This is a genomic window from Streptomyces sp. NPDC057099 (genome assembly GCF_042671245.1).
In the GTDB taxonomy this organism is placed as follows: Bacteria; Actinomycetota; Actinomycetes; order Streptomycetales; family Streptomycetaceae; genus Streptomyces; species Streptomyces purpurascens.
Genome location: NZ_JBHUTX010000056.1, coordinates 1 through 48,663, shown reverse-complemented (window position 1 = coordinate 48,663; position 48,663 = coordinate 1). Strand labels below are relative to the sequence as shown.

Here is a 48,663-nt window from a genome sequence, read left to right as displayed (position 1 = left end):
CGACTGAGCCTCGGCCGAACCGGCGTCACCTTTCCGCAGGTGTCTTCAGGCGTCTTCAGGCCTTGGGGCGCCCCATCGCGCGGTACGTCCAGCCGGCCTTGCGCCAGCGGTCCGGGTCGAGGGCGTTGCGGCCGTCCAGGATGAGGCGGGTCGCGGCGACTTCGCCGAGGGCCTCCGCGTCCAGCTCCCGGAACTCCCGCCACTCCGTCAGATGCAGCACTATGTCGGCGCCCCGGACGGCCTCCAGTGCCGAGTCCGCGTAGCCGAGGGTCGGGAAGACCCGGCGGGCATTTTCCATGCCCTTGGGGTCGTAGACCGTGACCTGGCCGCCCTGGAGGTGGATCTGCCCGGCGACGTTCAGCGCGGGGGAGTCCCGTACGTCGTCCGAGTCCGGCTTGAAGGTCGCGCCCAGCACCGCCACCCGTTTGCCGAGGAACGGCCCGCCGCCCAGCGCCTGCCGCGCCAGCTCCACCATCTGCCCGCGCTGGCGCATGTTGATGGAGTCGATCTCCCGCAGGAAGGTCAGCGCCTGGTCCGCGCCCAGCTCACCGGCGCGCGCCATGAACGCCCGGATGTCCTTCGGCAGGCAGCCGCCGCCGAAGCCGATCCCGGCCCGCAGGAACTTCTTGCCGATCCGGTCGTCGTAACCGATGGCCTCCGCCAGCTTGGCGACGTCACCGCCCGCGGCCTCGCACACCTCCGCCATCGCGTTGATGAACGAGATCTTCGTGGCGAGGAAGGAGTTCGCCGAGGTCTTCACCAGCTCGGAGGTCGGGAAGTCCGTCACCACGAACGGCGAGCCCTCCGCGATCGGCGTGGCGTACACCTCCCGCAGCAGCTTCTCGGCGCGCTCGCTGCGCACACCCACCACAAGCCGGTCGGGATGCAGCGTGTCGTCGACCGCGAAGCCCTCCCGCAGGAACTCCGGGTTCCAGGCCAGCTCGGCGTCCGCACCGGCGGGCGCGTGCGCGGCCAGATAGGCGGCGAGCCGGTCCGCGGAACCCACGGGCACCGTCGACTTGCCCACGACCAGGGCCGGCCCGTGCAGATGCGGGGCGAGGGAAGCGATCGCGGAATCGACGTAGGACATGTCACAGGCGTACTCGCCGTGCCGCTGCGGAGTGTTCACGCAGACGAAGTGCACATCCCCGAACGCACCGACCTCGGCCCAGTCCTGGGTGAAGCGCAGCCGCCCGCTGGAGCCCTCGATGCCGGCGACGTGCCGGCGCAACAGCTCCTCCAGCCCCGGCTCGTACATCGGGGCCTCGGCGCGCTCCAGCTTCTCGATCTTCTCGGGCACCACGTCGAGGGCCAGGACCTCGAAGCCCAGCTCGGCCATGGCCGCCGCGTGTGTCGCGCCGAGATAACCGGTGCCGATCACGGTGATCTTCAGGGCCATGAGGTGCTCCAGGGGTCTACGGCATGTGGTGCGCGCCCGAGCATAGCCGGGGCATGGGAGCGCGCTTCACGGGGCAACTTCCCGCTGTCGTCTAGCTCACGTATCACTCCCGGGGGCGACCCCATAAACTTTTGATTACTTAACGGTAGTTAGCGTCAGCATCGCAGCGTTTTGGAGCGTGAGAGACCTTGGCCGGATCGGCTGACTTCGACCTGTACCGCCCGTCCGAGGAGCACGACATGCTCCGTGACGCCGTCCGCTCCCTGGCCGAGGCGAAGATCGCGCCGTACGCCGCCGCGGTGGACGAGGAAGCCCGCTTCCCGCAGGAGGCGCTCGACGCGCTGACCGGCAACGACCTGCACGCCGTGCACGTACCCGAGGAGTACGGCGGCTCGGGCGCCGACGCGCTGGCCACCGTCATCGTCATCGAGGAGGTCGCGCGCGTCTGCGCCTCGTCCTCCCTCATCCCCGCGGTGAACAAGCTGGGCTCCCTCCCGGTGATCCTCTCCGGCTCCGAGGACCTCAAGAAGCGGTACATGACCCCGCTCGCCAAGGGCGACGGCATGTTCTCGTACTGCCTGTCCGAGCCGGACGCCGGCTCCGACGCCGCCGGCATGAAGACGAAGGCCGTCCGCGACGGCGACCACTGGATCCTCAACGGCGTGAAGCGCTGGATCACCAACGCCGGCGAGTCCGAGTACTACACGGTGATGGCCGTCACGGACCCGGCCAAGCGCTCCAAGGGCATCTCGGCCTTCGTCGTCGAGAAGTCCGACGAGGGCGTCTCCTTCGGCGCCCCCGAGAAGAAGCTCGGCATCAAGGGCTCCCCGACCCGCGAGGTCTACCTCGACAACGTCCGCATCCCCGCCGACCGCATGATCGGCGAGGAGGGCACCGGCTTCGCCACGGCGATGAAGACCCTCGACCACACCCGCATCACCATCGCCGCCCAGGCCCTCGGCATCGCGCAGGGCGCGCTGGACTACGCCAAGGGCTACGTCCAGGAGCGCAAGCAGTTCGGCAAGGCGATCGCCGACTTCCAGGGCATCCAGTTCATGCTCGCCGACATGGCCATGAAGATCTCGGCCGCCCGCGCCCTGACCTACCAGGCCGCCGCCGCCTCCGAGCGCGGCGACGCCGACCTCACCTACCAGGGCGCCGCCGCCAAGTGCTTCGCCTCGGACGTGGCCATGGAGGTCACCACGGACGCCGTCCAACTCCTCGGCGGCTACGGCTACACGCGTGACTACCCGGTGGAGCGCATGATGCGCGACGCCAAAATCACACAAATATACGAAGGAACGAACCAGGTGCAGCGGATCGTCATTGCCCGCAACCTGCCGTAACGGCTGGTGAGCTGACGGTCGAAGGGTGCCCAGAGGCTGGGCACCCTTCACTCTTTTCGGTGAGTGTGTACACGGAACATGGCATAGACCGTGTATCGGGTTTTATCTTTTTCACGCGGCCGGGGACTTCCCGGTCCACGGCGGCTGTCGTGGCCGCGCTACTTTCGACCTGTGACCGCAGCATCTTCGAGTGGGGACTTGCCCGAGGGCTGGCGTCTGGATGGGGAACAGCTTGTGCACGAAGCTGAGTTGCACGGCTGGAAACTGACTGTCGTCACCTTGCTCAGCGCCCCGTGGGACGGCCCGGCGAGCCTCCGTATCGATCCGCCCGACGACCCGCGAGCCGAGGTCGCCACGGACGGCATCACAGCGGAACTCATGCGCTCGATCTCCTTGGCGGAGATCCGCAGGACGGCGAAGGAACTGCGGACCCGCCTCGGTCGGTCGGCTGACGAGGCCACCACTGCGGCGGTGGTCCATCGGGTCGAGACAGAGCGTGACTATGCCTTGATGGCCCGTGAATACGTGCATCTCGTCCACCAGGGCTATCGGAGCCCCGTCACACGGCTCGCGACCGCGTGGGGGCTCAGCCGGAACACCATCAGTGGCCGTATCCGGCGGGCACGTGCCATGGGCTTCCTCGACGGACCGCCGGGCAGGCCAGCGGACCGCCTGACCGACAAGGCCAAGCGGTATCTGGAGGGGGGCGGCACACGTGTCGCGAAACGAGAGCGGAGCGACGGACGGTGAGTCGCTTGCGGCGGTCTTCGAACGGTGGGCAACGACGCGAGGGGTGGAGAACAGCAGCGTCAAGCAGTACCGGACGATGCTGACCAGGACTGTCGAGCCGTTCTTCGGTGCCGACGGCATCAGGGGCATCACGTCGGCACAGGTGGAGAAGTGGGTGGACTGGATGATCCACCACCGCGGCTACAAGCCCTCCACCCTTCGATTCCGGTTCAACATTCTTAAGTCGGTGTTCATGTGGGCGATGGAGCTCGGATTGACCGATACCAACCCGTGCGGGCCCGTGGAACTCCCCGTGAGCCGCTCACGAGCGCACCGGGACCAGCGCGCGGAGATCTGCATCCCCAGCACCGAGACGGTGCTCTCCGTCATTGCGGCCGCACCGGAGCGGTACCGCTGCATGTTCTGGCTCATGGCCGGGTGCGGGTTGAGGCTCGGAGAGGCCATGGGCCTCGGACGTGATCGCATCTCCTTTGCCGACCGGCTGATCGTCGTCGACCGGCAGGTCGCCTGCGATAGGGACACCGGATCCGGACGGTACGGCAGCATGCAACTGCGCCACGTCAAGTGGCGTGAGGACGGCGAGCAGGGGCGCCGAGTGCCGCTGCCGGACGTAGTGGCCTTGGCGCTGCGCCGTCACCTCAGGGACCACGCCCCCTGGGGCGAGGAGCAGCTGCTGTTCAGCAATGCGACAGGTACTGGCCTGCTCTACCCCTACTACTGGTACGGGAGGATCTGGCGCCCCGCACTGGCAGCGGCTGACGTCGACTACTTCAAGTCCCACAGCCTTCGGCACTTCTACGCCGCATCCCTTCTGAGTCAGGGCGTGGCGGTTTCGGAGGTCTCGGCATGGCTGGGGCATGCGTCGGTGAGCTTCACCGAGCGGTACTACGCGGACCTGATGCCGGACGCCCCGGACCGCGCGCGGTTAGCGATCGACGGCACCTTGGGAGCCAGTCGGCACCGGGCCCAATTGGCAGGCATGACGGGGATGACAGCTGCGGCGTCGGCTCAGTGAGCCGAGTCAGTCCTCGAACCCCTCCGCCGCCCGCTTCTCCCGCAGCTCCATGATCGCGCGGCGGCGGGCCAGGCGGTGGGTGCGGCGGATCTGGGCCTCCTGGTAGCGGCGCTTGTCGCGTTCGGTCTCCGGGAGGACCGGTGGCACCCGGCGGGGCTTGCCGTCGGCGTCGACGCCGGCGAAGACGAGGTAGGCGGAGCCGACCTGGGTGGGCGGGGCGGACTCGTTCCAGCGTTCGGCCAGGACCCGGACGCCGACCTCCATGGACGTCCGACCGGTCCAGTTGACCTGCGCCTTGACGTGGACCAGGTCGCCGACGCTGACCGGTTCGAGGAACGCCATCTCGTCCATCGACGCGGTGACCGCCGGGCCACCGGAGTGCCGCCCGGCCACGGCCCCCGCCGCGTCGTCGACCAGCTTCATGATCACCCCGCCGTGCACGGTCCCCAGCAGGTTCGTGTCGTTGTGGGTCATGATGTGGCTGAGGGTGGTGCGGGACGCCGAAGTCGGCTTGCCCGGGATATCCGGACTGCCGGAATCCGCAGCTGGGGCCTGGTCTGTCATGGCCCCCACCCTATGCCGCGGCGCTATGGGGACGTTTTGTGTCAGCTTCGCCACAGCCGTGCTCTGATTTTCCGACGACTCTTGTATGGCGCACTACCGGGACCTGCACACTGGGGCGCATGAACACTTGGCCCGAGGGGCGGTCCGACGACAACCGCGGCAACCGCTACGGACACGGAAGCTCGAGCGCACAGCCCGAGAGCGCCCGCGTCATGCGGCAGGTCCGCCGTGGCCCGGCGCCGTCGCCCGGGCAGGCCGGGTACGGCGGTGCCCCGCCGTACGGCGCCGGCGGAGTACCGCAGCAGCCGTCGTACGTCGACGGCGGCTACGGCGGCCCCGGCGACGGCTACGACAGCGGCTACAACACCGGCCAGGTCTACGGCGCCCCCGGTGGCAGAGGGCCCGGCGGCCCGGGCGACGGCATGTACGAGCCGCGTCCCGCGCCGAACTGGCGCCGCCGTATCAAGGTGACGACCATCACGCTGGTGACGGTGCTGGTGGTGACGAGCGTCGCCACGTACTTCTGGGCCGACTCCAAGCTCAACCGCGACGTCGACCTGTCGCAGGTCATCGAGCGGCCGGAGGCGGGCGAGGGCACCAACTACCTGATCGTCGGCTCCGACAGCCGCGCGGGCATGTCGGCCGAGGAGAAGAAGAGACTCCGCACCGGCTCCGCCGAGGGCAAGCGCACGGACTCGATGATGATCCTGCACACCGGCAGCAACGGCCCGACGCTGATCTCCCTGCCGCGTGACTCGAACGTCACGATCCCGTCCTTCAAGGGCTCCGACTCCGGGAAGGTCTACCCCGGCACCGGCCGCCAGACGAAGCTGAACGCGGCGTACGCGGAGGACGGCCCGGAGCTGCTGGTCCGTACCGTCGAGGCCAACACGGACCTGCACATCGACCACTACGTGGAGATCGGCTTCGGCGGCTTCGCGAGCATCGTCGACGCGGTCGGCGGTGTCGAGATGGACATCCCGCAGGACATCAAGGACACCAAGTCCGGCGCGGACTTCAAGAAGGGCAAGCAGACGCTGACCGGCGAGCAGGCCCTCGCCTTCGTCCGCACCCGCTACGCCCTCAAGGGCTCCGACCTGGACCGTACGAAGAACCAGCAGAAGTTCCTGTCGGCCCTGGCCAACCAGGTCGCCACGCCGAGCACGATCCTCAACCCGTTCAAGCTGTACCCGACCATGGGCGCGGGCCTGGACTCCCTCGTGGTCGACAAGGACATGGGCCTGTTCGACCTGGCGTCCATGTTCTGGGCGATGAAGGGCGTCAGCGGCGGCGAGGGCAAGTCGATGAACATGCCGATCTCGGGCAACGCCGCGAACGGCAACCTCCAGTGGGACACCGCCAAGGTGAAGCAGCTGGTGAACGAGCTGAAGAACGACGAGAAGGTCACCGTCTCCAGCAACTGAGCACGCGGCAGCAGAAAAGAGGGGGCACCCGGGCGGGTGCCCCCTCTTGGCGTGAGGCGGTCCTCACATCGTGGCGGCCGACATCGAGCGGCACATCTCGGCGCAGCGACGACACGCCTCGGCGCAGCGCATCATCTGGGTGTCGTCCGGCATGGACATACACGCCTCGGCGCACATGTCACAGGCCTTGGCGCACATCGCGCACATCTCGGCCGACAGCGGCGAGCGGCGCATCATCATGTCGGCGCACATGCGCGTCATCTCGGCGCAGTCCATGACGGCGCGCATGATCTGCATCTGGGCCGGGCCGCCCATCTGCAGGCAGGAGCTCATGGTCTCCTCGCACACGCTGTGGCAGGCCATGCAGGCCTGGACGCAGTCCTGCATCTCCTTGCTCAGCGGGGTCGTGGTGGCGGGCTGCTGGGTCATGACTTCCTCCGGGGTGGGGACGGTGGGGGCCGGGGGTCGGTCCCCGTGCCTTCCGTCCTACGCCTGCGCGGCGCTGCCCGCCATGGGGCGGAGGGAAGGAATCCGCCATGCGTGCGTCGCGGGCCCGTGGGCGTCACCCACGAGCTTCATGAGCACGCCACCTCGTCCCCCCGCACCACCACACCCGACTCGCCCTGCCCCGCGTCCTCCGCCCGCACCTTGCGTACGCGTTCGAAGTCCGTGCCCGCGATGACCTTCAGGGTCGCGCCCAGACCCGGGGCCGCGCGCAGCTCGCTGCCCGGCAGGGCCGCCGCGAGGGACTTGGCGGAGCGGTCCCAGCGGGGGTCGTAGACGACGACCGTCCGCTTCACATCGGGGGTGGCGGCGTTCACCGGGGCCCCGGTCGTACGGAAGCCCGTCGCGACCAGCGCCGCGTCGACCCGGCGGCCGAGGCCGGGCGTGGGGGTGCCGTTCTCCACCTGGACGCTGATCTGCTGCGGGGCGACCGGGACGACCCGGGCCTCGCCGCCCGGCCGCCGCACGGACAGGGGCTGGTCGGCGCGCAGGGCGTGGAAGAGCCGCTCCGCCTTCACGGAGTCCCACTTCAGGGTCGAGCCGACGCCCTCGACGGCGTATCCCAGCTGCTGGATCGGGACGGTCGTGAACTCGGAGGAGGAGGGGGAGAAGTTCCGCATGGCGCGGCCCAGGGACAGCATCTCGTCCGTGCCGAAGCCCTTGTCGGCCCGGACCGAGCCGAGCACCGCCCGGGTCACGTCCCGGAACTTCATCGGGTTCAGCAGGATCCCGGAGGACATGACCCGCTCCACGAGCGCCGCCATGAACCGCTGCTGCCGTTTCATACGGCCCAGATCCGACGCCCCGTCGACATGGCGTGCGCGCACATACTGCAGCGCCTGCCCGCCCTCGAGCGTGTGGCGCCCGGCTGGCAGGTTCAGTCCGGTGTAGCTGTCGTTCAGGGGGGCGGCCGTGCAGATCTGCACGCCCCCGACCACGTCCACGGTCTTCATGAAGCTCGTGAAGTCGACCTCCAGATAGTGGTCGATCTTCACCCGGGTCATGTTCTCGACCGTCCGCACGGTCAGCGGCGCCCCGCCCTCGGCGTACGCCGCGTTCAGCTTGATCGGGTGGCCCTCGTGCCGTCTGCCCGTCGTACGGTCGACATGCGCCGGCGTCACGGCGTACGAGTCGCGCGGCAGGCTCACCACACTCGCCCGCTCCCGGTCCTCCGAGATGTGCACGATCATCATCGTGTCGGTGCAGTGGCAGGGCGCGCCGCCGAGCCGGTACTTCTGCCGCTCGTCCCGGCTGATCTTCTCGCGGCCGTCGGTGCCGACCAGCAGGACGTTCATGCCGTGGCCCGCCTGGGGCCGGTTCTTCATGTCCTTGAAGGCGTCGACCCGGGCGATGTCCGCGTCCAGGCTCGTGACCACCGCGTGCCCGATGCCGGCGGACGCGAGGACCACCACGGACAGCGTGGTCACCGCCCGCATGCCCCACCGCGGCTTCCCGCGCCGCACGGGCCTGCGCGGGGGCCGGCGTGCGGAGGGCGGCTGCGGGCGGCGCTGCGGGGCGGCGGTGGTCCGGGGGGACCGCGGCGGCGTGGGCAAGAGGACACCTCCGGACGAGGGCCGTACGTGGGATCCGTGACACCGTAGGCCGATACGATCTGCAGCCCGCGGTACCGGCCCGGCGGCGCGCAACGGTGTCCCCCGTTCGCGGTAACGTGAGCCCCCTATGAACGCCAATCCCGACGTGCGCCACCCCGCCGTTTCCGTGATCATGCCCGTCCTCAACGAGGAACGGCATCTGCGGGGAGCAGTCCAAGCGATCCTCGCGCAGGAGTACGCCGGCGAGATGGAGGTCGTGATCGCCCTGGGTCCGTCCACGGACCGCACGGACGAGATCGCGGCTCAGCTCGTCGCGGACGACCCGCGTGTGCACACCGTCCCCAACCCGACCGGCCGCACGCCGGCCGCCCTCAACGCGGCGATCAACGCCTCCCGCCACCCGATCGTCGTGCGCGTCGACGGGCACGGCATGCTCTCGCCGAACTACATCGCCACCGCCGTACGGCTCCTGGAGGAGACCGGCGCGCAGAACGTCGGCGGCATCATGCACGCCGAGGGCGAGAACGACTGGGAGCACGCCGTCGCCGCCGCGATGACCTCGAAGATAGGGGTCGGCAACGCCGCGTTCCACACGGGCGGCCAGGCGCAGCAGGCCGACACCGTCTATCTCGGTGTCTTCCGGCGCGAGGCGCTGGAGCAGCAGGGCGGCTACAACGTGGAGTTCATCCGCGCCCAGGACTGGGAGCTGAACTTCCGCATCCGTGAGGCCGGCGGGCTGATCTGGTTCTCGCCCGAGCTGCGGGTGTCGTACCGGCCGCGGCCGAGCGTGAAGGCCCTCGCCAAGCAGTACAAGGACTACGGCCGCTGGCGGCATGTGGTCGCCCGCTACCACGAGGGTTCGATCAACCTGCGCTACCTCGCCCCGCCGACCGCCGTGTGCGCGATCGCGGCCGGGATCGTGGTGGGCGCGCTGCTGACCCCGTGGGGCTTCGTGGTGCCCGGCGGCTATCTCGCGGCGATCCTCGCCGGTTCGGTCCCGGCGGGCAAGGGGCTGCCGCTGAAGGCGCGGCTCCAGATCCCCGTGGCGCTGGCCACCATGCACATGTCGTGGGGCTGGGGCTTTCTGACCAGTCCGCGGGCGCTGGCCCGCAAGGTGATCGCGAGCCGGCGGCCTGCCGTCCGTGCGGACGCTTCCGCGAGCTGAATCACCGGCGTATCGACGCGGGCCCTTTCCCTCGGCGGGGAAAGGGCCCGTCGCCGTTCAGTCCCAGACGAACGCCGGGCTCACGTGCATACAGGCCTTGTCGTCGGCGCCGTTGAGCGCCTCGGCCGACTTCGGGGTCTCGTCGTTCTCCTCGGGCGCCTTGTAGTCCGCGCCCTCCCGCCAGTCGGCGCCCACGACGAGGGTGATGCCGGAGACGTCGGTGGACCGCTGCACCGAACTCAGCGGGATGCCCAGAGCCTTGGCGAGACGCTGGGCGTCGCCCTCCAGGTCGGCGCTCGGGTAGCGGACGACGGTCCTGTCCTCGGTCCAGGAGCCGGTGGTGTCGGCGACGGCCTGGGTGAAGCCCTCCTCCTTCAGCAGGCCGGCCACCGTGCCGGCGCGTCCGCGGGCGGCGGCCAGGGTGTCGGTGCGGGTGCCGTTGCGGACCTGGACGGCGATCTCGTCGTCGGCGGCGGCCGGGTCGGCGGACGCCTGCTCGGCGGCCGGCTTCTTCGCCTTGTCCTTGCCGTCCAGGGCGATGTCCTCCCGCACCAGCCGGAACAACTGCTCGGCGTCCTCCGTCGGTTCGACGCGGGCGCCGACGTAGCGGTTGGGCATCGTGGTCATGGTGATGCGCTTCGGCTCCACCTTGCGCAGCTCGTCGCTGAGGTCGTAGAGCTTCTTGACGGTGTCGAGGCCCGGGTCGACCGTCATGGCCCGGGTGGCCTCCTCGGCCAGTCTGCGGAGCTTGTTCGGGCTGCTCAGCGTCATGTTGTCGCGCAGCTGGCGGACCATCGCGTTCATGTACATGTGCTGGGCCTTGGCGCGGGCGAGGTCGCTGCCGTCCTCGAAGCCGTAGCGGGTGCGCAGCCACTGCAGGGCCTGCTCGCCCTGGATGTACGAGGTGCCCTTCTCCAGTTTCAGGCCCGAGCCCTTGCCGTCGGAGGTACGGGAGTGGATGTTGGCGTCGACGCACACGGGGACGCCCCCGACGGCGTCGGCCATCGACACCACGCCCGCGAAGTCGACCATGATGAAGTGGTCGATGTGGATGCCGGTGAGCTCCTGCCAGGTGGCCACGGCGCAGCCCGGACCGCCGTGTCCGAGGCTCTGGTTGGTCATCGTCCGCCCCTGCGTCGCCTGGTACACCTTCCCGTCGTCCGGGTCGGTGCACTTCGGGATCTTCACGAGGGTGTCGCGGGGCATGCTGATGACCGACATGTTGGTGCGGTCGGCGGACAGGTGCAGCAGCATCTGGACGTCAGCGAGGGGCGTGGCGCCGAACGTCTCGCGGGCGCCGCCGAGTTTCTGGTTCTCCTTGCTGTCCCGCGCGTCGGAGCCGATGAGCAGGATGTTCAGCGGGGTCTGCCCGGCGGCGTTGGGCGTCGGAGCGGCGACCTTGCTGTCGCCGAGGTTCAGGGCGTCCTTCTTGATGTTGCCGTTGAGGTGCCGGTAGTAGAGGTAGCCGGACCCGGCCGTCCCGAGTATCAGCACGGCCAGCACGACAGCGGACCACTTCAACACCCGCCGCCTGCGCGGGAACCGGCCCCCTCGCCGCCGACCGCTCTCCCCACCGTCGCCGCCGGACACGTCGTCGCGGCCGGGTGAGTGCGGGGTGGTCGCCGATGTGCTGTCGCGGTCGGACGTGCTCTCGCCCGCTGCCGGCAGGTCGTCGGCGTCTGGGTTGCTCGGACTCCCTGTCGGCAGGCCGTCGGCGTCGGGCGTGCTCGTGCTTCCTGTCGGGGGGCCGTCGGGGTCGGGTGTGCTCGCGCTTCCCGCCGGCAGGCCGTCGATGTCGGGTGTGCTCGTGCTTTCCGCCGAGGGGCCGTCGGCGTGGGGCGTGCTCGTGCTTCCTGTCGGGGGGCCGTCGATGTCGGGTGTGCTCGTGCTTTCCGCCGAGGGGCCGTCGGCGTGGGGCGTGCTCGTGCTTTCTGCCGCTAGGCCGTCGGCGTCGGGGGTGCTCGCGCTTCCCGCCGGCAGGCCGTCTCCATGGGGCGTGCTCGTACTCCCCGCCGACCCGCCCTCGTCGTCGGGCGTCTCCGCGCCCCCTTCCGACGAGCGGCCGTCGCCGTCGGGCGACTGACTGCCCGTCGTCGGCTTCTCCTCGCCCGGGTCCGGTTCGTGGCGGACGCTCTGCCGCTTACCGTCCTCCCGCACACCGCTCTGCGTCACTTCCCCGGTCCTCTCCGCCCCCCGGCGCATGCAGCAGGCCCGCCCTGCCTCCTGTTAGACGCACGACGGGCCTGTCAGTTGCCCTCAAAGGGTCAACTAGCGCACTTCACCTTGTCCGCGGTGGACTTCTCGACGTCCGCCGCCTCGGCCGGGGCGTTGAGCTTCACGCCGGCGCCCTTGAAGTCCTTGCCGAGGGTCAGGGTCATCGCGGGCAGGCCCTGGGAGTTGTCCACGCTCTCGCCGGGCTTCAGCGCGGACCCGGGCAGGCCCATGATGTCGGCGAGGCGGCGGGCCTGGTCGGCCTGGTCGGGGGCGTACTCGAGGGTCGTCCTCGCCAGCTCGGCGGGCGCGTTGCCGGCGTTGTCCGACTTGGTCACGCCCTCCTCGACCTGGAGGTACTGGAGGGTCTTCTGCGCGCTGCCGGCGTCGGCACCGCCGTTCATGATCCGCACCCGCACCTCGGACGCCGCGGACTTGGTGCCCTTGAGCCGGGCGGCCTGGGCGTCCTTCTCCTTCTTCTCCTGCTGCTTGACCTCGGTCAGCGAGACGTCGTTCTCGATCATGTCGAACACCTGCGGCGCCTTGGACTTGTCGACGATGACCGTCGCCTTCACCGTCTCCGCCGGGTTGTCCACCACCGGCACCGTGGTGAAGCTGATGTTCTTCGTCGGCACCTTCTTCAGCTCAAGGGCGACGTCCTTGAGCGTGCTGACCCTGCCGATCGCCTGGTCCACGGTCAGCGCCTTCGTCGCGGCCTCGGCCAGGTTCAGCAGCTTCGAGGGACTCGTGAGGGTGTCGCTGGAGGACATCTTGCGCATCAGCGAGCCCAGGAACTGCTGCTGCACCTTGATCCGGTCGAGGTCACCGCTGTTGCCGAAGCTCTTGCGCGTACGGACGAACGCGAGGGCCTGCTCGCCCTCGACCGTCGACTCGCCCGCCGGCAGGACGAGTTTGGACTCCTTGTCGTTGACCGGCTTCTCCACACACACGTCGACCCCCTCCACCGCCGTGGTCAGCGTCTTCACCGCGTTGAAGTCGGCCATCATGAAGTGGTCGACGGTGATGCCGGTGTTCTCCTTCACCGTGCGCATCGTGCAGCCGGGGTCGCGCTCGCCCTCCCCGAGGCTCCGGTTGAAGCGGACACCCTGGATCCCCGGCACGACCTTCTCCGAGCCGTCCTCCAGTTTCGTCGGGCAGTCGGGGATGTTCACGATCAGGTCGCGCGGGATGCTGAGCGCGGTCGCGTTGGAGCGGTCCTTCGCGACGTGCAGCAGGATCGTGGTGTCGGCGTGCCCGGAGCTGCCCTTGTCGCCGTAGCCCTCGTTGCCCTCGCCGGTGCGCTTGTCCGTACCGATGATGAGGACGCTGAAGGCCTCGTCCTTGCTGAAGTTGCTGGCACCCGCGTTGCCGACATCGGTCGTCGACACGTTGCCCTCCAGGTGCTGGAGGTAGAAGTAGCCGGCCGCACTGACCCCGACCAGCACGAACGCCATCGTGCCGCCGGTCCACAGCAGCACCTTCTTCGCCTTGTTCGGCTTCTGCTGCACCGGCCGGCGCCCACCGCGGCGCCCCGGCGGCGGCTCCTCGGGAGCACCGCGCCGCCTGCGCTGCGGCGGCACCTCGGTGCGGGACGCGCCCCCACGCGGAGCGCCCCCACCGGGAGCGGTCCCACGGGAAGCGCCCTCACGAGGCGCCGCCGAACGTGCGGGTGTCGAGCGTGCGGTGGCGGTACGAGGAGCCGTCCGCGACTGCGCTGCGGATGGATTCAGTCGCAGTTCGTATTCGCCGGTGTTCGGATTGAGTACCCACTGGTCTGCGGGGTCCATCTGATCCCCCCGCCCACGGCGTTGCGCGTCCACGGTTGTCCGATTCCTCCGTCGGGGCACGCGGCGCCTTCTCCCCCCGGAAGGCGCGCGGGTACTTGGTCATCACAGAAGCACTGGATCGCTCACACTATCCGCCCAGTTGAACGTCGGTGTGCGCTGAATGACAAATTCAACGTCCATACATTCGGGCAATCCAGCCCAATTCCAAGCTGTGAATCTCTACCAGCGGTAGGGCGCGTACACGTTCATGCACTTACCGGCGTCCGAGCCGTTGAGCGCGTCCGCGTCACCGGGCAGGTCTCCGGCCTTCGGCGCCGGCCGCTTCGGATACGCCGTCCCCGTACGCCAGTCGGCCCCCACGACCACCGTGACGCCGGACACGCCGGTGGAGCGCCGCACCGAACTCAGCGGAATATCCAGTGATGTGGCGACGCGCTGGGCGTCGCCCGCCAGCTCGGCGCTCGGATAGCGCACGACGGTGCGCTCCTCGGCCAGCGCGCCCGAGGTGTCCGCCGCGGCCTTCGTGAAGCCCTTGCCCACGAGCGACTGAGTGATGGCGCCCGCGCGTCCGCTCACCGGGCCGAGGGTGCTGGAACGTGTGGCGTTCTGCACCAGGACACCGATCTCGCCGTCCGCCGCAGCCGGATCCCGGGAGGCCTTCCCGGCCTTCTTCGTCTTCTTCGCGCCCGGCTTCCCGCCCTTGCCGTCGAAGGGCACGTCGTCGCGGATCATCTCCCACACCCGGTCGGCGTCGGTGCCGGCCGGGATCAGGTGGTTGGCGTCCTCCGGGTCCGCGGCCGTGGGCAGCGTCGTCATGGTGATGCGGTTCGTCGGCACCGTCCTCAGCTGCGCCCCCAGGTCGTACAGCTTCTTCACCGTGCCGATCTCCTCGGACACGTGCAGCGACTCGGTGGCCGCCTCGGCCAGGTCCGTCAGCCGGCCGGTGTCGGTGAAGACGTTCTGCGACTTGAGCGTGCGGATCATCGAGTTCATGTACATGTGCTGCGCCCTGGCCCGCAGCGGGTCGCTGCCCCAGGCGTGGCGGGTGCGCAGCCACTGGAGAGCCTGCTCGCCCTGGACCTTCGTCCGGCCGGCCTTCAGCTTCAGGCCGGAGCCACCGGGCACCCGGGGCAGCGGGCGGTCCCACACGTTCTGCTCCACGCACACCTCGACCCCGCCGATGGCGTCGGCCATCTTGACCACGCCGGCGAAGTCGATGGTCATCCAGTGGTCGATGTAGACCCCGGTGAGGTTCTGCCAGGTCGCCAGCGTGCAGCCCGCTCCGCCCCGGGCCAGCGAGGCGTTGATGATCGTGTTGACCGGGGGGTACGTCCGACCGGACTTCGGGTCGGTGCACTTGGGTATGTCGACCCGGGTGTCGCGCGGAATGCTCACCACGGAGGCGCTCTCGCGGTCCGCGGCCAGGTGGATGAGCATCTGCACATCGCCCCGGGGCGGAGTGCCGCGGTCCTTCCTGGATCCGCCCAGCTTCACGTTCTCGTCGGAGTTACGGCTGTCGGAGCCGATCAGCAGGATGTTCAGGGGCGTCTGCCCGGCCGCGTTCGGAGCGGCCCGCCGCGCCTTGGAGTCGCCGCTGCTGCGCTGGCCCTTCTCGATGTTGCCGTTCAGGTGCTCGTAGTAGAGGTAACCGGCGCCGGCGGTCGCGAGGACCAGCAGGGAGAGGGTCGTCGCCGACCAGCGCAGGACTCGGCGTCCGCGGCGGGCCCGACGGCCTCGCCTGCCGTCCCCGCCGCCCGGCCCGGTGGATCTGCCCGGGGCCGGCTCACGTGGGACGGCACCCGGTTTCGTCCCCTCCCCATACACACCACTGCTCCGCGCCATCTGCTTCCCCCACCCCCGTGTCACCGAAAAGGCCTGCCGTACGCCCTGTGAGACGTACGACAGGCCCTTCAGGTCACTCGGCGCACTCGACCTTGTCCGCCGTGGACTTGTCCACGTCCGCCGGCGCCTTGGTCGGGGTGGTCTGGGAAGAGCCCGCGCCCTTGAAGTCCTTGCCGAGGGTCAGGGTCATCGCGGGGACGCCCTGGGAGTTGTCCACGCTCTCGCCGGGCTTCATCGCGGACCCGGGCAGGCCCATGATGTCGGCGAGGCGTCGGGCCTGGTCGGCCTGGTCGGGGGCGTACTCGAGGGTCGTCTTCGCCAGCTCGGCGGGCGCGTTGCCGGCGTTCTCCGACTTGGTCACGCCCTCCTCGACCTGCAGCCAGCTGAGCGTCTCCTGGGCGCTGCCGGCGACGGCACCGCCGTTCATGATCCGCACCCGCACCTCGGAGGCCGCGGACTTGGTGCCCTTGAGCCGGGCGGCCACCGCGGCGGCTTCCTTCTTCTTCTTTTCCTTGACCGCGGTGAAGGAGACGTCGTTCTTGATCATGTCGAAGACCTGCGGGGCCGACGACTCGTTGAGGACGACCGTGGTCGGGACCTTCTCCGCCGGGTTGTCGATCACCGGGGTGGTGGCGAACGTCAGGTTCTTGGTGTTGAGCTTGCCCAGCTCCAGACCGAGGTCCTTCAGCTTGCCGATGCTCGACAGCTGCGAGTCGACGGTCAGCGCCTTCGTGCCCGCCTCGGCCAGGTCGAGCATCTTCGAGGGGCTGGTGAGCGTGTCGTTGTCCTTCAGCTTGCGCATCAGCGCGCTCAGGAACTGCTGCTGGAGCCCGATCCGGCTCAGGTCGCCGCCGAAGCCGACCGAGTGCCGGGTACGCACGAAGGCCAGCGCCTGCTCGCCCTCGATGGTGTGGTTGCCCTTCGACAGCTTGAGGTGCGAGTCCGGGTCGTCGATGTCCTTGCCGAGACAGACCTCGACCCCGCCGACCGCGCTGGTCAGCGTCTTGACCGCGTTGAAGTCGGCGACCATGAAGTTGTCCGGCTTGACCCCGGTCAGCTCCGTCACGGTCCGCATGGTGCAGCTGGGGGTTCGGTCGTCCTGGCCGAGGCTGGTGTTGAAGCGGGTCTTCGGCGTGCCCGGAATGACCTTCTGCGACCCGTCCGCCTGCGTGGTCGGGCAGTCCGGGATGTCGACGATCAGGTCACGGGGGATGCTCAGCGCGGTCGCGTTGGAGCGGTCCTTGGAGACATGCAGCAGGATCGTGGTGTCGGCGTGCCCGACACTGCCCGCGTCGCCGTACTTCTCGTTGCCCGCGCCGGTGCGCTTGTCGGTGCCGATCAGCAGGATGTTGATGGCCTTGTCCTTCTCGAAGCCACCGGTGCTCGCGCCGTCGTCGGAGACCGACGCGATGTTGCTGTTCAGGTGCTCGATGTAGAAGTACGCGGCGCCCGCCCCGGCGACCAGCACGAACGCCATCACGCCGCCGGTCCACAGCAGGATCTTCTTGCTCTTCGCGGCCTTCTTGGAGGGCCGGCGACCGCGCCGCCCCGGCAGCGGTTCCTCCGGGGCCGGGGCCCCGCGGCGCCTGCGCGGCGGCGGCACCGCACGGCCGGGCGTCTCGGGCCCGGCGCGGCCCGGCGCCGCGGAACGGCCGAGCGGCTGCGTGGAGCCGAGCGCCGACGGGTCCGTATCGGAGGCCGGTGGTTTGCGGGGCCCGGGGACACCCGACTGCGGTGCGGAAGGGGGCAGTCGCATTTCGTATTCGCCGGTGTTCGGGTTGAGCACCCACTGGTCTGCGGGATCGATGTCGTCCGCCCGCCCACGGCCTTGCGCGTCCACGGTTGTCTGATTCCTCCGTCGGGGCACGCGGCGCCTACCCCTCCAAGGCGCTCGGTCTCGGTCACACAGTGCGCGATATCTCAGGACCGTCCTCAGAGCCGGGCGCACCGGGATCGCTCACACTAACCGCCCAGTTCAGCGCTGGACGACGACGGTGACGAAGTCCACGTTCCTACACCTGGGCAATTCGCCCATTTCCTGGTGAAGAGCGCGTTACCTTGAGGCGGCCTTGGTGTCCGCTTTACTCGCAGGTGTCCTCGGCTGCCGTGTTTCCACGGAACGTGGGTGGAGGAGAAACGGTGACGACGGATTTCGTGAACGGACCCCGATACGGATCCCCGTGCGACCCGTCACGCGATTCGGTGGGCCTCAACGGGGCAGAACCGTGCGGAACGTTCCCCGCGACGACCACCGGCGAGTCCATACGCAGCCGCTCGAACAGCTTCTCCGCCTCGGGCTCCACGAGTTGGTCGCGATTGGCGTCGTGCGCATACGACTCCCGGGGGACGGTCAGAAATTGCACTTGTTCCATGGGGATGTCGCGCAGGCCGCGCACGAGTTCGTACAAACCGCGCAGGCTGGCAAGATCCGGGTCCGTTGTGAGAGAGGACGTGGCGGCGTCCAGCACGGGATACAGCTTCACCGGATTCAGCAGGACGTCATTGCTGCGCACCTTGTTGACGAGTGCGCCGAGGAATCGTTGCTGCCGCTCCATCCGCTCGGTGTCACTGCCGTCGCCGAGTGACTTGCGGGCACGGACGTAGCCGAGGGCCTGCTCGCCGTCGAGCGTGACGCGTCCCGCGGGCAGTCTCAGCTTGGCGGCCGGGTCGTCGACCGGCTTCCGCAGGCACACCTCGACACCGTCGACCGCGTCGACCATCTCCTTGAAGCCGTGGAAGTCGACGACGACGTGGTGATCGACGCGTACGTCGGTGAGCTTCTCGACGGTCCGGATGGTGCAGGCCGAACCGCCCAGGGCGAAGGCCTGGTTGAACATGGCGAACCGCGGCGTGCTGCGGGACCCGTCCGGGCGCCGGCAGCCCGGCAGCTCCACCATCAGGTCCCGGGGCAGGGAGACGGCGGTGGCGCTGCTCCGGCCCGCGGACAGGTGCAGCAGGATCGTGGTGTCCGACCGCTCGGTCCCGGAGTCCCGGCCGTAGCGGGCGTTGTCGTCACCCTCGCGCGAGTCCGAGCCGATCAGCAGGATGTTCCGGGCGTCCCTGACCAGCGAGGTGGGCCGCTCCTTCTCGTACCGCGCGAGCTCGGCGGCCGCCGCCTCGTCGGGCGTGATGTTCCCGCTGAGCTTCGCGTACACGGCCCATCCGGCCCCGGCGGCCGCCACGACGAGCCCGGCGATCCCGAACGCCGTGAACCGCACCCACCGCCGCCGACGCCGCCGCGCCAGCCCCCGCCCACTGGCCGAGGCCCCCGCACCCGGCCCGAGCGTCGGCAAGGACCCACCACCGGTGTCGGCCACGACAGGGACCACCCCTCACGACGTACGAACGTGCGCGCGCACTGCTCCTACGACTGTGGCGTGGATGGGGGGTGGGGGAGGGGTGGGGATGGGCCGAACGGGGGTTGCTGAGCTGAAAACGGCCTACCGGGCAAGCGCCGTAACCCGCTCACTCTCCACCCGCTTGTCCAGCACCCCGTCCCCCGCCAACTCCAGATTCCGGCACAACACCACGGAACCCCCCGTGGCCAACGCCCCGTACAACCCCGCGTTCAACCCCTCCCACGTGTCGTACGGCAACCCCGACAGAATCCGCGACCCCGGCCCGGTCAGCCCCAGCTCCGTCGCCCCCGCCCGAGCCCGCTCCACCACCTCGGCCCCGGTGAACTCCCGCCCCGCCACGATCAGCGCGGGTTCCTCGGGATCCACCGGCGCGTACGGCACGAACCGGTCCCCCTGCCCCGGCACCTCCACCGCGTAGTCGACGAACCCCTCGGGCACCTGCGGGAACCGCCCACCGAGCGGCCGCAGCGCCATCGCGATCCGCGCCCCGGAACACGCCCGGGCCGCCTCCAGCCCGTCCGGCCCGCTCACCACGACATCGGCGGCCCGGGCGTCCCCGGACACGTCCGCGACCACACCGACCGACGCGCACGCGAGCAGCCACACCGCCGTCTGCCAGTGCGCGGGCAGCAGCAGCGCGACCCGGTCCCCGGGCTCGACGGACAGCTCGTCCTGGAGCAGGTTCGCGGTCTTGGCCACCCAATTGGCGAAGGTGGCCACGGACAGTTCGACACGTTCGCCCGTGGCGTCGTCGTAGAAGGTCACCAGGGGGCGTCCCGGATCCGCGGCGAGCGCGGAACCCAGCAGGTCGGCGGGGGTGCGATCGGTGGCGTTCACCCGCGCAAGGGTACGCGGCACGCCGGCCTCCACCCAACGGCCCGGCCACCGCCGCGCCCCGCGTCCACCACCGGTTCGGCCGAATCCCCGCCGACAGTCCGTCAACTCCCAAATGGACAGACTTATACGACTATGTCCAAGATCAGGGGCATGCGTGGATTCCTTGCTTCCTCGATCGGTGTCACCTGTGCGGCCGCTCTGGCCCTTCCCCTCACTCCGCCCGCCCTCGCGGCGGCGAGACCGGTGCCGACCACCGAGGTCGCCACGGCCGCGAGACCCGCGCCCCACGCGGGGACGCCGGACACGACCCTGACCGACCGGCGCGCGGCCGAACCGTCCGCCGCCGGCAGCACCCAGTCCCTCCCCCTCGAACCCCTCACCCGCAACCGGGCCACCCCCTCCGCCGCCGCCTCGGCCACCGCCGAACAGGGCCTGTCCCGCCGTGCCGTACGCCGCTTCTCCCTCGTCGGCGTCATCTGGGACGACCCCCAAGCCGAACTGCACGGCCGCGTCCATGTCCGCACCCGTGCCGCCGGCACCGGCACCTGGTCGGGCTGGCAGGTCGTGGAGACGCACAACGCCGACCACGCGGCCGACCTCGACACCCCCGAGAGCACCTCGGGCCGCGTCCGCGGCGCCACGGCACCGCTGTGGGTGGGCGACTCCGACGGCGTGGAACTCCGGGTCCGTTCGGAACTCCAGGGCACCGGCGGCCGCAGCGTCGCGGTCGCCGCGCCCTCGCTCCCCTCCGGCCTCCGTCTGGAACTCGTCGACCCCGGCGAGGGCGACGAGGCACTCCCCGGCGGCCCCGTGGACAGCCCCCGCACCGGTGGCCTGAACACCGAGGCCTCCGCCGCCACCGACGCCTCCGCCGCCAACGCGGACCTCGCCCCCCTCGGCGCCACCGAGATCACGGCACTGAGCCGCGCGGCGACCGAACGCGAGTTCTACACCCTCCGGGCCGGCGCTCCGGCGGACCGGCAGCGGGCGAAGCCGTACATCGGCCCCCGCCCGCGGATCGTCACGCGGCGCGGCTGGGGCGCGAACGAGGGGCTGCGGGAGCGGAAATTCGTCTACACGAAGAAGGTCAAGGCCGCCTTCGTGCACCACACCGCCAGCGGCAACAAGTACAACTGCTCGCAGTCCCCGTCACTCATCCGCAGTATCTACCGCTACCACGTCAAGAGCATGGGCTGGCGGGACGTCGGCTACAACTTCCTCATCGACAAGTGCGGAAAGATCTACGAGGGCCGCGCGGGTGGCGTGGCGAGGCCGGTCCTCGGCGCGCACACCCTTGGTTTCAACAGCAACAGCATGGGCATCGCCGTCCTCGGATCGTACGGATCCAAGAAACCGTCGTCCGCCGCCGTCAAGGCCATCGCCCGCGTCACGGCGTGGAAGCTGGGCCTGTACCGGATGAATCCGCGGGGAAAGACGTACCTGAAGTCGGCTGGCAGCAATCTCCACCGCAAAGGTAAGAAGGTACGACTGAACGTGATCTCCGGTCACCGGGACGGCTTCAAGACGGCCTGCCCGGGACGGAAGCTCTACGGCAAGCTCGGCTCGGCCCGCTCCGCGGCGGCCCGCTACCAGGGCCGCTGAGAACGAGGGGCGGAATGCCGCACGGCCAGCGAAGGCGCCACGGAACGATCTGCATACACTGACCGGCCGAAAGACAGTTCGGCCGGTCCCGGCAGGAAGCAGAGACGACACGTGACTGAAGCGATCCTCCTGGTCGGTGGCAAGGGCACCCGGCTGCGCCCGCTCACGGTGCACACGCCCAAGCCCATGGTCCCGGCGGCCGGGGTGCCCTTCCTCACGCACCAGCTGGCGAGAGCGAGAGCGGCGGGCGTCGAGCACATCGTCCTGGCCACGTCCTATCTGGCCGAGGTCTTCGAGCCGTACTTCGGCGACGGGTCCGCGCTGGGCCTGCACCTGGAGTACGTGACGGAGGAGGAGCCCCTCGGCACGGGCGGCGCCATCCGCAACGTCGCCTCCCGGCTGAACTCCGGCCCCGACGACCCGGTCCTGATCTTCAACGGCGACATCCTGACGGGCCTGGACATCCGGGCCCTGGTGGACACCCACGAGTCGACGGGCGCGGACGTCTCCCTGCACCTCACGAAGGTCACGGACCCGCGTGCCTACGGTCTGGTCCCCACGGACGACACCGGCAGGGTCCTGGCGTTCCTGGAGAAGCCGCAGACCCCCGAGGAGATCGTCACCGACCAGATCAACGCGGGGGCGTACGTCTTCCGCCGCTCGGTCATCGACACGATCCCGCTGGGCCGGCCGGTGTCGGTGGAACGCGAGACCTTCCCCGACCTCCTCTCCGCCGGAGCCCACCTCCAGGGCATGGTCGACTCGACGTACTGGCTCGACCTCGGCACACCGGCCGCGTTCGTCCGGGGCTCGGCGGACCTGGTCCTCGGCCGGGCCCCGTCGCCCGCCGTCCCAGGCCGCTGCGGCGATCAGCTCGTGCTCCCGACGGCGACGGTCGCGGCCGACGCCAAGCTGTCGGGCGGCACGGTGGTGGGCGAGGGCGCCTTCGTCGCCGAGGGCGCGCGGGTCTTCGGCAGCACGATCATGCCCGGCGCCGTCATCGAACCCGGCGCGGTCGTCACCGACTCCCTCATAGGCGCCCGGGCCCGAGTCGGCCGACGCACCGTCCTCACCGGCACGGTCATAGGCGACGGCGCGACCATCGGCCCCGACAACGAACTCCTGGAGGGCACCCGCATCTGGTGCGACGCCCAAATCCCCCCGGGAGCGGTCCGCTTCTCATCGGACCAGTAGGACTTGCGCGGCAATCTGCACTACACGCCGCCCCGCCCCGCCGATCTGCGGCCCCGCCGTAGCCGCCCCGGCTGCGGACAGCCGCTTCCCGCCGATCTGCGGCCCGTCGGCTCCCACCGGCTCCTGCGGATCTGCGGCCGTCGGCCTGTGGCCTGTCGGCTCCCGCCGAGCTGCGGGCAACCGCCCGGGCCGCCCCAGCCGCTTAGCTGCGGGCCATCGTGCCGCTAAGGGCGGCGCCCGTCCCACAGAGAGCGGCACCCCGCTCCGCCGGGCTGCGCACCCACCCGCCCCCAGCACCGACGCAGGGCACCACACAACGGGCGGAAACGTCACAACCCCCCGATATCCCACCGAGGCATCTTCGGCGCCCGACGCCCCGGCACCCTCCCACTCAGCAACACCAACCGAGCCGCCCGATGCCGCTGCCCCGCATACGGCTCCAACAACGACAACATCACGGAGTCATCCGCATCCCGATCCCCACCCAAAGCCCACCCCACGATCCGAGGCAGATGCAGATCCCCCACCGTCACCTCATCCGCCGCCCCATGACTCCGCTGCACCGTCTCCGCCGAAGTCCACGGCCCCACCCCCGACACCAACTCCAACCGCGCCCGAGCCGCCCCCGGCTCCATCCCGGCCGCCTCCTCCAACCGCCCGGCCACCCGCACCGCACGCAGAATCGTCGACGCCCGCTTGTCGTCGACCCCGGCCCGATGCCACTCCCACGACGGAATCACCGCCCACGTCCGAGGCCCCGGCATCACATGCATCGGCCCCGGCACGGGCCCCGGCGCCGGCTCCCCGAACTTCCGTACCAGCAACCGCCACGCCCGATACGCCTCATCGGTCGTGACCTTCTGTTCGAGAATCGACGGAATCAGCGACTCCAGCACCAGCCCCGTCCGTGTCAGCCGCAGCCCCGGCCGCCGATGCCGGGCCACCGCCACCAGCCGGTGCCGCGGCACGAACACGGACGGATCATCGGCGGCCCCGAGCAGCTCGGGCAACCGCTCCAGCAGCCACTCGGCCCCGGGCCCCCAGGCCTCCCCGCGCACCCCGCCACCGGACGCGCGCACCCGCAGCGTCCCGGCCCCGGCGGGAGTGAGAGCGGTCTGCCACACCGACCCGTCCGGCGTCGTCCGGAACGTCGGATCACCCGGCCCGCGCCGCAGCGGCCCGAGCACCAGCCCGAGATCCAGCGGCCCGTCCGGCACCCAGTCGCGCACCCGCCCGGTGTCCGCCCGCACCGCTCGACGTGGAACGGGCACGACGACCTCGCCACCGCGCACGGTCGTACGCGTGGGCCGGGGAGTGAACCGTCCTGCCATGAATGAGTCCCTGGAATCGGAAGGCGAGAGGAGCGGGCCCTACGAGCGTAGACGCCACCCCGCCCCGCTCACCGCACCTCGATGAACGCCCCCGCGTCCCGCTCCGGCCGCGGCCGAGGCTCCTCCGCCGGATGCCCGACCGCCACCGCGCCCATGGGATCCCAGTCCGCCGGCAGCCCCAGCACCTCGCGCACCACGTCCCGGCAGAACATCGTCGACGACACCCACGCCGACCCCAGCCGCTCCCCGGCCAGCGCGACCAGGAAGTTCTGCACGCCGGCGCCCGTGGCGACCACGAACATCTCCCGCTCGGCCCCGTCCCGCCGCGGATCGCCGTACGTGTGCGAGCCGTCCATGACCAGACAGGGCACGACCAGATACGGCGCGTTCCGCAGGACGTCCCCGCGCCGCACCCGCTTGGCGATGGACTCCTCCGTCTTGCCGTCCCGCCGCAGATCGACGATCCAGGCGTCCCGCATCGCGTCGAGCAGCCGCGTCCGCGACTCCTCCGACTCCAGCAGCACGAACCGCCACGGTGTGGTGTGGTGCGGCGCCGGAGCCGTCACGGCGGCGGCCACGGCCCGCCGTACGGCACCGGGGTCGACGGGCTCGTCCGTGAAGGCCCGGACCGTACGCCGCTGGGTCACCGCCAGCCGTACCGCCTCCGAGGTACCGAGCCGGAACATGTCGTCGCGCGCGCCGCGCACCATGGCCCGCGCCCCCTCGCCGTCGTCGTCCCCGGCGACCAGGTCCGGGAGCCCGCGCACGACGGCCACGGGCAGCCCGGCGGCCTTGCCCTTGACCAGGTCGCCCGCGGCGGCGAGTTCGTCGGCCGTGGCGACGACGGTGGCGCTGAGCGGATTGCCGTACGCGTCGGTGCCCCCGCGCAGATCGTCGAGTACGCGCACTCCGGCGGCGCCGATCGCGACATCCGTGAGCCCCGCGCGCCAGGGCCGCCCGAACGTGTCGGTGACGACGACACCGACCTCGACGCCGAGGGCGTCGCGCAGCCCGTCACGGATCGCGCGGGCGGACGCGTCCGGGTCCTCGGGCAGCAACAGCACGGTCCCGGAGGGGGTGTTGGACGCGTCGACCCCGGCCGCGGCCATGACCAGGCCCTGCCGGTTCTCGACGATCCGGAGGGCGCCGCGCCGGGCCACCACCCGTACCGTCTCCGCGTCGATCGCCTGCTCCCGGTCGGCGGCCCGGACGATCCGGCCCTCCGCCTTGGACACGATCTTCGAGGTGACGAGCAGCACGTCCCCGTCGGCCAGACCGGGCTCGGCGGCCGCGATCAGCTTGGCCAGGTCGTCCCCGGCCGCGACCTCCGGCAGCCCGGCCACGGCCCAGACCCGGTACCCCTCGGCACCCTCGCCGCTCATGCGCCCCGCACCTCCTCCGCCAGCGCCAGCGCCTCGCGGGCCATGCGCGCGGTCGCGTCGGTGTCGGTCATCATCAGCGGCACCGCCCGGCAGCGCACCCCGGCCGCCTCGACCTGCTCCACCACGCCCGCGTCCACCGTGTCCACGAGCCAGCCGTCCAGCAGGCCCGAGCCGTAGTGCTCGGCCACCGCAGCCGCGGTCGACTCGACGCCCACGGCGGCCAGCACCTTGTCGGCCATGCCCCGCACGGGAGCGTCACCGACGATGGGGGACAGGCCGATCACCGGCACTCCGGCGTCGGCGATGGCCTCCCGGATGCCGGGCACGGCGAGGATCGTGCCGATCGACACGACCGGGTTGGACGGCGGGAAGAGGATCACGTCCGCCTCGGCGATGGCCTCCAGGACACCCGGGGCGGGCTTCGCCTGGTCGGCGCCCACCGGCACGATCGCCTCGGCGGGCACCGAGGCGCGCAGCCGCACCCAGTACTCCTGGAAGTGGATCGCCTTGCGCTCGCCGTCGACCTCGACCGCCACATGGGTCTCGACGCGGTCGTCGGACATCGGGATCAGCCGCACGCCCGGCTTCCAGCGCTCGCACAGCGCCTCCGTCACCGCGCTCAGCGGGAACCCGGCGCCGATCATCTGCGTGCGCACGATGTGCGTGGCGAAGTCCCGGTCGCCCAGACCGAACCATTCGGGCCCGACGCCGTACGCCGCGAGCTCCTCCTTGAGATGGAAGGTCTCGTCGGCACGCCCCCAGCCCTGCTCCTCGTTGATGCCGCCGCCGAGCGTGTACATCACCGTGTCGAGGTCCGGGCAGACCTTCAGCCCGAAGAGGTGGATGTCGTCCCCGGTGTTGCCGATGACCGTGATGTCCGCGTCCGGGACGGCCCGCTTCAGACCACGCAGGAACCGGGCACCACCGATGCCGCCTGCCAGAACCACAATGCGCATGGGAGCCAGTCTTGCAGGCCCCTAGGACAGTGGGTCAGGTAGTCAGGGCTTCCGGTACGCTCCGGCCCTCGCAGTGCGGGGCGGTGTGCATCGGCATCGCCGTCAGCCCCGGGTAGTAGACGTGCAGACTCACCGCCGACTCGAGTGCGTCATTCACCACCTCGTGTACATACCCCGGCGCGAACACACGCTGCGCGCCCGCCCGCAACGCGCGCGTGCCCCGCTCCGTGCGCTCCGTCAGCGTGCCGTCCAGCACGGTCAGCACACCGGAGGAGCGGCCGTGGTCGTGCAGCCCGCTGCCCTGCCCGGGCACCCAGGACAGCAGCCACACCTCGTAGCCCGGGCCGGTGCGCAGCCGGTGGTACCAGCGGCTGGCCGCGTCGTAGCGGACGAGGTGCTCCCACTGGGAGCGGTCGTCGGCGATGGAGCGGGCGAGTCCGACGAACTCGGCGACGGTGGCCGGGTGTTCGCGCTCCAGCTGGAGCAGGTGCGGGACTTCGAGGATGTCGCCGGCGATCTGGAGGTCGCTGTCGCTGTTCATGGGGTGCGGTGGTTCCTCAGTGAAAGTGGGTCAGAGGGAACGGGAGCCGGGGGACTGGTGGCCCGGCCTTCAGCTGGAGCGGGTGTGGCTCAACAGCTGGAACAGCAACAGCTACAGCGAGCGCGGGCAGCACCGTGGGACCCGGCGGTGCGGGTCGAGGTGAGTGCCGAGTTCGCGAGCATGCCCACTAGGACACCGGGTCACACCTCCACTGTCAACTCGGCACCCGGTATGTGGGACGAGGTTCACCTCATCCGGTCGTTCGCTCAGATGAAAGGTTTGTTCATCTCCTGGTCGGGACACATGGCGTCCATCCGGGCACACAAACCTCGTTGCGTACTCGTGATCAGACTGTGATCAGATTCGCTTTGACGTGCGTACCGGAACGAGATCGAACTCCTGGGCGTCCTCCCCCGTACAGGTCCGTACGGGGCCCGGGTGACGGCGGGGCCTCTCGCGGGCTCCGTCTGCGTGTCAAGGTTTATGCCGATTTGAACACTTTCCGCATGGCCTTGGTTCCGCAGAGTGAATAAGGGGCTCAATAGCAGATCTCGGCTTGACTCGCCCGGAGCAGCACACTTGTAATTTCACTCGTGTCGTTCAGCCGCAATCGGTAACGGCTACATCACGGGGACGCGGAAAAGAACAGACGAGGGGCGCACATGACCGAGCTGGTGCAGCAACTGCTGGTCGACGACGCGGACGAGGAACTCGGCTGGCAGGAGCGCGCGCTGTGCGCCCAGACCGACCCCGAGTCCTTCTTCCCCGAGAAGGGCGGCTCGACCCGGGAGGCCAAGAAGGTCTGCCTCTCCTGCGAGGTCCGCTCCGAATGCCTCGAGTACGCCCTCGCCAACGACGAGCGCTTCGGCATCTGGGGCGGCCTGTCCGAGCGGGAGCGCCGCCGGCTGAAGAAGGCCGCGGTCTGACCGGACCCGGGTTCGTGAACGGCCCGTCGCCAGTGGGTTATCCACAGGCGGCGGGCCGCGTTGCTGCCAGCCGATAGTGTGGGCGCTCGTCCGAGACGCCCCGCGGCCCCCGCCGGTCGCAGGCGTCCACCGCAGTCCACCGAACCGGGGCCCGTACCTCGATGTCCGTGCACAGCCACCCGGCAGCTCATCACGACGCCGCTGCCACAGCCGTGTTTGACCCGGCCCACCCGCCCGAGTTCCCGCGTCATGTGGTGACCGCGGTCCTCGTCTCCCACGACGGCGCCCGCTGGCTGCCCGACGCGCTCGCCGGGCTGCTCGGCCAGGAGCGACCCGTCCAGTTCGCGATGGGCGCCGACACCGGCAGCGCGGACGCCTCCGCCCAGCTGGTCACCGACGCGCTCGGCGCCGACCGGGTGCTGCACCTCGCCCGCCGTACCGGCTTCGGCCAGGCCGTCGAGGAGTGCGACCGCAGCGCCCCGGTCCTCACCCCGGAGCAGCTGCCGTACCTGAAGCGGCCCAGCGGCTGGGACCCGGTCACGCGCTCGTGGCGCGACGACGCCTACGACCTGCCCGAGCTCCCGCACGGCGAGCCGGTGCAGTGGCTGTGGCTGCTGCACGACGACTGCGCCCCGGAACCCGACGCACTGGCCCAGCTGCTGCGCGTCGTGGACAACGAGTACGAGCTGGGCCGCGAGGACGTGGCCGTCGTGGGCCCCAAGCTCCGCGGCTGGTACGACCGGCGGCAGCTCCTGGAGGTCGGCGTCTCCATCGCCAACTCCGGCCGCCGCTGGACCGGCCTGGACCGCCGGGAGCAGGACCAGGGCCAGCACGACCACGTCCGGACCGTGCTGTCGGTGTCCACCGCCGGCATGCTCGTCCGCCGCGACGTCTTCGAACAGCTCGGCGGCTTCGACCGGCACCTGCCCCTGATGCGCGACGACCTCGACCTGTGCTGGCGCGCGCACGCCGCGGGCCACCGCGTGCTGATCGCCCCGGAAGCCGTCGTCCGGCACGCCGAGGCGGCCTCCCGGGAGCGCCGCGCCGTCGACTGCGTGGGCCGCACCTCCGCCTCCCCGCACAAGGTCGACAAGGCCGGCGCCGTCTACAGCCTGCTCGTCAACACCCGCACGGCCGTGCTCCCCTGGGTGCTGCTGCGCGTCGTGTTCGGCACCCTGCTGCGGACCGTCGCCTACCTCGTCGGCAAGGTCCCCGGACAGGCCGTCGACGAGATCCGCGGCCTCATGGGCACCCTGCTGCGGCCCGAGCGGATCCTCGCCGGGCGGCGCCGCAGAGGCACCCCCCAGGTCGACAAGGGCGAGCTGCGCCCGCTGTTCCCGCCGCCCGGCGCGACCGTCCGCATGACCGTCGAGCAGGTCGCGGGCAATCTCGTCGGCAGCTCCGACCCCGAGGCCGCCGCCGGTGCCGGACGGCACGGCGGTGCCGTCGAGTCGGGCCCCGGCGGCGACGACGCGGACTTCCTGCAGGTCGAGCAGTTCGCCCGGCTCAAGCGCATCGCGCGCAAGCCCGGCCCGGTGCTCTTCCTCGTCCTGCTGCTCGTCTCCCTGCTCGCCTGCCGTGAACTCCTCGGCGGCGGCGCGCTCGCGGGCGGATCCCTGCTGCCCGCCCCGGCCGACTCCTCCGCGCTGTGGGCGCGCTACCTGGACGCCTGGCATCCGGTCGGCGCCGGCGGCACCTCCTCCGCGCCGCCGTACGTCGCGCTCGTGGCGATGCTGGCGTCCCTGCTGTTCGGCTCGACCGGCCTCGCCGTCACCGTCCTGCTCGTCTGCTCGGTGCCGCTGGCCGGTGTCGCCGCCTACTTCGCCTCCCGCCCGCTGGTCGAGTCCCGGCTGCTGCGCGCGTGGGCGGCCGTCGTCTACGCCTTCCTGCCCGCCGCCACCGGCGCCCTCGCCGGCGGCCGCCTCGGCACCGCCGTCCTGGCCGTGCTGCTGCCGCTCATCGCGCGCGCGGGCATCGCGGCCAGTGGCCTGGCGAACCCGAGCGGCGCGCGGGGCAGTTGGCGCGCCACCTGGGCGTACGCCCTGCTGCTGACCATCACCACCGCGTTCACCCCGGTCGTGTGGCCCGTCGCGCTGATCCTCGGGGTGGGGCTGCTGGCCGTACGCCGGACGGAGATCACGGCGTACGGGCCGCGGTTCCTCGCTCAGCTCGGCACGCCCCTGCTGGTCCTCGCGCCCTGGTCGCTGTCGCTGCTCCCGTTCGGCTTCTTCCGGCAGGCCGGCCTGGAGTACGGAGCCGGCTCCGCCTCCGCCCTCGACCTGCTCGGCGCTAGCCCGGGCGGCCCCGGCACCGTCAGCGGCCTGATGCTCATCGGCATCGTGCTGGCCGCGCTCGCCGCCCTGCTGCGCGCGGAACGCCAGTCGGGCATCCGGACGGCCTGGGCGGTCGCCCTGGTGGGCTTCGTCTTCGCGGCCCTGTCCAACGGCTCCACCTGGGCCGGCCCCGCGACCCTCGTCTACGGCATCGCCCTCCTGGCGGCCGCCGCGCTCGGCGCCGACGGGGCACGCGCGCGCGTGGCCGAGCAGAGCTTCGGCTGGCGCCAGCCCGTCGCGGTGCTGATCGCCTTCGCCTCGGCCGCGGGCCCGCTGCTCGTCGCCGCCGGCTGGATGATCCGCGGCGCCGACGGTCCCCTGGAGCGGCGCGACCCGACCCAGGTCCCCGCGTTCGTCGCCGAGGAGAGCGGCAGCCGCGACCAGGCCCGCACCCTCGTCCTCGACAGCGACTCCGGCGCCCACGTCGGCTACATGCTCGTGCGCGGCTCCGGCGCCCGCCTCGGCGACGGCGAGGTCGCCGCGGCCGACGGCGAGAACGGCAGGCTCGACAAGGTCGTCGCCAACCTCGTCGCCGGCTCCGGCGCCGACCAGGCCGACCAGCTCGGCGGCTTCGCCGTGCGCTACGTCCTCGTCCACCAGGGCGCGCCCCGCGAGGTCACCCGCGTCCTGGACGCCACACCCGGCCTGACCCGGCTCAGCCAGCAGAGCGGCGGCGCGCTGTGGCGCATCGACCGGGAGGTCGCGCGCGCCGCCATCGTCCCCGCCTCCGGATCCGGCACCCCGCAGCCCGTCGCCGCCGGGCCTGTCGACATCCACACCAGGATCCCGACCGGCGCCGACGGGCGCGTGCTGCGCCTCGCCGACACCGCCGCCGAGGGCTGGACCGCCACGCTGGACGGCAAGCCGCTGACCCGCACCACGGTCGACGGCTGGGCCCAGGGCTTCGAACTCCCCGCCACCGGCGGCACGCTGGACGTCACCTACGACGACCCGATCGGCCACACCGTGTGGCTGTGGACGCAGGGCCTGCTCGCCGTCGTCCTCGTGGTGCTCGCCCTGCCCGGCCGGCGCCGCGACGTCGACGACGACATGCCCGAGGAGCCGGTCGTCCCGGCCCAGGCCGTCGCCGGTGAGGGCCGCCGCGCCCGCCGCCTGCGTGCCCAGGCCGAGGCCGAGCCCCCGACCGAAGGAACCCCCGGCCCCGGGGAGTTCCCGCCCCCGCCGCCCGAGCAGCCACCGGCGGCGGTGCCGCAGCAGCAGAACTACGGTCAGTGGGACGGGGCGGGCTACCCGGGCGGCGAGTACGCGGGCTACGGCGACCAGTACCAGGGCGCCGCGTACCCGGCGGACGCGTACGGCGGGCCGTACCAGGCGGATCCGTACCAGGGCGGCCAGTACGACCCGTACGCGTACGGCGGCTCGCCCCAGGCACCGCCCTACGACCAGGCGGGCTACGACCAGACCTACCCCCAGGGCTACAACCCGCCGTACGACCCGGCGCAGGAGCAGCACCACCCCCACGGCACGGGCAGTGAGCGTCCCGACGGGAGCCAGCAGTGAACCGCACCACCCTGTCCCTCATCGCCGGTGTGACCGCGCTCGCCGCCGTCACCGGATTCGCCGCGCTGTCCGCCCCGGACACCCCGGGCGCGGACGCCTCCGCCAAGGCGGCCGCCCAACTGCCCGTGGAGCGCACGAGCCTGCTGTGCCCGGCACCCAGCACGTCCGACCTCGCCGAGACGTCCTACACGTCCTTCACGCCCGTCACGAAGGGCACGGACAGCGGCGGCAAGGCCGAACTCCGGGCTTCGGCCAAGGGCAAGTCCGAGAAGCCCGCGCTCACTCCCAAGGAGCCCGGCAAGCCGGTCACCGGGGACAGTTCGGGTTCCGACGCGCCCGCGCTGGTCGGGACCGCCGACGGCAGGTTCGCGCCCGGCTGGACCGTCCAGGAGACCACGGAGGTCGCCGCGGGGACCGGGCGCGGCCTTCAGGGCGTCAACTGCACGGCTCCGGACACGAGTTTCTGGTTCCCGGGCGTCAGCACGGAGGCGGACCGCACCGACTACGTCCACCTGACGAACCCCGACGACTCGGCCGCCGTGGTCGACATCGAGCTCTACGGCAAGGACGGCACCCTGCAGTCCCCGGTGGGGGAGGGCATCACCGTCCAGCCGCACTCCAGCGAGCCGGTGCTGCTGTCCACGCTCACGGACGAGGAGCAGACCAACCTCACCGTGCACGTCAACGTCCGCAGCGGACGCGTCGGCGCCTCCGTGCAGGCCCTGGACGACAAGCTCGGCGGCGACTGGCTGGCCGCGTCCACGGACCCGTCGGGCAGCCTGGTCCTGCCCGGCATCCCCAAGGACGCCACCTCCGTGCGCCTGGTCGCCTTCACCCCCGGCGACGAGGACGCGGACCTGAAGGTGCGCCTGGCCTCCCCCTCCGGGCTGATCACCCCGGCCGGGCACGAGACGGTGCACGTCAAGGGCGGCATGACGACCGCCGTCGACCTCGGCGACGTCACACGCGGCGAGGCGGGCTCCCTGGTGCTGACGCCGACGGACCGGTCCGTGCCGGTCGTGGCGGCCCTGCGGGTCGTAAGGGGCAAGGGCGACAAGCAGGAGACGGCGTTCATCCCGGCCACCCGCCCGGTCGGCACGCGCGCGACGTCCGCGGACAACAGCGCCAAGGGCAGCACCCTGTCCCTGACCGCCCCCGGCCGCGCCGCCACGGTCAAGGTCACCGCCTCGGCGGGCAGCGAGGGCGGCACCCCGGCATCGAAGACGTACACGATCAAGGCCGGCACCACCCAGGACATCGAGCCCCCGGCCCCCGGCGGCCTCAAGGGCACCTACGCCCTCACGGTCGAGCCGGTCTCCGGCGGCCCGGTCTACGGCGCCCGCACCCTGACGGCGAACGAGAACGGCGTCCCCGCCTTCACGGTCCAGACACTCCCCGACGACCGGGGCACGGTGGCGGTACCGGAGGCGGACGAGGACCTGTCGGTGCTGCAGAAGTAGCAGAAGCAGCAGGAGCGGGGGAGAGGGAGGGGAGAGGGAGGGGGACGTACGGCGGCCCCCTCGTTTCAGCCCTGCTCCTCGCCGTACCGCGGATCCACCGTCTCCGGCGTCAGCCCCAGCAGCTCGGCGACCTGCTCGACGACGACCTCGTGCACCAGCGCCGCCCGCTCGTCGCGTCCCTTGGTGCGGATCTCGACCGGCCGTCGGTAGACCACCACGCGGGCGGGGCGCCCCTCGCGCGCGCTGATCGTGCCGCCGAGCGGAACCGCCTCGTCGTTCCAGGCCTCGCCGGGCCCGTCGAGCCGCGGTACCTCCAGGACCAGGAAATCGATGTCGGCGAGCTGCGGCCAGCGCCGCTCCAGACGCTCCACGGAGTCCTGCACCAGATCCGCGAACGCCTCCGCGCGGCTCGCGGCGAGCGGCACCTGCGGCGGTGCGATCGGGCCGCGCATGCCCCGGCCGTGGCGATCACGACGGCGGGGCCCGGGGGCGGCGGCACGGGGCGTTACGGGCTTGTCCATCACTGCTGAAGGGTAGTCCCCGCCACGCGCGCGTGCCCGGCACCGCGCGGCGCCACGGACGGCTTCCGGCCGACCCGCACGGCATGTCGTTACATGACCATTCCAGCCAAGGTTGGGCTTGATTCCGTATCCCGCCGAGACCGGCGACGTCACGGCAATTGAGGATTTTGTGATGACTCTTGACCGCTTGCGGGCTCGTTCGATGCCCCGGCCGACGGTGTCCGGGCAGGTCAGCCGGGTGTGCCCACAGGGGCCTGTGGGGCGTTTCACAACGCGACACGGTGGAGTGACCTGATGGAGAGTCGTCGCGGCCCGCTCAAGAGTGCGGTACCGTCCAACATCGTGAGCCCTGTACGTCGCTGTTCGCGCACCGCCTGCGGCCGTCCCGCCGTCGCGACGCTGACGTACGTCTACGCCGACTCGACCGCGGTCCTCGGCCCGCTCGCCACCTACGCCGAACCCCACTGCTACGACCTGTGCGCCGAGCACTCCGAGCGCCTCACCGCCCCGCGTGGCTGGGAGGTCGTCCGGCTCCTCGACGGCTCGGCCCCGGCCCGCCCCAGCGGCGACGACCTGGAAGCCCTTGCCAACGCCGTGCGCGAGGCGGCCCGCCCCCAGGAGCGGGCGGCCGGGGCCGGTGGCGGAGGGCGTGCGGCCGACCCGATGGAGGTCGCGCGGCGGGGTCATCTGCGGGTCCTGCGGTCCCCCGACAACTGAGCGCCCCGTTCGGCTGCTGTCTCGCGCACACCCATTGACGCGAGCTTGGCGCGGACATGACCATTCCGTTTGAGGATGCGAGAAATCGCTTTCGCATGACGGAAACCGGGGAGGCGCCCGTTGTACGTCCAGGAACTGGAACCCGTCGCCGGCTCGCTGGGCGTGTCCGCCCTCGTGGCCGCCCTGCCCCTCGTGATCGTCCTGGTCCTGCTCGGCGGCGTCCGCCTGAAGGCGCACCTGGCAGGCCTGACCGGCCTCCTCGCCGCCGTGCTCGTCGCCTGGCTCGCGTACGGCATGCCCCTCGGCCAGACCCTCTCCAGCGCCGCCCAGGGCGCCGTCTTCGGCCTCTTCCCCATCCTGTGGATCGTCGTCAACGCCCTGTGGGTGTACCGGATGACCGTCCGCACCCGGCACTTCGACATCCTGCGCCGGTCCTTCGGGCGGCTGTCCGACGACCCGCGCATCCAGGCGCTCGTCATCGCCTTCTGCTTCGGGGCGCTGCTGGAGGCACTCGCCGGCTTCGGGGCACCCGTCGCGATCAGCGCGGTCATGCTGGTCGCCCTCGGCTTCGAACCGGTGCGCGCCGCCGTCGTCGCCCTGGTAGCCAACACCGCGCCCGTGGCCTTCGGCGCGATGGGCACACCGGTCGTCACCCTCGCCCAGGTCACCGGACTGCCCCTGGACTCCGTGGCGTCCGTGGTGGGCCGTCAGACACCGCTGCTGGCCCTCGTGGTGCCCCTGGTGCTCGTCTGGCTCGTGGACGGCCGACGCGGGCTGCGCGAGACCTGGGTTCCCGCCCTGGCGTGCGGAGTCGCCTTCGCCGTCGCCCAGTTCGCCGCCTCCAACTACGTCTCCGCCCAACTCGCCGACATCGGCGCCGCCCTGGCCGGCGCGGGCGCCCTGGTCGCCGTACCGCACGCGCGCGTGCCCGCCGCCGAGTCGGTACGCGCCTCCGTGCTGACCGGCGCCCGCAGCGAGGAACTCGACCAGGAGGACCCGCCCCGCGAAGTCCTGCGCGCCTACGCCCCCTACGCGCTGATCGTCGTGATCTTCTCCGTCGCGCAGATACCGGCCGTCAAGGACTGGCTGGCCAAGACCACCCAGACCTACGACTGGCCCTTCCTGAACGTGGCCGGGCCGGACGGCGACCCGGTCAGCGGCAACGTCTTCACCTGGCCGATCGTGTCGACCGGCGGCACGCTGGTGCTCCTCGCCGGCATCTGCACGGCCGCCGTCATCGGGGTGCACGCGCGCGTGGCGGTCAAGGAGTGGCTCGCGACCGTGCACGAGCTGCGCTTCGCGATCCTGACCGTGACCTCCGTACTGGCGCTCGCCTACGTCATGAACCTCTCCGGCCAGGCGGCGACGATCGGCCACTTCGTCGCGGCGGCCGGAGCCGGACTCGCGTTCCTCTCACCCGTCCTCGGCTGGTTCGGAGTCGCCGTGACCGGATCCGACACCTCGGCCAACGCCCTCTTCGGCGCCCTCCAGGTGACCGCCGCCCGCGAATCGGGACTCTCCCCCGACCTGCTGGCCGCCGCCAACAGCTCCGGCGGTGTCCTCGGCAAGATGATCTCCCCGCAGAACCTCACCATCGCCTGCGCGGCCGTCGGACTCGCGGGCCGGGAGGGCGACCTGCTGCGCAAGGTACTGCCCTGGAGCCTGGGCCTGTTGCTGGTCATGTGCCTGATCGTCGTCGGCCAGAGCACACCGGTCCTCGGCTGGATGCTGCCCTGACGCCGGGGCGGCGTCCGGGCACCCGCACGGCGTCCGCACAGCGCGCTGTCAGCGGGGCCGGGTAGTTTGGGCCGACCGACAGTACTTTTTCAGGGAAGGTTGGCCGTGGCTGCTGATCTGTCGCAGGTCGTGAAGGCGTACGACGTACGCGGGGTCGTCCCGGACCAGTGGGACGAGTCCCTGGCCGAGCTCTTCGGGGCGGCCTTCGTCCGGGTCACCGGTGCGAGCGCCATCGCGACCGGGCACGACATGCGGCCCTCCTCGCCGGGCCTGTCGCGTGCCTTCGCGCGCGGGGCCGCCGCGCAGGGCGCCGACGTCACGGAGATCGGCCTGTGCTCGACGGACCAGCTGTACTACGCCTCGGGCGCGCTGAACCTGCCCGGCGCCATGTTCACCGCCTCCCACAACCCGGCGCGGTACAACGGCATCAAGCTGTGCCGCGCGGGCGCCGCCCCGGTCGGCCAGGACACCGGCCTCGCGGAGATCCGCGAACTCGTCGAGGGCTGGAGCGAGTCGGGCGCCCCGGAGCCGGCCGCGAAGACGGGCACGATCACCGGCCGCGACACGTTGTCGGACTACGCGGCGCACCTGCTCTCGCTGGTCGACCTGGCCTCCGTCCGCCCCCTGAAGGCCGTCGTCGACGCGGGCAACGGCATGGGCGGCCACACGGTCCCCGAGGTCTTCGCCGGCCTGCCGGTGACCCTGGTCCCGATGTACTTCGAGCTCGACGGCACCTTCCCCAACCACGAGGCCAACCCCCTCGACCCGGCCAACCTCGTCGACCTGCAGAAGCGCGTCCGCGAGGAGGGCGCCGACCTGGGCCTCGCCTTCGACGGCGACGCCGACCGCTGCTTCGTCGTCGACGAGCGCGGCGAGCCGGTCTCCCCGTCCGCGATCACCGCGCTGGTCGCCTCCCGCGAACTGGCCAGGCACGGCGGCAAGGGCACGATCATCCACAACCTGATCACGTCCTGGTCGGTCCCCGAGGTCGTCAAGGAGAACGGCGGCGACCCGGTTCGCACCCGCGTCGGCCACTCCTTCATCAAGGCGGAGATGGCCCGGTCGGGCGCGATCTTCGGCGGCGAGCACTCCGCGCACTACTACTTCCGCGACTTCTGGAACGCCGACACGGGCATGCTGGCCGCCCTCCACGTCCTGGCGGCCCTGGGCGGCCAGGCGGGCCCCCTCTCCGCCCTCGTCGCCCAGTACGACCGCTACGCGGGCTCCGGCGAGATCAACTCCACCGTCACCGACCAGGCGGCCCGCCTCGCCGCGATCCGCTCCGCGTACGAGACCCGCGAGGGCGTCGAACTGGACGAGCTCGACGGCCTCACGGTCTCCGCCGCCGACTGGTGGTTCAACGTCCGCCCCTCCAACACCGAGCCGCTGCTGCGCCTGAACGCGGAGGCGAGGGACCCGGAGACCATGGCCAGGGTCAGGGACGAGGCGCTGGCGATCATCAGGGGCTGACCGGGCCGCCCGCTCGGCTTCCGGCCCCTCCGCCCCACCCTCACCGGCGGTACCCTGACCAGGCACATCCGCAGCACTCCGACCCCTGGAAGAGAAGCCATATGCCGCTCGAATCCGGCCTCCTGGACATCCTCGCCTGCCCGGCCTGCCACAGCCCGCTCAAGGAGCAGGACACCGAACTGGTCTGCACCGATCAGAGCTGCGCCCTGGCCTACCCCGTCCGCGACGGCATCCCCGTCCTCCTCGTCGACGAGGCCCGCCGCCCCGCGTAGGACACGCGGGCGGACCCCCGCGTGAGCCCCGGTGCACATAGCTCCCGGCACAACGGGCACCGAGGTAGGACGACACCCCCAATAACGGACCCCGGCGATCGGAGGCTGCCGCCCCATGCTCGACGAATCGCTGCTCGACTCCCCGGAGCGCCTCGCGGAGGCCGACCACCGCAACCTGCTCCGCGGCGCCGCCGAAGCCGGCGCGCGCGTCCGCACGGCCGCCCGCCACGCCGCCGAGGCAGGCATCAACGACCTCAAGCCCGACGGCCGCCCCCGCGGCGTCCTCATCGCCGGCCCGGGCGCCGCCGCCACCCACGCGGCCGACCTCCTCGGCGCGCTCGCCGGCGCCGGCAGCCCGGTCACCCGCCTGGCACCCACCGGCGTCGCCCCCGCAGCGGGCGCCCTGCGCTGGGAACTGCCCGGCTGGGTCGGCTCCGTCGACCTCCTCCTGATCACCACCCCGGACGGGAGCGAACCGGGCCTGTCCCTCCTCGCCGAGCAGGCCTACCGCCGCGGCTGCACCGTCGTCGCCGTCGCCCCCGGCAGGTCCCCGCTCGCCGACGCCGTACACGGCTCGCACGGCCTGTTCGTCCCCATGGCGACCGCCCCGTACGACCAGGACGAACCCTTCGCCGCGTCCGCCCCCGGCGTCCTGTGGGCCCTGCTCACCCCGCTCCTCGCGCTCCTGGACCGCGCGGGCGTGCTGACGGCCCCGCCGGACGCCCTCGGCAAGGTCGCCGACCGCCTCGACCGCATCGCCGAACGCTGCGGCCCCGCCATCGCGACGTACAGCAACGCCGCCAAGACCCTGGCCGCCGAACTCGCCGACGCGCTCCCCATCGTCTGGACCGAGGGCGTCTCGGCCGGACCGGCGGGCCGCCGCTTCGCCGCCGCCCTCGCCGAACTGTCCGGCACCCCCGCGGTCGTCGCCGAACTCCCCGAGGCCCTCGCCGCACACAGCGCCCTGCTCGCGGGCCCGCTGGCCGCCAGCGCCGACCCCGACGATTTCTTCCGCGACCGCGTCGAGGAAGCCCCCGCCCTCCACGCGCGCGTGGTGCTGCTCCGCGACCGTCCCATCGGCGGCCTCACCGCCGCCCCCGGCGCCCGCGACCTGGCCCTCAGCCATGACACCCCGATCAGCGAACTGGAACCCGAGGCGGGCGACGAGCTGGAGACCCTCGCCGAACTGATCGCCATCACGGATTTCGCCGCCGTTTACCTGGCGCTCGCTTCGAGGGCCTGATCATGCCCGGGACACCCTGACGCCCACGCGGCAGCCGCCCGGGAGCAGCAGGCGCACGTACGCACTCACAGGACCAGAGAGATCCCCATGGACCGCCTCGACAACACCATCCGCCCCTACGCCTGGGGTTCCCCGACCGCCATCCCGAACCTGCTCGGCGTCGAACCGACCGGCGAGCCGCAGGCGGAGATGTGGATGGGGGCCCACCCGGGCGCCCCCTCGCGCACCGGCCGGGGCACGCTCGTCGAGGTCGTCGACGCCGCCCCCGAGAAGGAACTCGGACCGGACGCCGTCGCCAAGTTCGGCCCCCGTCTGCCCTTCCTCCTCAAGATCCTCGCCGCCGGAGCCCCGCTCTCCCTCCAGGTCCACCCCGACCTGGCGCAGGCGAAGGAGGGCTACGCGGACGAGGAGCGCCGCGGCATCCCCGTGGACGCCCCGCACCGCAACTACAAGGACGCCAACCACAAGCCCGAACTGATCTGCGCGCTCACCGAGTTCGACGGCCTGTGCGGCTTCCGCGACCCGATCGAGGCCGCCGGCCTGCTCGACGACCTCGGCGTCGACTCCCTCAAGCCGTACGTCGACCTGCTGCACGCCCACCCCGAGGACGCGGCCCTGCGCGAGGTCCTCACGGCGATCCTCACCGCCGACCCCGACGAGATGTCCCGCACGGTCGAGGAAGCGGCCGCCGCCTGCGACCGCCTCGGCGGCGCCTATGCCCCCTACGCCGACATCGCCCACCACTACCCGGGCGACCCCGGCGTCATCGCCGCGATGCTGCTCAACCACGTCCGGCTCCAGCCCGGCGAGGCCCTCTACCTCGGCGCCGGGGTCCCGCACGCCTACCTCCAGGGCCTCGGCGTGGAGATCATGGCCAACTCCGACAACGTCCTGCGCTGCGGCCTCACCCCCAAGCACGTCGACGTCCCCGAACTGCTGCGCATCGTCCACTTCCACGCCGGCGACCCCGGCGTCCTGCGCCCCGAGGCCTCCCCGGACGGCGAGGAGGTCTACGAGACCCCCATCGACGAGTTCCGCCTCTCCCGCTACGTCCTGCCCGAGGCCGGCACCACCCACGACCTCACCCGTCCCACCCCGCAGATCCTGCTCTGCACGGCCGGCTCCCTCCGGGCGGGCGAGCACGACCTGACCCCGGGCCGGTCCGTCTTCGTCCCGGCCGACGAAAAGGCCGAAGTGTCCGGAACCGGCACGCTCTTCCGGGCCACGGTCATCGCCTGACCTCCCTGCGACGGTGACCTGGCGCACCGCTGCCGCAGCGGGCTGCAACAATGGCCCACCGTCAAGCACGGGCAAAGCCACGGGCGACGCACCAAGGCGAGCACCCGGGCCCTGAAACGGCGTACGAAGGGACAACGCGAACATATGAGCGCGTCAGGCGGAACCAAAGCGATCGTGGCAGCACTGGCCGCCAACCTCGCGATCGCGGTAGCGAAGTTCGTGGCGTTCCTCTTCAGCGGCTCGTCCTCGATGCTCGCCGAGTCCGTGCACTCGCTCGCCGACTCCGGCAACCAGGCACTCCTCCTCCTCGGCGGCAAGAAGGCGAAGCGCGAGGCCACCCCGCAACACCCCTTCGGCTACGGCCGTGAGCGCTACATCTACGCCTTCCTCGTCTCGATCGTCCTCTTCTCGGTCGGCGGCATGTTCGCCCTCTACGAGGGCTACGAGAAGATCAAGCACCCGCACGAGCTGACGAACTGGTACTGGCCGGTCGGCGTCCTGGTCTTCGCGATCATCGCCGAGACCTTCTCCTTCCGCACCGCCATCAAGGAGTCCAACGTCCTGCGCGGGCGCAAGTCCTGGAAGGAGTTCGTCCGCCACGCCAAGGCCCCCGAGCTCCCGGTCGTCCTCCTGGAGGACCTCGGCGCCCTCGTCGGCCTGGTCCTCGCCCTCGGCGGCGTCGGCCTCGCCCTGCTCACCGGCGAGAGCGTCTGGGACGGCATCGGCACCCTCTGCATCGGCATCCTGCTCATCCTGATCGCCCTGGTCCTCGCCGCCGAGACCAAGTCCCTGCTGCTCGGCGAGTCCGCCGGCGCCGAGGAGACGCAGAAGATCGAGAAGGCGCTCGTCGACGGCGACACCGTCACCGGCATCATCCACATGCGCACGCTCCACCTCGGCCCCGAGGAACTGCTCGTCGCCGCCAAGATCACCGTCCAGCACGACGACACGGCCACCGAGATCGCCGCCGCGATCAACGCCGCCGAGTCCCGCATCCGCGAGGCCGTCCCGATCGCCCGCGTGATCTACCTCGAGCCGGACATCTACAGCGAGACCGAAGCCGCCAAGGGCCCCGACCCCGAGGCCTCGCCCGGGGGACCGACGGCGAGCGAAGCCGGACACTGACGCCCCGCGACACTGCCCGAACGCACAGAGGGCCCGCCGAACCGATCGGCGGGCCCTCCGCGCTTCCTGCTACCCGACCTCGCGCAGCACCCCGAGGAGGGCCGCTTCGTCCGACGCGGCCAACAACCGCTCCCGGAACCCGGCATCCATCAACTTCCGCGACAGCAGCGCCAGAATCCTCAGATGCTCGTCACCCGCCGCGGCCTCCGGCACGGCGATCATGAACACGAGCCTCGCCTTCGTACCGTCCAGCGAGTCCCACTCGACGCCCTGCGCGGACCGCGCGAAACCCACGACCGGCTCCGTCACCGCATCCGTCTTGGCGTGCGGAATCGCGATCTCCTCACCGAGCCCGGTGGTGCCCTGCGCCTCCCGCCGCAGCGCGGTCGCCACCAGTTCGTCCAGGTCAGCGACCTTGCCGGTACGGGCCAGCAGCTCCGCCATCTCCCGGATGGCGGCCTCCTTGTCACCGGCTTCGAGGCTGACCTTGACGGTCCGGTCGGTGAGGTAACCGGAGAGAACCTCGACGGAGGTGTCACCGGCGCCGGACGGCTCGGCCACTGCCGCTCCATCGGCCACGGCAACGGTGGCCGTCACCGGCGCACGTACGGTCGCCTGGTCCACGACAGCACCGCCACCGCCACCGCTACTGCCACCGCCACTGGGCACTCCGGCCGGCACGGGCTCAAGCCCGGCAGCACCCGCACCGAAGCCCGCCTCCCCGCGCCGCTTGCGCTCACCCAGGTCGACGAGGGCCACCGTCGTCAACGCGGTGACGACCGAGCCGATCGCCACGGCCACGAAGAACATCGGCACGCCGCTCACCGCACCCAGCACGGCCACGATCGGCCCGCCGTGCGGCACCGCGTCCTCGACCCCGGCGACCCCGGCGATCGCACCGGCGACCGCGCCGCCCAGCATGTTGGCGGGGATGACCTGCGCCGGCCGCGCGGCCGCGAACGGGATCGCACCCTCCGAGATGCCGAAGCAGCCCATGAACAGCGAGGCGAGCCCCGTCTCCCGCTCCTGCTCGGTGTACAGCCGCTTCCGTATCAGCGTGGCCAGCCCCTGCCCCAGCGGCATGACCGGGATCGCGGCCGCGCACATGCCCATGACCGTCTGGTTGCCGGTCGCGATGAGGCCGGCTCCGAACAGGAACGCCGTCTTGTTGACCGGCCCGCCCATGTCGAACGCGATCATGAGCCCCAGAATCGCGCCGAGCAGGATCGCGCTGGTCCCGGTCATCCCGCTGAGCCAGTCGGTCAGGTGCTCGAACACCCAGGAGATCGGCTTGCCGATGACGTAGATGAAGAACAGCCCCAGGGCCGTGGTCGCCACGATCGGGATCACGATGATCGGCATGATCGGCTGCGCGAACTTCGGGACCTTGACCTTCTTGATCCACAACACCAGATACCCGGCGAGGAACCCGGTCACGATCGCCCCGATGAACCCGGCCCCCGCCTTGGAGTCGTACAGCTCACCGGTGTTGGCTATCCAGCCGCCGATCATGCCGGGCACGAGCGCGGGCCGGTCCCCGATGGCATACGCGATATAGCCGGACAGGATCGGCACCATCAGCGTGAAGCCGATGACGCCGATGTTGTTCACGTCCATCCAGAAGGAGTCCTTCGGGATGACGAGACCGCCCGACGGGTCGGCGTGCCCGCCGAGCGAGAGCGAGATCGCGATCAGCAGCCCGCCGACCACGACGAACGGGATCATGTAACTGACCCCGTTCATCAGCGCCTTGTACCCGAGGCTCCGCTCCTTGCCGCCACCGGTCGCGGGAGCCGTGGGGGCGCCCCCTTCCGCGTGCACGGGCGCCGACAGCACTCGCTCGATCAGCTGCTCCGGGTGACGAATGCCCTCCGCCACCCCGACGGTCAGGACCCGCTTCCCCGCGAAACGGCTCAGGTCCACGTCCTTGTCCGCGGCGACGATGATGCCGTCGGCGTGCTTGACATCGTTGTCTTCGAGGACGTTTTCAGCCCCGATGGATCCCTGCGTCTCCACCTTCATCTCGATGCCGCGGCTCTCGGCGGCCTGCGCGAGCTTCTCAGCCGCCATGTACGTGTGGGCGATGCCGGTCGGGCATGCGGTCACCGCGAGCAGCTTCAACCGCTGCCGCTCACCATCGCCGCCGCCCGTGGGGGGAGGGCCGGCCGGACTGGTCACGTCGATCTCCTAACGCCTTTGTCATGCGGAGTCGCCGTCCCGGACGCCCCGCAAGATCGATCAGTTGTTCAGATATCCCGGGCATCCTGCACCACGCCGCCGCAGACTCAAAGGCCAATAGATCCCTGAAGGTCCGCTTCATCACCTCCTGTCGACCGTTCGTTGGTGTCCTGTTATCGCGCCCGCCCCTCGCCCGCACACCCACCGTCCGGCTCGACCCTCTCGATGGCGCGATCTGTTCGGACACGGACTGGGGACGGCCCGGCCTCGCGGTGTAGCTTGGGACGGAGCCAGACGTCGCTGCTGATGGCGGTCGGGCGGTCCCACCGCGGACCGGCCGAGGGAGAGAGGGCCTCCGACGGACTGCGCTGCGTGTACGCGGGCATGCCAGTGTCCTCCTCGGGCACCCCTGTGTCCGCCGCCGCGCAGACCAGCCGTACCCACCTCGACCCAACCCCGAGGAGCAGCTCGCAATGACGACTGTCGACAACCGACAGGACTTCAAGGTCGCCGACCTCTCCCTGGCCGACTTCGGCCGCAAGGAGATCACCCTCGCCGAGCACGAGATGCCGGGCCTGATGGCGATCCGCAAGGAATACGCCGAGGCCCAGCCCCTCGCCGGCGCCCGCGTCACCGGCTCCCTGCACATGACCGTGCAGACCGCCGTACTCATCGAGACCCTGGTCGCCCTGGGCGCGCGGGTCCGCTGGGCCTCCTGCAACATCTTCTCCACCCAGGACCACGCCGCGGCCGCCATCGCCGTCGGCCCCAACGGCACGCCCGACAACCCGCAGGGCGTCCCGGTCTTCGCCTGGAAGGGCGAGACCCTGGAGGAGTACTGGTGGTGCACGGAGCAGGCGCTGACCTGGCCGGACACCCCCACCGGCGGCCCGAACATGATCCTCGACGACGGTGGTGACGCCACCCTCCTCGTCCACAAGGGCGTCGAGTACGAGAAGGACGGCAAGGTCCCCGCCGTCGACACCGCCGAGAACGACGAGCACCGCGTCATCCTCGAACTCCTCAACCGCACCATCACCGACGGCTCCCAGAAGTGGACCCAGCTCGCCTCGGAGATCCGCGGTGTCACCGAGGAGACCACGACCGGCGTCCACCGCCTGTACGAGATGCAGCGCGACGGCAACCTCCTGTTCCCGGCGATCAACGTCAACGACGCCGTCACCAAGTCGAAGTTCGACAACAAGTACGGCTGCCGCCACTCGCTCATCGACGGCATCAACCGCGCCACCGACGTCCTCATCGGCGGCAAGACCGCGGTCGTCTTCGGCTACGGCGACGTGGGCAAGGGCTGCGCGGAGTCCCTGCGCGGCCAGGGCGCCCGCGTGATCATCACCGAGATCGACCCGATCTGCGCGCTCCAGGCGGCGATGGACGGCTACCAGGTCACGACCCTCGACGAGGTCGTCGACAAGGCCGACATCTTCGTCACCACGACCGGCAACAAGGACATCATCATGGCCTCGGACATGGCCAAGATGAAGCACCAGGCGATCGTCGGCAACATCGGCCACTTCGACAACGAGATCGACATGGCCGGCCTCGCCAAGATCCCCGGCATCGTCAAGGACGAGGTCAAGCCGCAGGTCCACACCTGGACGTTCCCCGACGGCAAGGTGCTCATCGTCCTCTCCGAGGGCCGCCTGCTGAACCTGGGCAACGCCACCGGCCACCCGTCGTTCGTGATGTCCAACTCCTTCGCGGACCAGACCCTGGCCCAGATCGAGCTGTTCACCAAGCCCGACGAGTACCCGACCGGCGTCTACGTGCTGCCCAAGCACCTCGACGAGAAGGTCGCCCGCCTCCACCTCGACTCGCTCGGCGTGAAGCTGACCACGCTCCGCCCCGAGCAGGCCGACTACATCGGCGTCCAGGTCGAGGGCCCGTTCAAGCCGGACCACTACCGCTACTGAGCCGCGCCGCTCGGCAGCAGGTCCTTCGAGGCAGGCCCCCGCACCCCCGTGCCGGGGGCCTGCCCCTTTTCCCGGACCAGCGCCCGGACCGGCCCGTCAAGCCCCAGGACGACCCCCATGCCCCGCGGCCGTTATTCGCTCCACGATCCGCACGATCACACCCCCCTCGCAGAAGAACACTTCCACTGCGCCACCGGCCCCTCCGGCTGGCGCTACGTCTCCCAGCTGACCACCCCCTCGGGCGATCACCACGGCTCCGTCGACCTCACCCTCGACGAACTCGGCCGCCCCATCCGCCTCGAACTCCACGCCGCCGCCTGGCAAGTCCGCGGCGCCGCCCTCGACGGCGTCACCTGGGTCCGCACCGACCCCACCGGGACCGAGGCCACCGAAGGCAACGTGCGCGCCCACGCCTTCACCGGCACCTCTCCGGCGTTCCTCGTCGCCACCGCCCGTCTCCTGCGCCTCACCCCCTCCGCTGCTGCCACCCGCGTACGCCTCGTCGCCCTCACGGACCCGGTCCTCGCCCCGCGCACCGTGGACCAGTCGTGGTCCTTGCTGAAGAGAGAAGCACACGCCACTGACAACGGCCCGTTGACCGTGGACGAATACCAGGTCACAGCCCTGGACACGGGCGAGCAGCACGCCGTGCACATCGCGGGCGACGTGGTGCTCGCGGCCCCCGGCATCGAGCTCGAGGACCTCGAGTCACCGCCGTCGACCTTCACCTGACCGGGCAGCCGCAGCGGATCGGACAGCCCCGCTCCCACTAAGCCGGCGGCACGAACCCGGTGCCGGGCCGGTCACCCGCCGGCACCTCCGGCTCCTCCACAGGCCGGCCCCCGCCGGACGACCCGGACGCCGCCCCAGGCGCCACAACGGGCGGTACGTCAGCGACCGGCGGTCCGTACGCGGCCGGAGCTCCGTACACCGCCGGAGGCCTATCCCCAGCCGGAGCGGGAGACGAGGCCGAACCGCCCCCGAAAGCCCGCCGGGACTCCCGCGCCTGCCGCTCCTGCACGACCGCCGCCAGATACGCCGCCGGCGGAACCCCCTGCGGCACCGGAGCCCCCGTACGCTCCGCGAGATCCGACGCCAGCCGCTCCGCCATCGACGAGCCCACCTGCGGATCCAATTGCTGCATACGCGTCAGGTACTGACGAACGGCGAGCCACAACCCATCGGGCACGGCGGACAGATCGAGCCCCGAGAACCGTCCCGCCAGCCAGGGCGGAGGAGGCGGCACAAAGCCGGTCCGCGCCACCGGAATCCGCTCCCGCACGACGAGAGTCCCCGCGAACACATCCCCCAGCCGCCGCCCACGCGCCGAGACGAACGAGGCGATACAGGCGACGACCCCGAAGGTCATGAGGATCTCGATCACCGCGATCAAGCCCCTCACCAGCGCATGCCGGAACCGGATCGGACCTCCGTCGTCCCGCACCACCCGCAGCCCGCACGCCATCTTCCCGAGCGACCGCCCGTGACTGAGCGTCTCCACCGCGATCGGCGCACCCACCAGCACGAGAACGAACGTCGCGATCGACAAGGCCGTCTGCGCCGCCTCGTCCAGCGAAGCCGTGGAGGTCACCAGCACGATGGTCACCGCCACATAGACGGCCAGCGCCGCCACCAGATCGAGCAGCACGGCCAGCGCCCTGCTGGGCAGCCTCGCGGGGCGCAGCTCCAACGCCACAGCCTCGCCCGTCACCAGCTCACTCACGCCCGCCGTCCTTCCCCTGCCCTGCCCCGGACAGAGCCAGTCTGCCAAGCTGAGGGCGCATCGCGCCGCAGTACGACAAGCTGATCCACGACGAGTCTCCGACGAACAGCCGAGGAGCAGGCACACCGATGGACCTCGACGTCTTCGTCTCCGCCCACCGCGCGGAGTGGGACCGCCTCGAAGCCCTGCTGCGTCGCCAGCGCCGCCTCAACGGCGCCGAAGCCGACGAACTCGTCACCCTCTACCAGCGCACCGCCACACACCTCTCCCTGATCCAGTCCAGCGCCCCCGACCCCCAGCTGACCGGCCGGCTCAGCCAACTGGTGGCACGCGCGCGTAGTGCCGTGACAGGCACCCGACGCGCCTCCTGGCGCGACGTCACACGCTTCCTCGCCCACGGATTCCCCGCCGCCGTCTACAAGTCACGCCACTGGTGGGTACCCACCGCGCTCCTGTCCACGGCCGTGGCGGCGCTCCTGGGCTGGTGGATCGGCACCCACCCCGAAGTACAGGGCTCCATCGCGGCGCCCAGCGAACTACGCGAGCTCACCCGACCCGGCGGCCAGTACGAGACCTACTACTCCAGTCACCCGGCCGCCAGTTTCGCCGCCCAGGTCTGGACGAACAACGCCTGGGCCGCCGCCCTGTGCCTGATCCTCGGGGTCTTCCTTGGACTCCCGGTCATCTGGATCCTCTTCCAGAACATGCTCAACCTCGGCATCGGCTTCGGCCTGATGTCCTCGGCCGGGCGACTCGACACCTTCCTCGGACTGGTCCTCCCACACGGCCTGCTCGAACTGACCGCCGTCTTCGTGGCCGCGGGCACCGGCCTGCGCCTCGGCTGGACCCTCATCGACCCGGGCCCCCGCACGCGGCGCACGGCTCTGGCGGAAGAGGGCCGAGCCGCCATCGGCATGGCCATCGGCCTCGCCCTGGTCCTCTTCGTCTCCGGCGCCATCGAAGGCTTCGTCACCCCGTCCGGCCTCCCCACCTGGGCCCGCATCACCATCGGGGTCGCCGCGGAACTGGCCTTCCTCGCCTACGTCTACGTCCTGGGCGGTCGCGCCGCCCGCGCCGGAGACACGGGCGACGTCGAGGCGGCAGAACGCAGCGCAACTGTGCCGACAGCCGCCTGAACGTCCCCTCGACCGCCGGATGTGCGACCACGTCCGTTCAGCTGCTAGTCTCCTCTTCGCCCCACAGGAGCCATTGACATGGCAAGCGCGGGGAGGTAGATTCGAACAGTTGCCTACAGAGGGGTTCCACCCCCAAACGGCGACCGTGAGCATCTGTCGGCTCCTTGAAACGCTGATTTCATTGAAGCCACTCCCGATGATTCGGAAATGAGCGGCCGGTCAGTACGGCCCGAAACTTCTGATAAAGTCGGAACCGCCGGAAAGGGAAACGCGAAAGCGAGAACCTGGAAAGCACCGAGGAAATCGGATCGGAAAGATCTGATAGAGTCGGAAACGCAAGACCGAAGGGAAGCGCCCGGAGGAAAGCCC

At 71.0% G+C, this 48,663-nt stretch carries 38 protein-coding genes; 20 read left to right on the top strand and 18 right to left on the bottom strand.

Features of this window, described 5'->3' with window-relative positions:
- Positions 1 to 55: 55 nt before the first annotated feature.
- Positions 56 to 1,399 carry a UDP-glucose dehydrogenase family protein gene (locus ACFT4A_RS37485; RefSeq protein ID WP_382839731.1) on the bottom strand — a complete coding sequence of 448 codons (1,344 nt, stop codon included), beginning with the start codon at positions 1,397 to 1,399 and terminating at the stop codon, positions 56 to 58.
- Positions 1,400 to 1,587: 188 nt separating this feature from the next.
- Here ACFT4A_RS37485 and ACFT4A_RS37480 point away from each other — a divergent pair, with 188 nt between their 5' ends.
- From ACFT4A_RS37480 to ACFT4A_RS37470, 3 genes are all read left to right on the top strand, one after another.
- Positions 1,588 to 2,745 (top strand): acyl-CoA dehydrogenase, encoded by a 1,158-nt coding sequence (locus ACFT4A_RS37480; RefSeq protein ID WP_382839729.1) that lies wholly within the window; start codon positions 1,588 to 1,590, stop codon positions 2,743 to 2,745.
- 198 nt (positions 2,746 to 2,943) lie between these two features.
- The gene (locus tag ACFT4A_RS37475) at positions 2,944 to 3,495 is read left to right on the top strand and encodes a hypothetical protein (protein WP_382839726.1); all 552 of its coding nucleotides are present in this window, start codon (positions 2,944 to 2,946) and stop codon (positions 3,493 to 3,495) included.
- 43 nt (positions 3,496 to 3,538) lie between these two features.
- On the top strand, positions 3,539 to 4,510 hold the full coding sequence (locus tag ACFT4A_RS37470) for a tyrosine-type recombinase/integrase (protein WP_382839724.1): 972 nt from the start codon (positions 3,539 to 3,541) through the stop codon (positions 4,508 to 4,510).
- Positions 4,511 to 4,516: 6 nt separating this feature from the next.
- Here the strand turns inward: ACFT4A_RS37470 and ACFT4A_RS37465 are convergent, their stop codons facing one another.
- Positions 4,517 to 5,074 (bottom strand): acyl-CoA thioesterase, encoded by a 558-nt coding sequence (locus tag ACFT4A_RS37465; protein ID WP_382839721.1) that lies wholly within the window; start codon positions 5,072 to 5,074, stop codon positions 4,517 to 4,519.
- A 119-nt stretch (positions 5,075 to 5,193) separates the two neighbouring features.
- On the opposite strand from ACFT4A_RS37465, the gene ACFT4A_RS37460 reads away from it, so the two are divergent.
- Complete coding sequence (locus ACFT4A_RS37460; protein ID WP_382839719.1) at positions 5,194 to 6,498, top strand: LCP family protein; 1,305 nt, start codon at positions 5,194 to 5,196, stop codon at positions 6,496 to 6,498.
- A gap of 63 nt (positions 6,499 to 6,561) precedes the next feature.
- Here the strand turns inward: ACFT4A_RS37460 and ACFT4A_RS37455 are convergent, their stop codons facing one another.
- Together ACFT4A_RS37455 and ACFT4A_RS37450 are read right to left on the bottom strand one after the other, a co-directional pair.
- Positions 6,562 to 6,927 (bottom strand): four-helix bundle copper-binding protein, encoded by a 366-nt coding sequence (locus ACFT4A_RS37455; RefSeq protein WP_382595532.1) that lies wholly within the window; start codon positions 6,925 to 6,927, stop codon positions 6,562 to 6,564.
- 146 nt (positions 6,928 to 7,073) lie between these two features.
- Positions 7,074 to 8,438 carry an LCP family protein gene (locus tag ACFT4A_RS37450; RefSeq protein WP_382839735.1) on the bottom strand — a complete coding sequence of 455 codons (1,365 nt, stop codon included), beginning with the start codon at positions 8,436 to 8,438 and terminating at the stop codon, positions 7,074 to 7,076.
- A gap of 244 nt (positions 8,439 to 8,682) precedes the next feature.
- Here ACFT4A_RS37450 and ACFT4A_RS37445 point away from each other — a divergent pair, with 244 nt between their 5' ends.
- A complete protein-coding gene (locus ACFT4A_RS37445) occupies positions 8,683 to 9,720 on the top strand; it encodes a glycosyltransferase family 2 protein (RefSeq protein WP_189726725.1) in 1,038 nt (345 codons plus the stop codon).
- A 57-nt stretch (positions 9,721 to 9,777) separates the two neighbouring features.
- On the opposite strand, the gene ACFT4A_RS37440 is transcribed toward ACFT4A_RS37445, so the two are convergent.
- The 6 genes from ACFT4A_RS37440 to ACFT4A_RS37415 all read right to left on the bottom strand — a co-directional run bounded on the left by ACFT4A_RS37440 (position 9,778) and on the right by ACFT4A_RS37415 (position 19,756).
- Positions 9,778 to 11,310, bottom strand: coding sequence for an LCP family protein (locus ACFT4A_RS37440; protein ID WP_382839733.1), 1,533 nt, complete (start codon positions 11,308 to 11,310; stop codon positions 9,778 to 9,780).
- 674 nt (positions 11,311 to 11,984) lie between these two features.
- The gene (locus ACFT4A_RS37435) at positions 11,985 to 13,751 is read right to left on the bottom strand and encodes an LCP family protein (protein WP_382839716.1); all 1,767 of its coding nucleotides are present in this window, start codon (positions 13,749 to 13,751) and stop codon (positions 11,985 to 11,987) included.
- A 186-nt stretch (positions 13,752 to 13,937) separates the two neighbouring features.
- Positions 13,938 to 15,560, bottom strand: coding sequence for an LCP family protein (locus tag ACFT4A_RS37430; protein ID WP_382839713.1), 1,623 nt, complete (start codon positions 15,558 to 15,560; stop codon positions 13,938 to 13,940).
- 73 nt (positions 15,561 to 15,633) lie between these two features.
- Positions 15,634 to 17,400: an LCP family protein gene (locus ACFT4A_RS37425; RefSeq protein WP_382839711.1), complete on the bottom strand. Its 1,767-nt coding sequence runs from the start codon at positions 17,398 to 17,400 to the stop codon at positions 15,634 to 15,636.
- A 241-nt stretch (positions 17,401 to 17,641) separates the two neighbouring features.
- A complete protein-coding gene (locus tag ACFT4A_RS37420) occupies positions 17,642 to 18,877 on the bottom strand; it encodes an LCP family protein (protein WP_382839708.1) in 1,236 nt (411 codons plus the stop codon).
- 123 nt (positions 18,878 to 19,000) lie between these two features.
- Positions 19,001 to 19,756 carry a TIGR03089 family protein gene (locus tag ACFT4A_RS37415; protein WP_382839705.1) on the bottom strand — a complete coding sequence of 252 codons (756 nt, stop codon included), beginning with the start codon at positions 19,754 to 19,756 and terminating at the stop codon, positions 19,001 to 19,003.
- A gap of 150 nt (positions 19,757 to 19,906) precedes the next feature.
- On the opposite strand from ACFT4A_RS37415, the gene ACFT4A_RS37410 reads away from it, so the two are divergent.
- Positions 19,907 to 21,358 (top strand): peptidoglycan recognition protein, encoded by a 1,452-nt coding sequence (locus tag ACFT4A_RS37410; RefSeq protein WP_382839702.1) that lies wholly within the window; start codon positions 19,907 to 19,909, stop codon positions 21,356 to 21,358.
- Positions 21,359 to 21,469: 111 nt separating this feature from the next.
- Positions 21,470 to 22,552, top strand: coding sequence for a sugar phosphate nucleotidyltransferase (locus ACFT4A_RS37405; RefSeq protein ID WP_382839699.1), 1,083 nt, complete (start codon positions 21,470 to 21,472; stop codon positions 22,550 to 22,552).
- Between the two features lie 329 nt (positions 22,553 to 22,881).
- Here the strand turns inward: ACFT4A_RS37405 and ACFT4A_RS37400 are convergent, their stop codons facing one another.
- The 4 genes from ACFT4A_RS37400 to ACFT4A_RS37385 form a co-directional block, all read right to left on the bottom strand.
- On the bottom strand, positions 22,882 to 23,883 hold the full coding sequence (locus ACFT4A_RS37400; RefSeq protein WP_382839696.1) for a DNA-3-methyladenine glycosylase family protein: 1,002 nt from the start codon (positions 23,881 to 23,883) through the stop codon (positions 22,882 to 22,884).
- A gap of 68 nt (positions 23,884 to 23,951) precedes the next feature.
- Complete coding sequence (locus ACFT4A_RS37395; protein ID WP_382839693.1) at positions 23,952 to 25,265, bottom strand: coenzyme F420-0:L-glutamate ligase; 1,314 nt, start codon at positions 25,263 to 25,265, stop codon at positions 23,952 to 23,954.
- Positions 25,262 to 26,221: a 2-phospho-L-lactate transferase gene (gene cofD / locus ACFT4A_RS37390; RefSeq protein WP_382839690.1), complete on the bottom strand. Its 960-nt coding sequence runs from the start codon at positions 26,219 to 26,221 to the stop codon at positions 25,262 to 25,264. Before cofD ends, ACFT4A_RS37395 begins: the two co-directional genes overlap by 4 nt.
- A 34-nt stretch (positions 26,222 to 26,255) precedes the next feature.
- Entirely contained in the window at positions 26,256 to 26,762 is a 507-nt protein-coding gene (locus ACFT4A_RS37385; RefSeq protein WP_382839688.1) for a cysteine dioxygenase, read from the bottom strand.
- Positions 26,763 to 27,424: 662 nt separating this feature from the next.
- On the opposite strand from ACFT4A_RS37385, the gene ACFT4A_RS37380 reads away from it, so the two are divergent.
- The 3 genes from ACFT4A_RS37380 (at position 27,425) to ACFT4A_RS37370 (ending at position 33,002) form a co-directional block, all read left to right on the top strand.
- Positions 27,425 to 27,688 (top strand): WhiB family transcriptional regulator, encoded by a 264-nt coding sequence (locus tag ACFT4A_RS37380; protein ID WP_003990679.1) that lies wholly within the window; start codon positions 27,425 to 27,427, stop codon positions 27,686 to 27,688.
- Positions 27,689 to 27,849: 161 nt separating this feature from the next.
- A complete protein-coding gene (locus tag ACFT4A_RS37375; RefSeq protein ID WP_382839685.1) occupies positions 27,850 to 31,542 on the top strand; it encodes a glycosyltransferase in 3,693 nt (1,230 codons plus the stop codon).
- Positions 31,539 to 33,002, top strand: a complete 1,464-nt coding sequence (locus tag ACFT4A_RS37370; protein WP_382839683.1) for a DUF5719 family protein — start codon at positions 31,539 to 31,541, stop codon at positions 33,000 to 33,002. Before ACFT4A_RS37375 ends, ACFT4A_RS37370 begins: the two co-directional genes overlap by 4 nt.
- Before the next feature lie 65 nt (positions 33,003 to 33,067).
- Here the strand turns inward: ACFT4A_RS37370 and ACFT4A_RS37365 are convergent, their stop codons facing one another.
- Positions 33,068 to 33,523 (bottom strand): metallopeptidase family protein, encoded by a 456-nt coding sequence (locus ACFT4A_RS37365; RefSeq protein WP_184598282.1) that lies wholly within the window; start codon positions 33,521 to 33,523, stop codon positions 33,068 to 33,070.
- Positions 33,524 to 33,817: 294 nt separating this feature from the next.
- Between ACFT4A_RS37365 and ACFT4A_RS37360 the strand changes: the two genes are divergently transcribed.
- The 7 genes from ACFT4A_RS37360 to ACFT4A_RS37330 all read left to right on the top strand — a co-directional run bounded on the left by ACFT4A_RS37360 (position 33,818) and on the right by ACFT4A_RS37330 (position 41,326).
- Complete coding sequence (locus ACFT4A_RS37360) at positions 33,818 to 34,240, top strand: DUF3499 domain-containing protein (RefSeq protein WP_189726709.1); 423 nt, start codon at positions 33,818 to 33,820, stop codon at positions 34,238 to 34,240.
- Positions 34,241 to 34,360: 120 nt separating this feature from the next.
- Positions 34,361 to 35,977, top strand: a complete 1,617-nt coding sequence (locus tag ACFT4A_RS37355; protein WP_382839680.1) for an L-lactate permease — start codon at positions 34,361 to 34,363, stop codon at positions 35,975 to 35,977.
- A 105-nt stretch (positions 35,978 to 36,082) separates the two neighbouring features.
- Complete coding sequence (locus ACFT4A_RS37350) at positions 36,083 to 37,447, top strand: phosphomannomutase/phosphoglucomutase (protein WP_382839677.1); 1,365 nt, start codon at positions 36,083 to 36,085, stop codon at positions 37,445 to 37,447.
- A gap of 101 nt (positions 37,448 to 37,548) precedes the next feature.
- Positions 37,549 to 37,719, top strand: coding sequence for a Trm112 family protein (locus ACFT4A_RS37345; RefSeq protein ID WP_382839675.1), 171 nt, complete (start codon positions 37,549 to 37,551; stop codon positions 37,717 to 37,719).
- A gap of 115 nt (positions 37,720 to 37,834) precedes the next feature.
- Positions 37,835 to 38,962 (top strand): SIS domain-containing protein, encoded by a 1,128-nt coding sequence (locus ACFT4A_RS37340; protein ID WP_382839672.1) that lies wholly within the window; start codon positions 37,835 to 37,837, stop codon positions 38,960 to 38,962.
- An 87-nt stretch (positions 38,963 to 39,049) separates the two neighbouring features.
- The gene (manA, locus tag ACFT4A_RS37335) at positions 39,050 to 40,201 is read left to right on the top strand and encodes a mannose-6-phosphate isomerase, class I (protein WP_382839670.1); all 1,152 of its coding nucleotides are present in this window, start codon (positions 39,050 to 39,052) and stop codon (positions 40,199 to 40,201) included.
- A 144-nt stretch (positions 40,202 to 40,345) separates the two neighbouring features.
- Positions 40,346 to 41,326, top strand: a complete 981-nt coding sequence (locus ACFT4A_RS37330) for a cation diffusion facilitator family transporter (protein WP_382839668.1) — start codon at positions 40,346 to 40,348, stop codon at positions 41,324 to 41,326.
- Between the two features lie 69 nt (positions 41,327 to 41,395).
- Here ACFT4A_RS37330 and ACFT4A_RS37325 read toward each other — a convergent pair whose 3' ends face one another.
- Positions 41,396 to 43,504: a fructose-specific PTS transporter subunit EIIC gene (locus tag ACFT4A_RS37325; protein ID WP_382839665.1), complete on the bottom strand. Its 2,109-nt coding sequence runs from the start codon at positions 43,502 to 43,504 to the stop codon at positions 41,396 to 41,398.
- Between the two features lie 473 nt (positions 43,505 to 43,977).
- Between ACFT4A_RS37325 and ahcY the strand changes: the two genes are divergently transcribed.
- A complete protein-coding gene (gene ahcY, locus ACFT4A_RS37320) occupies positions 43,978 to 45,435 on the top strand; it encodes an adenosylhomocysteinase (protein ID WP_382839662.1) in 1,458 nt (485 codons plus the stop codon).
- A 117-nt stretch (positions 45,436 to 45,552) separates the two neighbouring features.
- Positions 45,553 to 46,167, top strand: a complete 615-nt coding sequence (locus tag ACFT4A_RS37315) for a hypothetical protein (RefSeq protein ID WP_382839660.1) — start codon at positions 45,553 to 45,555, stop codon at positions 46,165 to 46,167.
- A gap of 37 nt (positions 46,168 to 46,204) precedes the next feature.
- Here ACFT4A_RS37315 and ACFT4A_RS37310 read toward each other — a convergent pair whose 3' ends face one another.
- Positions 46,205 to 47,158, bottom strand: a complete 954-nt coding sequence (locus ACFT4A_RS37310) for an RDD family protein (RefSeq protein WP_382839658.1) — start codon at positions 47,156 to 47,158, stop codon at positions 46,205 to 46,207.
- A gap of 128 nt (positions 47,159 to 47,286) precedes the next feature.
- On the opposite strand from ACFT4A_RS37310, the gene ACFT4A_RS37305 reads away from it, so the two are divergent.
- Positions 47,287 to 48,294 carry a stage II sporulation protein M gene (locus ACFT4A_RS37305; RefSeq protein WP_382839655.1) on the top strand — a complete coding sequence of 336 codons (1,008 nt, stop codon included), beginning with the start codon at positions 47,287 to 47,289 and terminating at the stop codon, positions 48,292 to 48,294.
- 178 nt (positions 48,295 to 48,472) lie between these two features.
- On the opposite strand, the gene ACFT4A_RS37300 is transcribed toward ACFT4A_RS37305, so the two are convergent.
- Positions 48,473 to 48,663: hypothetical protein (locus ACFT4A_RS37300; RefSeq protein ID WP_382839652.1), on the bottom strand; the 191-nt coding region annotated here is incomplete at its 5' end.

Coding starts and splice junctions, on each gene's coding strand:
- ACFT4A_RS37485 (WP_382839731.1), bottom strand. CDS start 1,399: ATGGCCCTGAAGATCACCGTGATCGGCACCGGTTATCTCGGCGCGACA.
- ACFT4A_RS37465 (WP_382839721.1), bottom strand. CDS start 5,074: ATGACAGACCAGGCCCCAGCTGCGGATTCCGGCAGTCCGGATATCCCG.
- ACFT4A_RS37460 (WP_382839719.1), top strand. CDS start 5,194: ATGAACACTTGGCCCGAGGGGCGGTCCGACGACAACCGCGGCAACCGC.
- ACFT4A_RS37455 (WP_382595532.1), bottom strand. CDS start 6,927: ATGACCCAGCAGCCCGCCACCACGACCCCGCTGAGCAAGGAGATGCAG.
- ACFT4A_RS37450 (WP_382839735.1), bottom strand. CDS start 8,438: ATGCGGGCGGTGACCACGCTGTCCGTGGTGGTCCTCGCGTCCGCCGGC.
- ACFT4A_RS37445 (WP_189726725.1), top strand. CDS start 8,683: ATGAACGCCAATCCCGACGTGCGCCACCCCGCCGTTTCCGTGATCATG.
- ACFT4A_RS37430 (WP_382839713.1), bottom strand. CDS start 15,560: ATGGCGCGGAGCAGTGGTGTGTATGGGGAGGGGACGAAACCGGGTGCC.
- ACFT4A_RS37410 (WP_382839702.1), top strand. CDS start 19,907: ATGCGTGGATTCCTTGCTTCCTCGATCGGTGTCACCTGTGCGGCCGCT.
- ACFT4A_RS37400 (WP_382839696.1), bottom strand. CDS start 23,883: ATGGCAGGACGGTTCACTCCCCGGCCCACGCGTACGACCGTGCGCGGT.
- ACFT4A_RS37395 (WP_382839693.1), bottom strand. CDS start 25,265: ATGAGCGGCGAGGGTGCCGAGGGGTACCGGGTCTGGGCCGTGGCCGGG.
- cofD (WP_382839690.1), bottom strand. CDS start 26,221: ATGCGCATTGTGGTTCTGGCAGGCGGCATCGGTGGTGCCCGGTTCCTG.
- ACFT4A_RS37385 (WP_382839688.1), bottom strand. CDS start 26,762: ATGAACAGCGACAGCGACCTCCAGATCGCCGGCGACATCCTCGAAGTC.
- ACFT4A_RS37380 (WP_003990679.1), top strand. CDS start 27,425: ATGACCGAGCTGGTGCAGCAACTGCTGGTCGACGACGCGGACGAGGAA.
- ACFT4A_RS37375 (WP_382839685.1), top strand. CDS start 27,850: ATGTCCGTGCACAGCCACCCGGCAGCTCATCACGACGCCGCTGCCACA.
- ACFT4A_RS37365 (WP_184598282.1), bottom strand. CDS start 33,523: ATGGACAAGCCCGTAACGCCCCGTGCCGCCGCCCCCGGGCCCCGCCGT.
- ACFT4A_RS37360 (WP_189726709.1), top strand. CDS start 33,818: ATGGAGAGTCGTCGCGGCCCGCTCAAGAGTGCGGTACCGTCCAACATC.
- ACFT4A_RS37345 (WP_382839675.1), top strand. CDS start 37,549: ATGCCGCTCGAATCCGGCCTCCTGGACATCCTCGCCTGCCCGGCCTGC.
- ACFT4A_RS37340 (WP_382839672.1), top strand. CDS start 37,835: ATGCTCGACGAATCGCTGCTCGACTCCCCGGAGCGCCTCGCGGAGGCC.
- manA (WP_382839670.1), top strand. CDS start 39,050: ATGGACCGCCTCGACAACACCATCCGCCCCTACGCCTGGGGTTCCCCG.
- ACFT4A_RS37330 (WP_382839668.1), top strand. CDS start 40,346: ATGAGCGCGTCAGGCGGAACCAAAGCGATCGTGGCAGCACTGGCCGCC.
- ahcY (WP_382839662.1), top strand. CDS start 43,978: ATGACGACTGTCGACAACCGACAGGACTTCAAGGTCGCCGACCTCTCC.
- ACFT4A_RS37315 (WP_382839660.1), top strand. CDS start 45,553: ATGCCCCGCGGCCGTTATTCGCTCCACGATCCGCACGATCACACCCCC.
- ACFT4A_RS37305 (WP_382839655.1), top strand. CDS start 47,287: ATGGACCTCGACGTCTTCGTCTCCGCCCACCGCGCGGAGTGGGACCGC.